Consider the following 56842-nt stretch of genomic DNA (forward strand, 5'->3'; position numbering starts at 1 on the left):
ATCGGTGTCGGCCGGCCGGCCGCTCAAGCACCTTGGCGCCGTCGCCTGATGGCCAGGCGGGACTGCCCACCGGTCGGCTCGTTCGACAACAAGCCGTCAATACCTGAATTCCTTCAGGGCGGCCGTCAATCGTCCGCGTCATCTTCCCGCCCGGCGAGGAAAGCGTGGCGGGTAATAAAATGGCGTCGAGCGGAGATTTCGTCAGTCGTGAAGCGCCAAGGTCGTCGGTGGGAAAGGCCACGGCGATCGCGCATCACGGCGAACTCATTCAGGGCGTCTTCAAGGACGCTGGCGGGCGCCTCCACCGCGGGCTTGTAACGCTGCCGATTGCCGCGTTGAAATCTGAGGCGCACTTTGCCAGGAGCAACGGCGACGCCGTCGTCGTTCAGCCCGATCACAAGGTCAAGGCGTCGGCGGCCGCGCGGCTCACGCTTGATTTCTTGAATGTCACCGGCGGTGGCGAACTGACGCTGCACAGCGCCATCCCCGTCGGACACGGCTACGGGTCGTCGACGGCCGACGTCGTTGCTTCCATTCGCGCGGTCGCCGCGACCCTCAACGTCGAGCTGCGGCCCGCCAGCATCGGGCGACTTGCCGTTGCCGCCGAGCGCGCCAGCGATGCGATCGCCTTCGACGATCATGCGGTGCTGTTCGCGCAACGCGAGGGCAGGGTGATCGAGAATTTCGCAGGCTCCCTGCCGCCGCTACTCCTGGTCGGGTTCAAGGCAAATGGCGGCGCTCCGGTCGACACATTGCAACTTGCGCCCGCACGCTACGACAGCGCCGAGATCCAGGAATTCGGCGTGCTTCGGGCACTGGTGGCACGGGCCGTTCGCCTTCAGGATTCCTATCTTCTCGGACGCGCTGCCTCGGCGAGTGCCATGATCAGTCAACGGCATTTACCAAAGCAGGGTTTTGACGAGGTCGGCGAAATCGCCAGGCGAGCAGGGGCTTGCGGCGTGCAGGTCGCCCACAGCGGCTCGTTGTTTGGGCTGATCTTCGATCTTTTCACGCCAAACCTGAAACGGCGGGCGGCCCTGGTTGCGCAGCAAATAAGACGTGCCGGCTTCAAGGATGTCGAAGTCCATCTGGTCAATGCGGAGGGATGGACGTGGTGACCATCGACGCGGACTATTTCAGGGACCTTGAGACCCCGCGCATTGCGCGCCTGGGACCGAATCTCGTGGCGGCGGCTTTTCCGCTGATGAAGCTGATGCCGGCCCGCTACATTCTGGATCGAGCAGCGTCGGATGGCGAGCTGAAGGCAGGCTCCCATATTGTCGAGACGACGTCGGGCACGTTCGGCATGGCGGTCGCGCTCCTGGCGGCGGCGCGTGACTATCGCCTTACGCTCGTCACCGCTTCAACGCTGATCGATGCCAGATACAAAGCCCGCCTGCAGCGCATCGGCGCCACGGTCATCGCCCTTGACGATCCGCGTGGCGACGGCAATCAGCCTGGCCGACTGGAGCGTCTCCAGAAAATCCTGGCCAAGGAGCCGGACGGCTTCTGGACCCGCCAATACGACAGTCCGGGCAACTGGCTCGCCTATGCGCGGCTCGCCGAACTTTTCATCCGGACAGTTGGCAGGATTGACTGCCTGGTCGGCTGCGTCGGTACCGGCGGCTCGCTATGCGGCACCGCGTCCTTTTTGCGAACGGTCTTTCCGCATCTGACGGTGTTCGCCGTCGATACCCATCGCAGCGTCCTGTTCGGACAGCCCGTCGGCAAACGCATGCTGCGGGGCTTGGGCAACAGCGTACTTCCTAAGAATGTCAGGCATGAGCTTGTCGACGAGATCCATTGGGTCGGCGCCTACCCGGCTTACATGAGCGCGCATCGTTTGCTACGCGAGCACGGCATCTTCATGGGGCCAACCAGCGGCGCCGCCGCCCTGGTCGCGCAATGGGTTGCAACGACCCTTCCGGATGCGCAAGTGGCGGTCATCATGCCTGACGAAGGCCATCGCCATGCCGAGACTGTCTACAATGATGATTGGCTCACGGCCCTGCCTGGCTGGCCCTGCAAGGAACTGTCCGAGCCGAGGACGCTGACCACCATTGCACCGGCGGCGGAGACGCAGTGGACGCGCTTTCTTTGGCTGCGCCGTAGTCTCGATGATGTGCTGAAAACGCAGGCGGCAAGCGAAGTTCCGCCGGCTATTGGCGCGGCGGAAAATCTATGAAGCCAGATCCAGCCCGCTGTCGTCGAGCCAGCGCCAGGCGTCGTCCGTCGTACGGAAGATCCGATCGTGCTCGTTCGATCCGGCGGACCGATCGAGGTCCTTGAGACCGCTGGCTGTCACGACGGCCACGACGCGGTCCGTCGCTGCGATGACACCTTGGTCCTTCAATGTCGCTATCGCTATCAACGGAGTGACCGACGCCAGTTCGGCAAAGATCCCTTCGTCCCGCGCAAGGCGTTCCTGCATCGCGATCAGGCCGTGATTGCTGACGGGGACGGCGTGCCCGCCGGATTCGCGCAGCGCCTTCAGCGCCTGAAAGGTGCTTCGCGGCGTCCCGATCGATACGGCAAGGCTGTCGAAAAGCATTTTGCGTTCACTCAACGCATCGGCGCCGCTGGCCAGAGCGTCCGACAGCGAACCATGCACCTCGGCTGCGACGAGACGAGGCATACGCGTGATCGATCCTTGCGCGAACAGCTCGCAAAAGCCGGCCCATACGCCAGACAGGGCATCGCCGTAGCAGACCGGCAGGACGCACCAGTCTGGTGCCGTGCCATCCGATTGCTCGACGATCTCATAGGCAATCGTCTTGTAGCCCTCGATGCCGAGCGGATGGCTGCCGACGACCGGACCGTGATAGGGCGAGGCGATGAACCAGTCGTAGCGGGCCGCAGCCTGTTCAAGCAGTGACCATCGGTCCATTTTGCTGACCAAGGGCAGGACCGTCGCGCCATATTTTCGGATCTGCGCCAGCATCGCGCCGGCCGACCCCGCGAAAGTGGTGACGACGCATTTCAACCCCGCTCGGGCGGCGTAGGCGGCCAGCGAAGCGCCGGCGTTTCCCGATGAGGCAGTCGCGACGATTTTCGCGCCACGTGCGCGCGCCACGCTGACCGCGATCGTCGAGAAGCGGTCCTTGTGCGACCAGGTCGGGTTTCGGCCTTCGTCCTTGATTGCCAGGTCCGGCACCCCGAGAAACGCCCCGATCCGAGGGGCGGCGAGCAACGGCGTCAGGCCCTCGCCAAGGCTCACGGCCTCCTCGGCTCCGCAAGGCAGCATATGCGCAAAACGCCATAGCGAGGACGAACCTTTAGCGCCGGCCAGGGGGTCGGGCTGCGGGACCGCGTAGACCGGCCGAAGGTTCGCCGGCGCGGTGCCTTGGCAGCGCGCGCATCCCCTGGAGTCGATAGTGACGTCCGCAGGGGCGGAAGCGCCGCATCGGATGCAGACGAACTCCAGGACACGATTTGCGTCCACGCCAGGTTGCTTCTGCTCACCTGAGATATGCGCGGAAGTGTCGTGTGTGAGGTCGCGAAACGGCCGGCTCGCCATGGCTATTCCTTATCCAGGAAACGATGAATTCGCTTGTTGTTTCAACAGCCCGCAGCACGGCTGTCAATGCGGAATGTGCACTATAGTGTGTCGCACCATAGTGCGCGTCGTAGCATCCGTTGCTTGATGAAACTTCGCGGCGTTTTTGGTCTGAACGTGCAGCGGCTCCGGAGAGAAAGAAAACTCTCTCAGGAGCAGTTGTCTTTCGTTTCGGGCCGCACGCGCGCCTATATAAGCAGCGTCGAGGCCGGGCGTCGCAACGCCACGCTGGATACAGTCGAAATTTTGGCCAAGGCGTTGAATGTCGAGCCGCAAGAGTTGGTCTCGGCAAGCCCGGCAAATAAGCGAGCTATTCGGGTAACGAAACCGGCCGCTTCAAAGTCGACCGACTGACGCCAGACTTCCACATTGCAATGCTGGATTGATTTTCACTTATCTCTTCGTTGTGACACGGGATTGACTCCTTCAGTGTACATTCGACGCGTGTCCTATTGAAGATTGTGTCTAGACAGCCATAGGTTGTTCCGCGGGGTAGGGCCTGACTTTGGTTGAGGTCTGCCAAATGGAAAACGAAACGGTTGTCGACCTTTTTGCGACGATCACAAGGATCGATACTGCGCGGTCGGCCGATGCAATCCTTCAGGAGTTCCGCTCAGCCATGGAGCGCTATGGATTGCGCAATTTCCTGATCACCGGACTGCCTGTGCCGCACGGCACGGACTGGCAGCGTGAAATTCTTGCTGATGGCTGGTCTCCTGAATGGCATCGTCGCTATGTCACCGAGGAATATTTTCTGCACGATCCCTGTGTCGCCCAATGTCGGCGCTCGCCGGAGCCTTTCCGATGGGGCGAGCTGCCGGCCGCAAGGCTGTTCCCACGTGCGAAGCTGGTCATGGACGAGGCGGCCGAGTTCGGGATGAAAGAAGGCATCTGCGTCCCAATTCATGTCCCATTGGCCGGTCCAGGCGTCGTCACGATGGCGAGTGACCGGATGGAAGTTCCGGCAGGTGCCATGCCCCTTATCGAGACGCTTTGCGTGCATACCTTTCGAAGCCTCTCTGGGCTGGGCACACCGAGCGTTGGCGATGAGCCCACGCCCTTGACGGCGCGCGAGCGCGAGCTTCTGGAGTGGAGCGCGCAAGGCAAATCCACCGATGACATCGCTTGTATCCTCGGCCTTACCAGGAACACGGTTGAAAGCCATCAGCGCAACATTCGAGCAAAGCTCGACGCGATCAATGTCGCGCACGCCATCGTCAAGGCGCTGCGACGGCAGGAAATCCAGATTTAGCAATACCTGAATACCGTCATACGTACGGCAAGTTCGTTTTCTTACGACCCTCCGCCTGGAGGCGTCATGGTTCGTATACACCTGGTCACTTGGGATAACAGGAAGCACTACAGGAAAGTTCTGGAGCGCTACTTTCGGATACGGTACGACATTTACGTCAAGCAGAGGCGTTGGCGCGCCGTCGCAAGGCCCATCAACATCGAGATCGACGCCTTCGACCACGAGCATACGCTTTATGTTCTGGCGCTTGACACCAACGGCAAGATCGTAGGCGGCTCCCGTCTCGTGCCGACGCTGGAGCCGCATCTCATGAGCGAGGTCTTCCCCGGTCTCGCCGGCGGCACGCCTCCGAGAGCAGCTGAAATCTTCGAATGGACGCGTTTCTTCGTCGTTCCATCGCTTCGCACGCAAGGCGCTCCGTCGCCGATCGCAGGCTTCGTTCTTTGCGGTCTGCTCGAGACCGCTCAGCGTCTGGCGATCCGACAGATCAGTGTGGTGTGCGAGACATTCTGGCCAAAACGGCTGCGCGCGCTAGGCTGGACGCTGACCGAGCTCGGTGACGTTCTCGAACATCCCGACGGCGATATCATAGCATTGCTGATTGACGTCACGCCCGAGGCTGTTGAACAGACGCGCCGCGCGTACGGCATCACCGGCGTCATACTTGCGGACAATATCTAGCTGCCTCAAGCCGCCTGCAGGATCACGGGCTTGGTCGCGTCGGATGCTCCGGGCACGGCTCTGCCGCTCGAAAGTATACTCGCTAGTGTATTTTACATGATAGCCGGCTGGCCTCAATGATCAGCGCAAGCTGGAACGATGTCGAGCAGATCCAGAATATCCGGGCGGGCAGGCTGAATCCTCAAGGCTAACTTCAACGATGGTTCGGCATAGCTCCTCTTGTCTTCTTCGCTTCTCTAATGGCAAGGCCGCAACAGGTTTCCTCGGCTACCTCGGGCCGACTGCGGCCTCTAGAAGGCGTTACTCGAACCGCGCAATTCCGCAGTAGGAGACTAACGATCCGGCTTTGGTTGTGGCGATTGCAGAGTACGAACGAGGTCTCTGCGGGCAAGCCGCTTCCGGTCGACTTGCCCGTCATGTGCCTCGTTTTACTGGCTGGGATTGTCTGCCCTGTCGACGTAAGTGATGGCAAACGGGCCTTCGCCATGGAGCTGCACGATGGTGCGGCTCGTCGCCCAGGCATAGTGGTTCATATGAGCGGGTGCCATGCCGAAGCCGCCCCGCGTGAGATGGATGCCTTTGGCCTTGTCCAACTTGTCGCCCATGCCAATGTGAAAATCTCCAGAGATGACCGTCACGTACTCCGAGGAAGGGTGATTGTGCGCCGGGATTGCATAGCTCTTGGGCATGTCCAGACGGAGTACGAAAATACCAGGCTTTGAGGGATCGCCCGCCAGGACGGCCATCTTGGCGCCGGCCGGAAGGAACGACGGCGCGGGTCCCCATTTGATGGCATTGGTATTCACCGGCATCGGCATATCGTCCGCCATTACAGGGCTTGAGCCCACCAGCAATAGAAGCATTGCGGCGATGGATTTAAGCATCTTGGTTCTCCTTGGTTTCCCTGGCGCGCAGGGTCTGTTGAATCGACGAATTTTGTGGGACCCGCTGGAAGCAGGTGGTTGCTGTGTTGAATTCAGCTGCTAGTCCCGGCTTCACAGCGCTTTGCGGTGACGAGCCAGGAACTGGAACTCATCATCACGCCTTGCGGGCGCACGAACTGGCGAAGTTCATTGCTCAGCGCTTGGACGATCTCGTCATGCCGACGGGTGGCCTCGTCGCCGGCCTCGCGAACCACCTCGCCCGCCGGCCCGATCGCAAGCTGGAAAGCGACAGCCTCTTCGAGATCGCGTCCAACCATCACGTCCGCATCGACCCGCTCGAAGCCGATCTCGCAATAACCTGCAAGCTCCAACTGCTTGGTAACGACCTCGGGATCGGCCATTGAGAACGGACCTGGCCCACATGTTGCAGCGTATTGCCTCACCGGGGGCAAATAACGCAGGACGACCTCTTTGGAGAGCGTGAGCCAGGGATTGTCGGTCCGCCCGCGCCAGACGATCATCGTCATGGTGCCGCCAGGCCGCAACGCCCACTTCATGTTGCGAAGCCCTGCGACGGGGTTCTCGAAGAACTGCGTTCCAAACCTGGAGAAACACAGGTCGTATTTCGGCATGAATGCGCACGTCTCTACGTCAGCTGCGAGGAAGCTGACATTCGTCAGCCCGGCCGCCTTAGCATCTGCACGAGCAGTCTCGAGGAACAGGTTGCAGCAATCCATCCCAAGCACGTTGCCGTCCGGGCCAACTAGGCGCGCCAGCTCCAGCGACGTCTCACCCCATCCGCATCCGACATCCAATACCCTGTCGCCCTTTTGCAGCTGCAGCGCGGGGAAGACTTTGGCGCTGTGCTCACCCAACCCTCCAGCAAGGATATGCCGCCACGCGGTGAATTTTGGCGCTAAAACCGTGTTCCAGAAATCGACATACTGGCTGCTATACGCTGCTGGGATTTCAGCACTCATTTCGAAGCTCCGTTTTGCGAGGCGCCGCGACAATTCGGCTCCTGGGCGGGTTCGCCCGGATGAAAGGACGCCCCTGGCGGCTGTTTTGGTGGCAGGTGTATAGAAGGCTCGGGGGCTATTGCGAATGATCGCTTCGCCGAAACAACTGACCGATCGTCCAATCAGGAAGTATCGCAAATGGATCCGCTTTCGGATGTTCTGAGGTCGTTCAGGCTCACGGGCGGCGTGTTCCTAGACTCGCGTTTTACTGCCCCATGGTGCGTCGTGACTCGCCTTTCCGCCGAAGACTGCGGCCAGTACATGACCAACCCGTCCCTGATGATCGCCTATCACTTCGTTGTCCAAGGACGGGTCCTGATCACCGTCGAGGGCGAACCAGCTATGGAGGTGCGCGCCGGCGAAATTGTGCTTTTGCCTCGCAATGACCTGCACGTGCTGGGCAGCGACGCTTCGCTGCCTCCTACCAACGCGCGCAGTCTGATCCAGCCATCGGAAAATGGCGCGCTTGACCGCATATCGCATGGCGGCGGAGGAGAATTGACGCACATCTTTTGCGGCTTCTTGGGCAGCCAGGACCTATACAATCCGGTAATCGCCACATTGCCGAGAATTCTGAAGCTCGAGGTCCGGGAGGGGATGTCGCGCGAGTGGATCGACGCCTCCGTGAAGTTCGCCGCCGGCGAATTGATGCGCGGCAGGTTTGCTTCGTCCGACGTGATGTCGCGTCTATCCGAACTTCTGTTCGTTGAGGCAGTTCGACATTATTGCGCGAACGAAGCCGACCCTGGCACGGGCCTGCTAAAGGGTTTTCAGGATGCACGTATCGGTCGCGCGCTTGCGCTGATGCATCGCAACATAAGCGCGCCTTGGTCGGCTGAAACGCTTGCACGCGAAGTCTCTATGTCGCGCAGCGCATTCGCGGAGCGCTTCACCAGGCTGATGGGATTGCCACCAATCCGCTATCTTGCCTTGTGGCGGCTCCAGACAGCAAAGTCGGCGCTGCGTGAGGGCCGCACGACGATCGGCCAGTTGGCTTATTCCGTAGGCTACGAGTCGGAGGAAGCATTCAGCCGTGCATTCAAGCGAGAATTCGGCCTGCCGCCGGCGCGGTGGCGGGACCAACAATCTGCACCTTCGGCTTGAAAAACCTGCATGGCGAGGCAAGTGGGAAGAGGGCGGGCAAGCCGCGATTGCTGTTACAGCCGCTTCAGATCCGGTCGGCAGTCAACTGCGACTCCCACCCGACCTCTCCAGGCAAGTCCCCGCCGTCGTCGTCATGCCGACCGGCACCGGCAAGACTGAGACCATACTCGAGCTCAATGCCCCATTAGCGATTCGATTGACTGCCAGTGGTCGTGCCAATAGACGCCCTGCGCGAGCAGATAGCCGGCAATTTCGAGACCTTCGGCGTCCTCAGGCAACAGCGATGCCTAGAGCCTCTGCGGCCTTCCCGCTCGCAGCTTTCCATATTCCAGCGCGTCCGGCGGAGGTCGATGAAATCGTCGACAGCGCCAATCTCGTCCTATCCGAACGATGCTAGCAACCGGCCGACAGCGCAGCATCGGACGGCCCGCGAGTTCTGCTTCGGCCTCTTTGAGAACGACTACTCTTGCCATCACAGTCTTATGGCGACGCAGTTCGGCGCCATCGGACCAATCGAATGAATCGTATTGCTAAACGCATCCACTTTTCACGGGTCACGGGTTGCAGAGCGGGCAATGCCCGGGATCGGCATAGAGGCGTGCATCAAGCCGAGGCTTGTTCTCACGATGCCCGCAGGTCAGGCAGCCGAAAACCCGGTGGCGGACCATGATACTTGGGGAGCCACAATCTTCGCACGGCAAACCGGCCTCGACGTCAACCTGGCCGTAACCCGGCATCGCGCAGGCCGGGCATAGCGACGCAACCCGCTCGGCAAAGGCTGCCGCCAGTCGGCCAATCGATCCCATCCGTGTCGGGTTCATGTGAGCACGCATATCGGTTTGCACGAGCGCGCGCCCGTCACGCGAAAGCGCTGCGCATTTTGATATCGACAGTGCCAGATCGGCCTTCTTGCGCAGGCCCTTATAGATAGGGCCGGCTTTGACACCAGGTTCGGCAGCCTTCACGATTACGGCATGTTCGGGGAACCTGATACGGTGAAGAAAGACGACTATGTCATCGATCGTTTGCGCATGGGCATGGCAATAGACCGGGGCATCCTCGACCAGATATTCAGATATGACAATGCCCCTAGCGTCGTCAACGAGCGCCATGAGTTCGATACCGCCTGTTGCGAAGGGAATTTGGGGGTGGGGGCCATAGCTGCCTTCGCTGGCGATCCCGATCGGCAATCCGGTCGCCGCCATGCCGAGCCTGGCCTTGGCGAATGCCGCCTCACGAATGGTTCCGGCACGCGGGATATCGCCGGCAAACGTTCCGAGGACGTCGGTGTCCAAATTCGGCGCTACCCCGAGGATGAGGCCAAGCCGTTCGAGCAGGGCCGGCGCGATCACCGCCTCCTTGCCATGCATGGTCGCAAGCACGGCGCGGTGGCCGGCATAGGGTGAGGGACGACTGAGGTCAGAGATGCCTCGCGCCGTGTCGCTAATGTTCAAAAATAGCCCTCCCGCTTCGAGCGTTCGAGTGATCCTGCGTCACCGATGCGGCCGCGACGCTCGGAGGAATGCGCGGTCAGGGTCTCCGCCACAACGTCGGTGATCGTCAGCGCATGTGAAGGCTCTGCCGCCGTGACGGGCCAGCATCCGAGCGTCCGGAAGCGAACCGTTTCGGGCTGCGCTTCTTCGCCGTTTCTCCAACGCATGCGCGAGGGATCATCAACCACGATGCGCATCCCGTCGCGCAGGACCACGGGGCGCTCGCGGGCCAGATAAAGTGGAACAAGTTCAATTTCGCGAAGCAGGATGTAGATCCACACATCCCGCTCGGTCCAATTGGAGAGCGGGAAGGCGCGAATTGTTTGCCCGGCGCAAAGCCTCCAATTGAAGCAACGCCATAGTTCCGGGCGCTGCGAACGTGGCTCCCAACCATGGCTGGCGCTGCGCACTGAGACGATCCGCTCTTTGGCGCGGCTCGCCTCCTCGTCGCGTCGCGCGCCGCCGAAGACAACATCAAACCCAGCCGCCGTCAGAGCCTGAGTTAGAGCCCCGGTTCGCATCGTCGTTGTGTAATAATCGAGATGATCGAACGGATTGATCCCCTGTGCACGACCCTGTTCATTCGCGTGAACCAGCAATCGAAAACGGTGCTTGGTCGCGAAACTGTCGCGGAAGGCCAAGACATCAGCGAATTCCCATGTCGAGTCGATGTGTAGAAGCGGCAGCGGAGGTGGAGCCGGGTAAAACGCACGCAGCACGATGTGGGCAAGGACCGTTGAATCCTTCCCACCTGAAAAAAGCAGGACGGGATTGCGGGCTTCGGCCACGCCCTCGCGCAGGATGTGGATCGCTTCTGCTTCGAGTGCCGCGAGATGGGCGGGAAGAGGTCTCACGCTCTCACCGGCTGCCGTTGCGTCGCCTGCTCCCAGCGTCCGCCGCCGGTGTACCGCCAGGCCATGCGGCCCTCGCCGTCCATAGCGAAGAGATACAGCCAACGATTGTCGAACAGGGCGCGGACATTAGCATGACGTTCCAGGATACCAGCGATCGCCTCGCGAGGAGCCTCGATCAAGATGGAAAGGCGCAGCGGTTCATGCATTAGCCGCTCGCCGTCGTGAACGGACTGCCATGGCAGCCCCGTCCGCAGAACGCCACCATTGCCTTCGACCACGCCGATGCCGCCGGTGACGTTGTGCAGCAACTTGTTGCCAGATCCGAAAACGTCGGGTGCCACGGTCGATCCATAGTATTGCAAGCTGATCCAGCTGGCGACGACGACCGGCGCGGTGAGGATCAGTTCAAGCACGCCATAACCCTCGTCCCGCCGCCAATCATAGTCGTGGAGGAAGGCTCGTCCTGCCAGGTCGCGCCCGGCAGTACGCGAGCGGGGCGCCGCGACGAAAGCCTGGCAGCCAGCGAGCGCCCATTCCGGGCGAAGCTCCGCCCAGTCCCTGGCGCGGCGCGCAATGTCCGCCTCGCCCGCGGCCCGGGGAAGGCGCAGCGCGCGCTCCGCGCGCGCCAGGCTTCCTGCCACTGCCAGCCAGTGGTTGGCCCGTTCCAGGTCCGGGGCATGGTCCAAGGTCGGATGATCCGCGGCATAGATCGTGACCTTGTCGGTGGTGGTGTCGTGCAGCGCGCCGAGGAATAAGGTATCGTGCGGAATGGCGATGCCGCGGGCGGCAAGACCTGTGCGCAAATCGGCGTCGTTAAGCAGCGAGGCGAGCAGCCGGGCGTTCACCTCGCCTGAGTATCCGCCGCAGGCGCCACAATTCAGCGCGCTGGCGTTTGGATTGTTGACTACGTTTGCGCCGTGTCCGGCAAGAAGGACGAGCCGCGCGAAACCATTGGTAAGCGACATCGCCTTCAGCACGCCCTCCGCCATCGACAGCCGGGTGTCGAGGTGGAGCATTTCGGCCGGGCGCGGCGCCGGGTCGTCCGGCGCCGGCGAGCGTGCCAGCCCCAAGCCGTCGCGCAGGAGCTTGCCGATATAGAGAGGCCCGGCGGCCTCGACGAAGGCGAACGAGGAGATAGCCGCCAGCTTGAAGCGACCCCAGGCGCGTTTCGCACGTGCCCTGATCCGCGCCGCCTGATCCGCCTTCTCGGCTGCCGGCGTTGGCTCTCCCGTGCAGGTGAAGACAGCCGGCTTCAACAGCACGGGCAGCCGCGCCTCAATCACGTCGGAGGCGAAGCGGCGATGGCCGATGCCCATGCCGAAGAAGCCAGCAAAGCCAGATGTCTGGATGCGGGGATCAAGGCTTTCGAGCGCTCGGCGAAAAACTTCCGACCGCACGTCGATGCAGAAGGCCACCTGGAGGGCAGGGCGAGCGTGCTTCCGCAAAGCGGTGTGCGGGCCGGCTAGCAGGTCCTGGAGGCGCCGCTGGGCGGCGCGCTCGGCCGCCTCCTGGAGGATGGCATCCACAATGTCCCCAGGCGTGGCAGAAATGGGCTCGGCGTAGGCTGCAACCGTCGCTCGCCACTGTGAGGTCAAGGCGGCCCCATATTGCCGCAGGATCGCAGCATCCCAGACGGCGCGGATGGCGAGAAGCTCGGCGAGTGCGGCATCAACCGAGCCGCCCAGCTCCGCCTGCCAGAGCCGATGGCGCGCGACCTGGCTCCAGCCGCCAAGACCGGTCAGGAGCCGGTGGAAGTAGCTTTCCAGCGCAGCTTCGCTAAGGCCGAGTCGCCCTGCGGCCCTGACCAGCGCCTCTGGCGCGGTAGAGGGCTCCTCCGCTACGCTCCGCGCGAAGCCTGTCAGGCCTGCGATCTCCGGCGTCAGGTCATGGGTCGCGACATTGCGCCAAGCCGCAAAAGCGCCGCCCGCCTGCGCGCCGGCCCAGAGAGCCTGACCTTGATCGAAATAGGCCGAGGCCCAGTGTCCGATTCGATCGTTGACGATAGTCGGCCAGTCGATCGACGTCACATCGCGCGCGAGTTCCGCAACGGTCGGTAACGCGCGCGGGGATGGAGTTTGGGCCTTGGCGGCCCGCTTGAGGTCAGCGACCGTCTTCGGTCCAGCTCCTGCGGGGGCGGCCTCGAGGGCGGCCTCCAGATCCGCGTCTGAAATCTCGCCCGACCGCATTTTCCCGGCATACCAGGCCCGCGGCATCGTCAATGCGGCGCCGGCGGTCCGTTGCAGGCGCGCCGAAGCCGTCGCGAGTGGCTCGCCCGTCTGGCCCAGGAACGGGTTGACAGCGACGCTCGAGGCGAGCGGCCAGAGGGGAGGAATGGCGCGCATTGCGCGATTTGCCACCTCGAAGATCTCTACGGGAGGTAGGAACGGCGCTTTCATAGGGGTCACCTGCATCGGCGTTGTCCTTGGTCTTGCCGGGTCACAACGCCTTGCGCACGGCCCAGCCGCCCAGCATGCGATCGATTATTGCGTTGACGTAGAGTCCGTTGGAAAGGTGTACCCGCAGGCCTTCAGCGGCTGGGTGCGAGGCCCATAGTGGGAGAAGCGCCTGCGCCAGTGCGACAAGGCCAAAGCTCAGCACAGCCAGCGCCATCAGGGTCCACTCAAGCCGGCCAGGCGCCGGCGTCGCCGGCAAGACGCCTGCCGTCAGCCATTCGGCCCCTGTCTGGAGCGTAAAGTAGCCGACCGCGGCGGCGCAGGCGTAGAGTGCGGTCCTGCGCGTCAGTGGCCGTGGTGCGGTATCGGCGAACCCCTGGGCCAGGAGATAGGCGACACCGAAGATCAGAATGGCGCCGAGCGCAAACGCCTGAGGCGATTTGTGTTCGAACCCGAAGGCGACACCGAACGCCGTGCCAATGACGGCATAGATCGCTATCGCGATCAGGAAGGCACGGCGCACCGCAGACCCGCCCGGCACGGCGACAGGCCCCGGCCGCCGTATCGCGGCAACCTGCTCCACCGCCCCGCCGGAGGCTAGAAAGGCATGCGCCTTGTAGAGCGAGTGGGCGACGATGTGGAGTAACGCCAGCGGGAACAGCGCCAGGCCGCACTGCAAAATCATGAAACCCATCTGAGCCACCGTCGACCAGGCCAGCGAGGTCTTGACCGCAGGTTGCGTCAGCATGACCAGAGCGCCGAAAAGCGCCGTGAAGCCACCGAGGATCGCGAGTCCGGCGAGCACGCCAGGTGCGGTCAACATCACGTCGGCAAACCGGATCAGCAGGAAGCCGCCCGCATTGATCACCCCGGCATGGAGCAGGGCGGAGACTGGCGTCGGCGCCTCCATGACCTCAGTGAGCCAGCCATGCGTCGGGAACTGAGCCGACTTTAGCACCGCGGCAAGCGCCAGCAGCGCCGCTGCCGTTACAGAGAGCGTGGATCTCTGGCCGTCCACGGCGCGCGCATTGATCGTGGCGATGTCGGCCGTGCCGAAATGGAGCGCCAGCGCGACGCAAGCAAGAATGAGGCAGCCGGCGCCAAAGGTGGAGAAGAGCCGCTTCTTGCGCGCAGCGCGCTGGGCCGCCACGCGCTCGGGATAGAAGAGAAGGAGGCGATGGAGGGCGAGGCTGGTCGCGATCCATGCGGCAACGAGTTGAATGAGATTGCCACCCTGAACAAGAAGGAGGACGGATGCCAGAGCCGCGCACAACAAGCCCGTGAAGGCCCCCTGCCGCGCCTCTCCGTCCAGATACGTGCGCGCATAGCGCACCACAATCCAGCCGACGAAGGCGACAAGGAGCATCATCGTGGCGCTGACCGCGTCGAGTCTCACGGACAGTCCGAAGCCGCTCCCTCCGATAAGCGGGCTGTCCCCGGCTCCGTGCAGGACCAGGACGACGAGCGAGGCGATTGCGATCAGCAGCGCGCCTAGCGCGGCGAGCTCCGCGAGCGTCGGGACGAGAGCGGGACGACGACCGTTGCGAGCGAGCCCGAACACGGCGGCACCCAGCAGCAGGAGAGGCGCGGAAAGCGGAAGCAAGTATGGTGACAAGGCAATCCCCTTGGATCGATGATCGTCGGGGTCGGATATCAAAGGGCGTGATCGGACAAAAATTCATTGTTAGACAAAAATCGTTCGCTAAAATCGAACGGTATGACACCGCTTAACTACAACCACCTGCGCTACTTCTGGGCCGTCGCGCATGACGGCAACCTGACACGCACGGCCGAGCGCCTGAACCTGACGCAGTCCGCGCTATCGGTGCAGATACGCAAGCTCGAGCAACGCCTCGGCCACCCGCTTTTCGAACGTCGGGGACGGCAATTGCACCTGACGGAAGCGGGACAGATCGTTCTCGACCATGCCGATGCGATCTTCGCGACCGGCGACGAGCTCTTGGGCACGCTACGTCAATCGGGTGTCGTGAGGCAGGCGCTTCGCGTCGGCTCGCTCGCCACACTGTCGCGCAACTTCCAGATGGAGTTCCTCAGGCCGGTTCTTGGCCGCGCCGATATCGATCTCATTTTACGCTCTGGCAGCGCAGGTGAACTGTTGCGCGCGCTGGAGGCGCTCAGTCTCGACGTCGTCCTGCTCAATCAGGCGCCGGCAGCCGACGCCCTCACGCCGCTCGTCACACATCGCCTGGCCGAGCGTTCCGTCAGCCTGGTGGGCACACCGGACCGCCTGGCCGACGATGAAAACCTGGCCGATCGATTGCGCAGGCACCCGATCATCCTGCCGACACTGGAGAGCAGCGTGCGCGCCGGTTTCGACGCTCTCGCCGATCGCCTCGGGGTCAGGCCGCAGATCGTGGCCGAAGTCGAGGACATGGCCATGATGCGCCTGCTCGCGCGCGAGGATATAGGGCTTGCCGTTCTTCCGCCGATCGTGGTCAAGGACGAGATCGCTGGCGGCGTCCTGGTCGCCGGCGATCCGCTGCCAGGCATCGTGGAGACGTTTCATGCAGTCACCAGGGCTCGGCGATTTCCCAATCCGTTGGTGCGGCTGCTGCTTGAGCGGACGAGCGCGCGCGGCGCAGAGGAAACCGAATAGCCGCGCTTATCACCGATGAAACATCGGCGACGCGCCCCAGGGGCAGTAAGTGATCGGTCCTCGCCTGGGGCGACTAAGGACTGCGGCGGGCGTGCGGATCACTGTAGAGCGCGATTTGGGCCGAGCCCCGGCTGTAATCCAAGTCGCCCCGCTTTTCGTAAAAATTGCCCGGCATCATCCATACAGGAGTGGCGTCGGGACGCAGCAACAAGCTGTGCTCGGCTGCCAAAACTGAAGCTCTTAGAATTTCGTGCGGCTAGGAGCTTTGGCGGCACGTGTCGGCGCAAATACCGACCCGCGCTCTATGGCATTTGTACTTACGTTCCTGTCAGAACGCCGGAACGTTCCCTTCTCTAGCTTGCAGCCTCGCAATCGCAAAGATGTGAAGCTCGCCTTGATCCTCAGTTTAGCCACTCGACCCTGGGGGGCGACCGGTGATTTGCGACCAGACGGCACTGGTGACCGGGCCTGATGTTCCTGACAGCCTCACAGCGGTGATTTCCAGCGGGCAGGAAAGCAGCTTGGTGGAGAGGTCAATCACCGCACCGTCCTTGATCCGCTGTATGGCAAGCGATTCCGGCACCCAGGCCACTGCAATTCCGACGGTCGCCATCTCAAGCGCGGCAAGGGTCAATGCGGTCTCGGCTATTGGGATCAGTCTTGTCTCGTCCCCCAACCGCGGGAGGATCAGTCGGCCCATAATACTGCCAAAGAACACGTCGCTCGGATAGGCGATGTAGGGCAGCTCATCTTGTGCAATTCCAACAGGCAATTCGCTCAGCGCACGCGCATCCAAGACAGGGATCAATCGGTCGAAGCCTATTGTTGCCGATTCGACATATCCGGCGCTGATGGGGTGATCCTCTCCGGGCACGCGATAGATAATTGCAATATCGGCCTGACGCGACAACAACAGGCCGACGCATTCGTCGAGGTTGGCCGAACGTAAGCGAACATGAATGGTCTCGTTGTGAAGCCGCAACTGCTTGAGAATATGCGGCGTCATTGCAGTGGTGAGCGAGTGCTGGCTTGCAAGGACGACCCTGTTGGAGGCAGTTCGCGCATCAAGCTTGAGATCCAGCACAAGCTGGCGAAGTTCCACCGCAAGCCTTTGGATTTGGTCGCGCTTGTCGGCCATTGTCGGGCGCAGTTGCACTGGCTTGCGCGTCCGGTCGAACAATTCGGTTCCGACATGATCCTCGATATTCTGGATCCTTCGAGAGAAGGCCGATTGTGTCAGGAACCGCCGCTCCGCCGCCTCGTGGAAGGAACCGGTTTCGGCCACGGCCAGCAGATCCTCGAGCCATTCAAGGCGCATACCACCTCCCTTAGATGCAATCTTTGCATCTTACGTGGAGAATTTCGAATTTGCACGCGGGCTTTTTGTCATGCGAGTGTCGCATTATTCAAGTTCCGAAGGTCGTTGACATGAATCTTGCTCGTTTCCCGCGCGTCTTCCTGGCGCATCTGCCGACCCCACTCGAAAAGCTTGATCGGCTGAGCCGGGAGCTTGGCGGGCCCGAACTGTGGATCAAGCGCGATGACTGCACGGGCCTGTCGACGGGCGGCAACAAGACCCGCAAGCTTGAATTCCTGATGGCTGAAGCGCAGGCCATGGGGGCCGACATGGTCATGACGCAGGGCGCCACTCAGTCAAATCACGCCCGACAGACTGCGGCGTTCGCGGCAAAGCTTGGCATGGGCTGTCACATCCTTCTCGAGGACCGTACCGGATCGAATGACGAAAACTACAACAGCAACGGCAATGTGTTGCTTGACCATCTGCATGGAGCCACCACGTCGAAGCGCGTCGGCGGGTCCGACATGCAGGCCGAGATGGAGGCGCTGGCAGAGCAACTGCGCGGCGAGGGGCGAAAAGTATACGTTATTCCGGGTGGCGGCTCCAATCCGACCGGTGCGCTCGGTTATGTGAACTGCGCCTTCGAGTTGCTGATGCAAGCAAATGACCGAGGTCTGGTCGTCGACCATATCCTTACTGCTACCGGCAGTGCGGGCACCCAGGCGGGTTTGGTCACCGGGCTGAAGGCGATCAATGCAAACATACCACTGACCGGCATCGGGGTGCGCGCACCCAAGCAAAAGCAGGAAGAGAGTGTCTACCATCTGGCCCTGAAGACTGCCGAAAAGCTCGGATGCCCTGGCGTCGTGACGCGGGCCGATGTGGTCGCCGACAGCGACTTTGTCGGTCAGGGCTATGGTATCCCCCGAGAGGACACACTGGAGGCGATACGAATGTTCGCCCAGTTGGAAGGCATTCTTCTCGATCCAGTCTATTCCGGCAAAGGCGCTGCCGGTCTGATCGACTACTGCCGCAAGGGCAGGTTCAAGAAGGGTGAGCGGGTGGTCTTCCTGCATACCGGCGGATCGGCCGCGCTCTTCGGCTACAACGCGGTGTTTGCGGACGATCAGACCAGGCTGGCGGCGGAGTAGCCATGGCGCGTCCTCGGTTTTCAGGCAACTTCACACAGCAGCTTCCAATCCCGGAAAAAGCGATTGCGGCGGCCATTGAGGTGATGCGCTCCGGCCGGTTGCACCGCTACAACGTCGCGCCGGGAGAAGAGAGCGAGGCCATGGCCTTGGAGCGGGAGTATGCTGCCTGGCAGGGCTCACCCTTTTGCCTAGCCGTTGCGTCGGGCGGCCAGGCGATGCAGATCGCGCTGCGCGCGGCTGGTGTTCAACCTGGCGAAACCGTCCTGACGAATGCCTTCACGCTTGCACCTGTGCCGGGCGCCATAGCCGCGGTCGGCGCTAGTTCGGTATTGGTCGAGATCGACGATGACCTGGTCCTTGATCTCGGGGATCTTCGTCGCAAAGCAATGCGTTCGGGCGCGCGCTATCTGCTTTTGTCACACATGCGCGGCCATATGTGCGACATGGAGGCTCTAACGGCTCTTGCTACCGAATACGGCCTCACGCTGATCGAGGACTGCGCTCATACGATGGGTGCGCTCTGGAACGGACGCCGCTCCGGCTCTTTCGGTCTCGCAGGCTGTTTCAGCACGCAGACTTACAAGCACCTGAATTCAGGCGAGGGAGGGCTGCTGACCTCCAGCGATGCCGAGTTCATGGCCCGCGCCACAATCCTCTCGGGCTCCTACATGCTCTACGAACGCCATGGCGCGGGACCTGGCGCCGAAGCCTACGCTGAGGCGCGGCTCGACACACCAAATATGTCGGCGCGCATGGACAATCTGCGGGCAGCTCTGCTGCGCCCGCAACTGCGCCACATCGAGGAGGCGATTATCGCCTGGAACGAACGCCATGATCTGGTGGCCGACAAGTTGGCCGCAAGCCCCGCGATCCGCATTCCGCGCCGTCCCGCAGCCGAGCGTTATGTAGGTTCATCGATCCAGTTCCTCATCCCCGGCATCTCGGCCCAGACCGCGCACGACTTCATAAAGCGCCTCGCCGACGTCGGGGTCGAGGTGAAGTGGTTTGGTGCCAAAGCGCCGGTCGGCTTTACCTCGGATCATCATAGCTGGCGCTACGCGGGCGCCCAAGATCTACCGCGCACAGACGCAATCCTGGCAGGGCTTTTCGATATGCGGCTGCCGCTGACCTTCAGCCTCAATGATTGTTCGCTGATTGCCGATCACATCCTCGATGCCGTTGCAGCCGTCTCGGCAAAGGTCGAGGCATGATGCGTCGCGTCGGCATCCTAGGTGGAATGGGGCCGGAGGCGACGATCCTGGTCATGCAAAAGGTTCTGCAAGCGGTTCGGGCCGCCGACGATAGTGATCACGTGCCTCTGATCGTCGACCAGAACACGCAAGTGCCTTCACGCATTCGTCACCTTGTGGAGCGCACCGGCGCCGACCCCGCGCCCGTCCTTGCGGACATGGCGCGTCGCTTGGTCTTCGGCGGCGCAGAGGCTTTGGCGATGCCGTGCAACACCGCGCATTATTATGCGCCAGCAATCCGTGCCGCTGTCGCCGTGCCGTTCCTCGACATGATCGAGCTGGCTTGCGACCGCGCGGGATCGCTGGCCGGTCCGGGCGCCCGCATAGGCATCCTTGCTTCACCGGCTGTGCGCAAGGTTGGATTGTTCGAACAACAGCTGGCCGCGCGTGGCCTGACAGCGGTCTATGCCGATGACGGGCCGGCTTTGCTTGCCGCGATCCGCCGCATCAAGGCCGAGGGTCCGAATGAAGCGGTGCGCGAAACGCTTCGTGCCGCTTCAGCCGGCCTGATGGCGCTGGACTGCAATGTGCAGATGATCGCATGCACCGAATTCTCGCTGATCGCCGATGCAGTGGCTGATGGCGCGATCGCCTTCGACACGCTCGACTGTCTGGTTGAGGAGATTGTCGCCTTTGCTGCCAAAGACCCGAAAACGGCCGGGGCGACGACATCCGAACGCTTACAAAACAAGAGCTAAACGCCAAACGATGCCAACAATGGAGGAAAGACAATGACATCGAACTTGAGAAAGACGGCCCTACTTGCGGCGACCGCCATTATGTTATCTTCGGGTATCGTTCAGGCGGAGAGCTTGACGATTGCCACGTTCAGCGATCCGACACCCATGAATGCGGCACGTGCACAGCACGAGTTCGAGAAGGCCACCGGATGGACGATCGACTGGCGCGTCTTTGATTCGGGAACAGATGTGATCGCGGCGATGGCGTCGGGTGATGTCAAGGTGGCCGAACTCGGTTCGTCGCCGCTGGCTATTGCGGCCACGCAGGGCGTCGATCTGAAGATGTTCATGATCTCCTATGCGATCGGCGATTCGGAGAGCCTGATTGCACGCAACGGATCAGGTATCGACAAGCTTGCCGACATCAAGGGCAAGCGCGTGGCGGTTCCGGTCGGGTCAACCGCGCATTTCTCCCTGATGGGCGCGATTGCCCATGCTGGAATGCAACCCAGCGACCTGACCGTGATGACAATGAAACCTGATCAGATCGCGGCCGCTTGGGGCCAGGGTACGATCGATGCAGCCTTCATATGGCCGCCGGCGCAGACGGAGATTCTCAAGACCGGCAAGAGGATCGTCTCTGCGAAAGACACGGCTGCCTGGGGCTATCCGACCTTCAACGCCTGGACTGTAAATTCAGAATTCCTTGCGTCCCACGAGAAGGAAGTCGTGGCGTTCGCCAAGGCGATGAACGCGGCGAATATGGCTTATCTCAAAGATCCCGCCGCCTGGACGCCAGCAAACGAACAGGTGAAGCAGATTGCCAGCGTGACCGGGGCAACGGCCGACCAGATCCCGGAGATTCTGAAAGGCTACACCTTTATACCTCTGCAGGAACAAGTGACGGACAAGTGGCTTGGCGGCGCGGCAAAATCGATCAAGGCCACTGCCGAATTTCTCAAGGCCGCTGGTCGGATAGACACTGTTGCGGACGATTATTCCAAGTTCGTGACCAGCACGATCGCGCAAGAAGCGCTGAAGTGATTGGACTGTCCTGCCTGGCCATGAGCCGGGCAGGACAGAGCGCTGCCTTGGGAGGAGCCATGCGCCTGAACATCGATGAGGTCTCTGTGGTCTATCCCGCATCCGACGGGCGGCCGCCGGTTTCGGCGCTAAGCAAGATCGACCTGGAGATCGGAGACAAGGAATTCATCGTTGCCCTGGGCGCTTCAGGCTGCGGCAAGTCGACGTTGCTCAACCTTATCGCGGGATTTCTCTCTCCGACATCGGGGCAACTTACCCTTGACGATATGCCGGTATGTGGTCCTGGTGCCGACCGTGCGGTTGTATTCCAGAAACATGCGCTCCTGCCGTGGCTAAATGTGCTCGACAATGTGGCCTTCGGTCTTCGCATTCAGGGCGTTGGCGCTGCGGCGCGCAATGAGACGGCCAACCGGTTCGTCAAGCTTCTCGGGCTGGACGGATTCCAGAAATCCCCCGTCTATAAGCTGTCGGGCGGCATGCAGCAGCGCGTCGGCATCGCACGCGCGCTCACCTGCAACCCTAAAATACTGTTGATGGACGAGCCGTTGGGCGCGCTTGACGCCCTGACGCGCGAGAAGGCGCAGGAGCTGATCCTGAACATCTGGAACGACACTGCCAAGTCGGTATTCTTTATCACCCATAGCGTCGAAGAGGCGCTGTTCATGGGAACAAAGCTTATCGTGATGTCACCCCGGCCGGGGCGCATCACCCACAGGTTCGATCTGCCTTTCTCGCGGCAAGTCCTGGCTGGCGCTGCCGCTCGGGCGGTCAAGGCCTCGTCCGACTTCATTCGACTACGCGAACAGGTTTTGGAAATCATCTTCGCCGATGAGGAGGCGGTGGCGACATGAATGAGCACAGGCCCCCCCGTGCGGCGCAGGCACCTGGTATCACAGGGCGCCTTTCTCGAGCGCGCCCAACCAAGCCAGGAGAAATCTACGGCGTTCCGGGGCAGGGCAACACGCTCTGGCTCTCGGCCCTATCCATAGCTTTCTTCTTCTTTGTCTGGTGGCTGGTAACCGAGATGGGCTGGGTCAAGCCGCTTTTCGTGCCCTCGCCAGTCTCGATTGTCAAAAAATTCCTGGAGATCTGGAATGGCGGGTTCACCGGCACGCCGTTCGTCGACCATGTGGTGATCTCCACGGCAAGGGTGTTCGGCGCGTTCCTGCTTGCCTGCGCAATTGGCCTGCCACTTGGCCTGGCGATGGGCATGAGCCCGGTTGTGCGCGGCATCTTCGACCCGCCGATCGAATTCTACCGGCCGATACCGCCGCTGGCATACCTGCCCTTGATGATTATCTGGTTTGGCATCGGCGAGACCTCCAAGGTGCTGCTGATTTTCCTGTCGGTCTTCGCACCGGTCGTGCTCGGAGCCCGTTCTGGAGTGCGCTCCGCGGCAATCGAGCAGATCCATGCGGCCTATTCCTTCGGAGCGACGCGCTGGCAAGTGATGCGGCACGTCATCCTGCCATCGGCCTTGCCCGAGATCCTTACGGCAATGCGGATTGGCATTGGCTTCGGCTGGACCACGCTTGTCGCCGCAGAGATGGTGGCTGCCACTAAGGGCCTTGGTTACATGGTTCTGTCTGCAAGCCAATTCCTGCAGACACCCGTTGTGATCCTCGGCATCTTCATCATAGCCATCATTGCTTTCGCATTCGACCTTCTCATGCGCTTCCTCGAACGACGGCTCGTTCCCTGGAAGGGCAGGATGTAACCGGAAAGCTCAAGCCGCATGAAATACCTCAAGAAAGCGCCGCGCGGGGTCGAGAGCGATCATCCCGACGTACACGCCGTGGTCCAGCAGATGCTGTCCGAGATCGAGATCAAAGGCGAAGGCGCAGCGCGTCGCTACGCCGGTGAACTCGATAAGTGGCACGGCGATATCGTCGTTTCGAAGGAGCAGATAAGTAAGGCCGCGGCCCTGGTGCCGGATCAGATCAAGGCCGACATCAGGTTCGCCCATGAAAATGTGCGCCGCTTCGCAGAGGCGCAACGAGCCACGGCAACAGACTTCGCGGTTGAGATCCTGCCCGGCCTCACAGCGGGACAGAGACAGATCCCTGTCTCGGCAGCAGGGTGCTATGTCCCTGGCGGACGTTACAGTCACGTGGCGAGCGCAATCATGACCATCACCACGGCGAAAGTCGCAGGGGTGTCGCATATCGCAGCATGTTCGCCGCCCCGGCCGGACGTCGGCATCCCGCCTGCCATTCTTTACACGATGGACCTGTGCGGCGCCGATATCATCTTGAATATAGGCGGCGTCCAAGGCGTGGCCGCCATCGCCAACGGTCTGTTTGGTGCAAGGAAGGCCGATATCATCGTGGGACCTGGCAACCAGTATGTCGCCGAGGCCAAGCGCATTCTGTTCGGCAAGGTCGGGATCGACATGATAGCTGGCCCGACCGACAGCATGGTGATCGCCGACGAAACAGCGGACGCTGAATTGGTCGCCGCCGATCTGGTCGGCCAAGCCGAGCACGGCTGGAATTCGCCGGTGTGGCTTGTAACCTCGCATGCTGGCCTTGCAAGAAAGGTTATGTCGCTGGTGCCGGAACTGATCGCAACGCTGCCCAAGCCAAATTGCGACAGCGCCCGCGCTGCGTGGGAGGATTTTGGCGAGATAATCCTGTGCGTTGACGCCGAGGAGATGGCGAGCGTTGCCGATGACTACGCGCCAGAGCATCTGCATGTCCAGGCCCGCGATCTTGATTGGTGGCTTAAACGCCTGCGAGCCTATGGATCGCTGTTTCTCGGAGAAGAAACGACCGTCGCTTTCGGTGACAAGACATCCGGCCCCAATCATGTCCTGCCCACTTCAAGGGCGGCTCGCTATACCGGCGGGCTGTCGGTGCACAAGTTCATGAAAACCGTGACATGGCAGCGTGCCACGAGAGCGGCGGCACGGCCGCTGGCCGAGGCGACCGCGCGCATATCGCGCCTCGAGGGGATGGAGGGCCATGCCAGGACCGCCGATATCCGGCTCGCAAAGTTCTTCCCGGTGAGAGCCGCAAACTGAGCACAGCGAATATCATTCCCGAGCCGATCGACACGATCAGAAGAAGTTGGGGGAGGGGTTGCAGAGGCTTTCGTTCCGACGAAGGGGCAATGGACCGACACTGGTCCTTTTGCACGGATTTCTCAGCGGCAGCGCAATCTGGTTTGGGCAGTTGCGCGCCTTCGCCGCCATGCGCGATGTCGTCTGTCCCGACCTGGCAGGCTTCGGCGCCAGCGAGGCGCTGAGTGCGCCCGACACCATCGAAGGTCACGCGCGAATGGTATTTGAGTTACTAGACAGCCAGGGTTTTGCCGAGTTCGACCTTCTTGGTCATTCCATGGGCGGAATGGTCGCGCAGGAAATGGCAAGGCTCGCGCCCGAGCGCGTACGCAGCCTGATCCTGTATGGCACGGGCCCGCAAGGCGTGCTGCCGGGTCGCTTCGAAACCATCGGCCAATCGCGTGAACGTTTCCTGCGAGCAGGGGTGGCTGACACGGCGGCTCAAATCGCGGCCACTTGGTTTCGCCAAGGCGAGCGGGCACAAGGTTATGCTCTGTGCAGGTCGCTCGGTCGCAAGGTCGGCATGCAGGCTGCGCTGGCTAGCCTGACAGCCTGGGAAGGTTGGGACGGACGCGCCGCGTTAAGCACAATGCGCGCAAGGACGCTCATCATCTGGGGCAGCCATGACCGATCTTACGAATGGTCGCAACCCGAAACGCTATGGCGTGTCATTCCGGGTGCGGACCTGGCGGTCGTGCCAGGGGCGGCGCACAACGTGCACTTGGAAAAGCCACGCTTTTTCAACGCGCTCGTTGCCGATTTTCTATCGTCCTTCCCTTCCAAGTCAGCATAGACGTTGCTGACTGATCTAGGTGAATTCTGAAAAGGCACTGGCCGCGAACCCGCAAGGCCGACCGCGCGCAAATCGCCCCTCGAAGGGATCGAAGGTCATGCCAGGAGCTCGGATATCCGGCTCGAAGAATTTTAGGCGCGTTGATCGGCAACAGGTTACGGCATGGCCTTTTGTGTGCCGTCTGCTGCAGCTTTTGCAAGGGGCGGACGATCCCATGGTTTGGCTGCTGAAGCTTGAGCAGGCCTGCGGCGGTTCTCGCAAACTACTCCCGGCGAGAGCCTGTCTCGGCTGCCGCTCTTATCTGCCTTGAGGCCTTTGCCAGGTGTCGACGGAAGGCCCCCGGGCGGTGGCCAAATCTCTGGGTAAAAGCTTCATAGAAGCGAGACAGAGAGCCGAAGCCGGACTCGAAAGCAACGTTTGCGACCGGCATATCGGTCGCGATAAGCAGCGACTGTGCGGTGTCGAGTCGCTGGCGGACGATCGACTGATTGATCGTCAGGCCGACTGCGCGCTTGTAGATCGTCATTGCGTAATTGGGATGAAGGTCGACTGCTCGGGCAACGTGTTCGACGGTAATCTCCTCGAGCGCATGCTCGCTGATAAACCGGGCCATGCGCTCGACATGCAATATCCTTGCGGCCTCGCCATGGCCGGCAGCGCTGATGGCAATCCCTGAGTCTCGAAGATCTCGCCACCCCTCTCTGTCAAGCCGCCTCACACGCGCAGTCAACTCGTCGCGCACGATTTGCTCCAGCGCCTTGTCTTCCGACAGCAACTCGTCGCGCCAGCGCCTGAAGATGTCACGATCGTAGTCGCGTATGTCGAGCGCTTCGATCATAGCGCCCCTGAAAACAGCATCACGCAAAGTGCTGAGGCTTGGAAGGCCAAGAAACACCGACATCGGTACGTAAAGGCATACAAAACGCGTTGGCTCGTCGATGTCCACGACCTGGTGAGGAATCATTCCCCAAAACAGTACGAGACGGCCAGCAGACACTGTCAGTTCGCGCCCGTCGAACCAGTAAGTCATGCGGCCGCCGAGGACGAAGTTCAGCTCGATCTGGCTGTGCATATGGGGACCGGGCATTCGCATCACCCGATCGCTTGAACCAGCACAGAACCGGTGATCGCCGAACACAACGAGAGGATGTGCCGGGTCCAGCTCGGGATGTACCGGGACACTTTCGTCCTGAGAAAATCGCATCGATAAGCCCGGATGAATCTTAGGAAACCGGAAGAATGCCTGCGAATGTCGGTAGAACCTTACGGCATTCACGGTCAGATTCAAGCCGTTCACGCTCCTTGACCGTAAGGCAGCGTGAAGATGGTGGCACCTCGGGAGGGCGCCACTTCCAGGGAGGAACAACATGAAGAATTTCAGATGGCAGGCCGGGCTGTTGCTCGGCTTTGCAATTACGTGTGCGCCGGCCTTGGCGGGCGAGGTCGTAATCAATTCCGACCAATCCGACCCGGCGCCGAAGAAGGCAATGGAGCAGCTCATTGCCGACTTCGAGAAGGCAAACCCCGGCATAACCGTCAAATGGAACAATTTTGACCACGAAGGCTACAAGGCCGCGATCCGTAACTTCCTGACTGCCGACCCGCCGGATGTCGCCGCCTGGTATGCAGGCAACCGAATGGCCCCCTTCGTCAAGAGTGGTCTTTTCGAAGATGTGACCGACGTCTGGAAAGCCAACGGTCTCGACGACCAGTTGAAGTCGGCTGCCTCGGCAATGACCATCGATGGTAAAAAATGGGGCGTACCCTACACTTACTATCAATGGGGAATTTACTACAGGAAGGACGTTTTTTCAAAAGAAGGGATAACTCCGCCCAAGACATGGGAAGAATTGATTGCGGCGAGCGCGAAGCTGAAGGCCGACGGCATCACGCCCTTCGCAATCGGCACCAAGGCGCTGTGGCCAACGGCCGGCTGGTTCGACTATCTCGATCTACGCGTCAATGGCTATGAATTCCATATGGATCTCACGGCGGGAAAAGTGCCCTATACTGACCCGAAGGTGAAAGCGGTGTTCGCCAAGTGGGCAGAGTTGGTAAAGCCCGGGTATTTCCTGGAAAACCATGCGGCGCTTGACTGGCAGGATGCCATCCCGCAATTCGTGCAGGGCAAGGCGGCGATGTACCTGATGGGGAATTTCGCGGTTGCCCCCATGAAGGCCGGAGGCTTGAAGGAAGATCAGATAGGCTTCCTGCAATTTCCTGAAATCACAGCCGGTCTTCCGAAGGCTGAAGACGCTCCGACCGACACTTTCCACATTCCATCGGGCGCCAAGAACAAGGATGACGCGAGGAAGTTCCTGGCCTTCCTCGCTTCGCCAGAGGCCCAAACGAAAATGAACGACGTTCTCGGGCAGCTTCCGGTCAACAACAAGTCGGCCAAGCCTGGCGATCATTTCCTTGAGGCAGGCTTCACCATGCTGGCGGGCGCCCATGGCTTGGCCCAGTTCTACGATCGCGATGCGCCGGCTGAAATGGCCAAGGTCGGCATGGAAGGCTTCCAGGAGTTCATGGTCAAGCCCGACAGCATCGACAAGGTCCTCGATCGTCTAGAGAAGGCGCGGCAAAAAATCTACAAGTAAACGCCCGATCGAATGGAGCCGGGTTTCTATTTTCTGACCCGGCTCCTCATTTCAACCTTGGCCGTCATGGTGAGCGCTGTGCGCGTATATCAAAACCCAGCCGCTGGGTTCTGGAAAAGCCGTCAGCAACAATTGGCGCCATGGCTTTTCCTGGCCCCCGGCTTGCTGTTTTTCGCGCTTTACGTGATAGTTCCCGTCTTCCGGTCCATCTGGATAAGCTTCTACGACTGGGATGGGCTCTCGACGCCGACCTGGATCGGCCTTTCGAATTATCGCGAATTGGCCAGCGACGACGCTTTCTATACGTCGTTGAAGAACAACATCTTGTGGCTTGTGCTTTATCTTCTGGCGGTGCCTGCCGGCCTCTGCGTCGCGCTGTTCCTTAATCAGACAGTGACCGGCATTCGCCTCTATAAGTCTCTCTTCTTTTTTCCGTTCGTCATCAGTCAGGTCGTCGTCGGCCTGATCTTCACCTGGTTCTATGCCCCGAACTTTGGTCTCTTTTCGAAGCTGGTCGAACAGCTTACCGGAGAGCGCGTGGCCATCCTGGCCGACGAACGCTTCGTCACTTTCGGCATTATCGCCGCCGGCCTTTGGCCGCAGATCGCCTATTGCATGATCCTGTACCTGACCGGCCTGAACAACATTAATCCAGAGCAGGTCGAGGCTGCGCGGATGGACGGCGCCAAGGGCTGGTCGATGCTTTGGAACATCGTCATCCCTCAACTAAGGCCGGCTACCTTTATTGCCGTCGTGGTCACGGTCATTGGCGCGCTTCGATCGTTCGATCTGGTTTCGATCATGACGGACGGCGGGCCGTACGGATCAAGCCGCGTCCTTTCTTTCTATATGTATGAGGAGGCGCTGTCGGAATACGGCTACCGGATGGGCTATGGCGCCGCCATAGCGGTTGTTCTTTTCGCCATCATGATGCTGTTCATCACTTTCTTTATTGTGCGCATGCTGCGGCAGGAAGGGAGCGCGTGATGTTTCCGACACCTGTCCAGAAGGCTCAGCCATGGGTTCGCGCAGGCTACCAAGCCGGTCTGCCGCTGGCTTTGACCATCTGGCTGCTTCCGTTGATCGGGGTGGCCGTGACTTCGGTACGCCCGGCCGGCGATCTCGCGGCGGGCAACTATTTCGGAGTGCCGTCGGGTTTTGCAGGAGTAGAGAACTATACAGCCGTCTTTCGCGATTCGCCGATCGGCTGGTACATACTCAACTCGTTCAAGGTGACTATCCCTACGGTTATTGGCGCGGTCGCACTATCCTGCCTGACCGGTTTCGCGCTCGCGGTCTACAAGTTCCGGGCTAATTTGCTGATCTTCTTCTTGTTTGTGGCCGGCAACTTCATTCCGTTCCAGATACTTATGGTGCCGGTCCGTGACATGACACTCAAGATCGGGCTTTACGACACCACGCTGGGTTTGGTGCTGTTTCACGTCGCCTTCCAGACTGGCTTTTGTACGCTGTTCATGCGCAATTTCATCAAGGCCCTGCCATTCGCTTTGATCGAATCAGCGCGCGTCGAGGGCGTGTCGGAATGGAAGATTTTCCGATACATCGTGCTGCCGCTGACGCGCCCGGCGATTGCCGCCCTCGCGGTGCTGATCTTCACGTTTGTGTGGAACGACTATTTCTGGGCGACAGTGCTGGTGCAAGGTCAGAACGCGATGCCCGTAACCGCCGGCCTCTATTCCCTAAACGGCCAATGGGTCGCCGCCTGGCATCTGGTGTCGGCGGGCTCGATCGTCGCGGCACTGCCGCCTGTAACCATGTTCTTTCTCATGCAGCGGCATTTCATTGCCGGGCTCACCCTTGGGGCGACCAAGGGATGAGCCGCCTGGTCGCCCTCGGCAACGAACACCTGCAGCTTGCCCTCGCGCTGCCGGGCGAGGGTATGCCCGAGATTCTGTATTTTGGCCCGCAGGCGGCCGCCGACGATATCGCCGCTCCTGCCGAGCGCGCCAGCCGTATCAACGGCATGGATCGTTCGGTGCCGAGCGCCGTGATGTTGCCCGTCTGCGGGCTTGGGTTCTTCGGCTGGCCGGCGCTGGCTGGGCATCGCGACGGTCGTGATTTCCTGATCCACTTTGAAGGCTGGCAGGTCGAGCAGGAAGAAATGGACACGGTGCTGCGCGGCCTTGACCCAATCGCCGGTCTCGCCATCGTAATCGAGTTTACGATCCACCATTGCGGCGTCTTCGCCAGTGCTGTCACGCTGACCAATGTTGGGGCCAGCGCCTACACGCTCGACCGCTGCATGTCAGCAAGCATGTTGGTGAGCGAAGGCCCTGCCGTACTGACGAGCCTTGGTGGTATGTGGGGCCGGGAGTTTCGCCTTTCATCCGAGCCACTCGGCCGCGGCATGTGGGTGCAAGAGAGCAGACGTGGCCGCACGTCCCATGATCGTCACCCAGGCCTCTTCGTGACCGTTGAGGGCATCGCCTATGGCATTCATGTTGGCGCCAGCGGCAACCACCAACTCACTGTCGATCCTCTCGAAGATGGCCGCCGCCTCATCCACGCCGGTGAGCTTTTCGAACCGGGCGAAATTCGGCTGGAACCCGGGCAGGCCTATCACAGCCCTCGTGCCTACCTAACCGCGTCGCGCGACGGGATCGCGGGGGCGGCCGCAAGGCTGCGCGCCGTGGTCGATGAATCGGTGCTCCACTGGCCGGGGGCCCACATGCGAGCTCGCCCTGTGACGCTCAATACCTGGGAAGGCACTTATTTCAATCACCGACTGGACATACTGAAGGCGCAGGCCGAAGCCGCGGCAAGGCTCGGTATCGAACGCTTCGTGCTCGACGACGGATGGTTCGGCAGGCGCGACGACGATACCTCCTCGCTAGGCGACTGGAGGGTCGACCCGAGGAAGTATCCAGCGGGCCTGGCCCCGCTCATCGATCACGTCACCGGGCTTGGCATGGAATTCGGCCTCTGGTTCGAACCCGAGATGGTCAATCCCGATTCCGACCTCTATCGCGCCCATCCAGACTGGGCGCTCAAGGTCGCTGGCAGGCCGCAACCGACCTCGCGCAACCAACAGGTGCTCGACCTCACGCGGCCTGAGGTCAGCGACTACCTGTTCAAGCATATCGATGAGATACTGTCGTCATACCCGATATCCTACATAAAGTGGGACATGAACAGAGATCTCACCAACCCTGGTGGGGCCGATGCAAGAGCCGTTACGGCAAGACAGGTGCGGGCGGTACACGCGTTGATGGACCGCGTGCGGAAGCATCATCCCGCGGTCGAGATCGAGAGCTGTGCCTCGGGCGGGGGCCGCGCCAACTACGGTGTGCTGGAGCGCACCCACCGCATCTGGACCTCCGATTGTACCGACGCGCTGGAGCGCCTGGAAATCCAGCGCGGCGCCATGCACTTTTTCCCGCCGTCGATCCTGGGTGCGCATGTGTCGGCCTCGCCCAACCACCAGACAGGACGCCGCCATTCACTATCCTTTCGCGCAGTGGTCGCGCTTGCCTTTCACCTTGGCATCGAACTCGATCCCCTGGCACTGACGCACGACGAGCGTAGCGAGTTGTCGGGTTGGATCGCACTTCACAAGAAGCTGCGTCCGTTGCTGCATGCGTCCGGCGCTGCATTCTCTGAATATCCCATAGACGGGCGCCATGTCTGGGGTGCGGCGGACGCGAACCGAATTGTTGTTTTTGTTGCGCAAGGGCCGGCAATGCTTGCAGAGCAGCCTCCGCCGCTGCGCGCCTCCGCCCCACGCGCCCTCGCCGGGCGCTGGCGCATCGCAGCAGCGCATCCACCCATGCCCGGCTTCATACGGATTTCTGCCAGCCAACAGGCGCTGCTTGATGGCAACGGCGATTTCAGCCTGGAGACGCTGCGCCGCGTGGGCCTGACGCTTCCTATGCTACGCCCCGAAAGCGGGGTCATTCTCGAAATCGAACCCGTCGGAGGAGCTTGAGCCATGGCCGGCGTGACACTCAATGCAGTCACGAAGCAGTTCGGTAGTGTTGCCGTCGTCAAAGGCGTCGATCTCGATGTCGCCGACGGGGAGTTCTGCGTCTTCGTCGGCCCCTCCGGATGCGGAAAGTCAACATTGCTTCGCATGATCGCCGGGCTTGAGGAAATCTCCTCCGGCACGCTGCGCATCGACGGCGCCGACATGACTTTGATCGGGCCCTCCGACCGCGGCGTGGCGATGGTCTTCCAGTCATACGCGCTCTATCCGCACATGACAGTGGCAGAAAATATCGGTTTCGGCCTACGCATGACCGGACATGCCAAGACCGACATAGAGAAGCGTATCGCACGCGCTGCCGCCATGCTGCAGCTCCAGCCGTTGCTGCATCGCAGGCCGTCTCAGCTTTCGGGCGGCCAGCGCCAGCGTGTCGCGATCGGCCGCGCCATCGTGCGCGACCCCAAAGTGTTCCTGTTCGACGAACCTTTGTCCAACCTCGACGCCGCCCTGCGTGTGCAGATGCGTACCGAGATCACCAAGCTGCATCAGGACCTCGGCGTAACCATGATTTATGTCACTCACGATCAGGTCGAGGCGATGACAATGGCGGACAAGATCGTCGTTCTTAACGCCGGCCGTATCGAGCAAGCTGGGTCGCCGCTGGAACTCTACCACCGGCCACGCAACATGTTCGTTGCCGGTTTCATAGGCTCGCCGAAGATGAATTTTCTCAAAACCACAGCGCAGCCGGCGGGGCCGGGACAGCTTGCCGTGGACCTTCCTGGAGGCTGCACGGTGACGCTCGCTGTCCCCAACACGATTTCGGTAAGGCGCCAGCGCGTCACGCTCGGCATCCGACCCGAGCACTTGAAGATCGGCGAGCCGCAGGCAGCCGGCCTCGACGGCAAGGTCCGTCTTGCCGAATACCTCGGTTCGGAAACCATGTTCTATCTCGCGCTCGCCGATGGGAGCGAGCTATCGGTCAAAGCCGACGGATTAAGCACGGCCAGGCTCGGCTCGTCGATTAAGGTCGGGGTCCCGGCGCTCGCTTGCCACCTCTTCGACGAGGAAGGCGAGGCGATCGTCAACGGCGACCTGACGCACTGATGCTCGGCGTCTGCTACTATCCCGAGCACTGGCCCGAAGCCTGGTGGGCCAAAGACGCGCGCCGCATGCGCGAACTCGGCATATCCTACGTCCGGCTCGGCGAATTTGCCTGGTCGAGGCTCGAACCGCGGCGCGGCGTCTACAATTTCGCGTGGCTCGAACGGGCTATGAATACGCTTTGCGATGCTGGCCTCAAGATCGTTCTCGGCACGCCCACCGCAACGCCGCCAAAATGGCTTATGGACGAATTTCCCGAAATTGCTCCCGTCGACGAGGAGGGGCGATCGCGCGGCTTCGGCTCGCGCCGCCATTATACCTTTTCCTCTCAGGTCTGGTGGCGCGAAAGTCGCACGATTGTCGAAGCTTTGGCGACCCATTTCGGCGAGCATCCAGGCTTGGTCGGATGGCAGACCGACAATGAGTATGGTTGCCATGATACCGTGCTTTCGTGGGGCCCACAGGATCTGAAGGCGTTTCGCGAGTGGCTGCGCCAGCGCTACCAGACGCCCGACCAGCTCAACGATGCCTGGGGCAACGTCTTCTGGTCGATGGAGGTCCAAAGCTTCGAGGAAGTGTCGTTGCCAGTCATGGCGGTAACCGAGACCAATCCGGCCGCGAGAATGGACTTTTGGCGCTTCAAATCTCAGGAGGTTGCCGCCTACGACCGGATGCAGTGCGAGATCATCCGACGACTATCGCCTGGACGGTGGATCACGCATAACTTCATGGGCTTCTTCAACGAATTCGACCACTGGGAGCTTGGCAATCACCTCGACCTTGCCTCCTGGGATTCCTATCCCATAGGCTTCATCGAGCGCTTTCCCTTTTCAGAAGTTGAGCGCGGACGGTGGGCGGAGACGTCGCATCCTGACGTCGCGCCATTCCATCACGATCTCTACCGTGGCGTAGGCAACGGTCGGTTCTGGGTGATGGAGCAACAGCCTGGCCCCGTCAATTGGGCGCCGTGGAACCCTGTGCCGAAGCCGGGCATGGTACGCTTGTGGACCTGGGAGGCCTTTGCTCATGGCGCGGAGGTTGTCAGCTACTTCCGCTGGCGACAGGCACCGTTCGGCCAGGAGCAGAACCATGCCGGCCTTAACCGTGCGGGTCTCCAGGAACTGTCCCAAGGCGGGCTGGAGGCCGAAAATGTCGCGAAGGAGCTGAGTGCTCTAGGCGCTTTAGGATCCAACGTCCAAGCCCAAGTTGCCATCGTCTATGACTACCAGGCTTCTTGGCTCACCCGAATTCAGCCGCAAGGCAAGGATTTCTGTTATCATGAACTGGTCTTTCGCTGGTACGAAGCCGCTCGCAAGCTGAGCCTGGATATTGACTTTGTAGCGCCCGGCTCTCCTCTGGATGGTTATCGGATCATTCTTGTGCCGTCGCTGCCCATCGTTTCGGATGCTGCCGCCGAAGCATTCCGGAAAGCCTCGGGTATACTGGTTTTCGGGCCGCGGACCGGCTCGCGCACAAGAAATTTTGCTATCCCTGAGAACCTTGCTCCTGGACCCCTGGCGGAATTGACCGGCGTGCGCGTCATCGAGTCCTCGTCCTTGCGACCAAATGTAATGCAGCGCGTCTCGGGGGCAGTGAATGGCAATGCGATTCGCTGGCGGGACCACGTCGAGGCTCGAGGCGAGATCATGGCTCGATTTGATGACGACCTTCCGGCGCTTGTTCGTAATGGCAGATCATACTTCCTGGCATGTTGGCCGGACGCCGAGCTCACGCAATCTGTCTTCGCAAGGCTCACTAAAGCCGCGACTGTCGCAACGCGACAATTGCCCGACCATGTTCGTCTCAGACATCGGGGCGGACTCACGTTTGCGTTCAATTATGGCGGTGAGGGATGGGCCTGCCCTGAGGGGGTCGAGATTGTGCTCGGGGACGCTTGGGTATCAAGCCAGCAATTGGCCATCTGGCGGAGCCCCCCTTCAGGCGAAAGCTGAGGCTGCGAGAACACTGTTTGGGTCGAAGCGGGGCGATTGTCGCGCGGCGCGACCGTCATCTGGCTGGAGGAAACTCCAACTTGCTAACGTCATAGCCCAGGGTTCGAGCCTTCCTTACCATGATCGATAGCTTGTGTCTGGTTGGGGGCCGGCGCGCGTATATCCAAAGATTCTTAAGCTGTGGGTCGGCGCTGATGAACCAGCTGTTATCTGGCGAGATGTACAAGACCCAATAGTTGAACGTTATAAAGAGGGGGTATCGCACGCGAAGCTTGGCGCGCGTGGTGTCGGCGTCCAAGAGGCGGCCCTTGCCTCTAACCGTCTTGAGTTTGCCGGACGGTGTCCCGGCGTGGCAGCCGTCGAGGACCTCGATCTCTTCCGGGCTTTTGCCTGCGCGATAGGTTGTAAAACCAGCAACACAGCCGTCGGTAATGAACATCGGTCTACGAGCAATCTCCAGCCATGTGCCTCTATAGTGGTCGACCGGGACCTTCGCGACATTAGGCTCGGCGGCCAGCGGGACGGGCCCGAGCATGCCCAAGATCGAGATGCAGAACGCTGCCAAACGCATTTTCATTGTAGCCTCTGGTTCTAGAACTCCCGAGGTGGATTACGTGGCGACCTGCTTCTTGGATCGCTCAGAAACCTGAAAATTGTCCGGGCATGCATGGTATCTGTGGTGACAGCGATGGTCGCAAGATGAGTGGAGCAATCTGGAGTCCACTGCTAGCCAATGTGGCTGCTCAGCGCCTAAACTTGGCTGACGGCCGATAGCGCCACCTGAGCCCATCCTTTAAAACCGGCCTCGTTCAAATACCAAAGGAGGTGATGCTGTGATTGTGGCACATGTCGATTTCAAAGTGGCGGAAGCCGACCGAGAGAAGGTGCTTGAAGTCCTGCTGGATCAGGTTCCGGCTGTTCGTTCAATGCCGGGGTGCAATAGGTTCGTTCCATTCCAAGACACTACTCGAGACGGTGGCATTGGCGTGATGCACGAATGGACGGATCGCCCGGCTTTCGATGCGTATCTGGCTTCCGCGTCCTTCCAGGAAAGTGGCAAAGTCATCCGTCCCCTGATGCTTGTGCCTCCAGTCAGCAAACGATTCGAAGTCGTCGAGATCGAGACAAGGGAATGAGTCGTGCTTCCCGATGCTTACTGCTTCCACCGAGAATTCGAGGCGGTCGAATCGAAAACCTTCAGACTGGAGCGCCACTATATCCTTTACGCCATCAGCGGCACCCTCCGTCTTGAAGCCGATGGGAAACGTTGGACGCTTCCTCCTGCGCGAGCGGCATTCATTCCGGCAGGCAAGGAGGTGGTGGTTTCGATTCTGACAAAGATCACCTCTGCCTCTGCTCTTTTCGCCGTGGAATTTTATCCGACGTTCCCTGACAGGCTAGGTGTCTTCGAGATGACGCCCCTGTGCAAGGAACTCATTCGGGAATGCCTTCAGTGGGGACCGGAAGCCGGGCGCCTTGATGAGTATGCACTGACAATGTTCAAAACACTCGCCAGCGTCGTAGCTCGTCTTGCTCATGAGCCTAGCCGCTGCTTCCTCCCTCTTCCCAAGAGTCAGGGTCTCATGCTGGCGCTGCGCTTGACGGAGACCTCTTTGACCAGCGATCCGAGCTTCAAGCACATTGCCGTCGAGTGCGGGCAATCCCCTCGCTCCCTGGCACGACGTTTCTCGGAGGAACTTGGGATGACGTGGCGAGATGTAGTCAAGCGCATGCGTATCATTCGCGCGGTCGAGGAATTGGCCACGACTAATGCGTCGATTACCGAGATCGCATTTGCCTGTGGCTACAATTCTCTCTCCGCTTTCAATGCGTCGTTTCGCGAATTGATGGATCAGACGCCGAAGGATTATCGGATCAGCATCCGGTAGAATATCCGCAATGGTCCAACCTACTCGCAACGCATGGCTGTAAGCTGTCTGGTAAATCTTGCGTTGAACCGTATCGGCTGCGACCCCCAAATCATCTGAGACTTACGCTAGTCGACGCTGCGCTCGTGACCATATTTGCTCAACGCCTGCGGTCTATTGGCTGACGACCTGATGACGAGTCCAGATTCTTTTGGATTGCAACGGCCGCTCGCTCGCCTCCCATGGCGAACCTTGCGGCTGTCTGCAGTTGCTTTGTCTTTTGCCCCCACGTTCAAAAATCAATCTGCAAGAATTCAACATCTACAGGCGTTCGAGGAACGCGCGCGCTTGTTGTAAGATGGCTCGTCTGCGGTCTTGCGACATACGGTCTAGAGTCCGATAGGGCATCGTCATGCGGGGGTTTCGTTCGAGGAACGCTCTCTTTTGGATCAGAAAGTTCCAGTACAAGAAGTTGAACGGGCAGGCGCCCGGACCGATCTTTATCTTTGGGCTATAGGGACATGTGTCGCAATAGTTGGACATGGTGTTGATATAGGCGCCGGAGGCAGCGTAGGGTTTTGATGCCAGCAAGCCACCGTCGGCGTAAAGGACCATGCCGTGGGTGTTGGGAAGTTCGACCCAGTCGAAAGCGTCTGCGTAAACGGCAAGATACCATTCCTCCAGCTCGGCGGGACGGATGCCAGTCAGCAGCGCGAAGTTGCCGGTGACCATCAGGCGCTGAATGTGATGCGCGTAGGCGTTGCGCCAAGTGTCGGCGATTGTGCTGGCCATACAGTTCATTTGGGTTTCACCTGACCAGTAGAACCAGGGCAGGGGCCGATCGGCTGCGAGGGCGTTGGTGGTGGCAAAGTGCGGCATCTCAAGCCAGTAGATGCCGCGAACATATTCCCTCCAACCGAGGATCTGCCGGACGAAGCCCTCCACGGCGTTTATCGGGGCGTGGCCGTGACGAAATGCGTCTTCCGCCGCCTGGCAGACTTCGCGTGGCAGCAGCAGGCCGATGTTTAGATAAGGCGAAAGCAAAGCGTGAAACAGGAACGGTTCATGAAGCGCCATCGCATCCTGATAGTCACCGAAAAATGGCAGTGCTTTCAAAACGAAATGGTCCAGAGCCGAGAGCGCCTCTCGTCGGGTGACTGCCCAAGAGAAACCTTCCAGACCGCCAAAATGATCGCCAAAGCGCGCACGGACCAACTCAAGGACGTCGCGCGTTATTGGGTCCGGCGCTGAGCCGAAGCGCTCCGGCGGCTTGATGGTGTGCGACAAGCGCTGGCGATTGGCCGCATCGAAGTTCCAGCGGCCTCCGCATGGATTTTCGCCGTCCATCAAAATGCCCGTCCGGCGCCGCATTTCGCGATAAAAGAACTCCATGCGATAGGTCTTTCGATCGCGCGCCCAGAGACCAAAATCGGCTAATGAGCACAAGAAGCGATCATCCGTGCGAATTTCGACGGAAAGGTGCAGCTGCTCAGGCCACAAATCCATCATGGCCCGCACGCGCCATTCGCCAGGCTCGGTGACGACGACACGTTCTGGACGATGACGCGCAACCGCGCGTGTCAGTTCGCCTGTGAACGAGCCGCGATTTTCGGCGTCGTCAAGGCGAGAATAGTCGACAACGAAATTGCGCTCGCGCAATTCCTCAGCGAAATGCCGCATGGCAGAAAGAATGAAAGCGATCTTCTGTTTGTGATGGCGAACGTATGTCGTCTCTTGCGCCACCTCGGCCATGACGACGACATCGCTTTCGGGGTCGAAACCTCGAAGCGACGAGACATCATGGCTGAGTTGGTCGCCGAGGATCAGAACTAACGTTTTGACCCTTTTTAGCTTCATGCGCGGGCTCGATATGCCTGCGTGTCGCATTGGCAGGACACGGACGTTCTGGTCATCACAACGCGCCACCTACAATTGTTGGGGGTGGGCTCTTCGAGAGCGCAGACGGTTGGGGCTTTCGGCCGTTACCACGCCAGCATGCCTCGCGCGCATTGGCCGACTTCGGAAGTTGCGCAACCGATTCGGCCCAGAGAGCGTCTATCCGATCGATCTCAGCTTCGCTGAACTCGGCCGTGCGTTCCCAGTAGCGGCCATCCTCTACGAAGTAGCCAAGATTGGTCTCACGCGATTGCGCGAGCGATGCGGCATCGAAATCAATCCGCCCTGCGAAGGCCGCGCGAAGTGCATCGATACGTCGAGCATTCAGGCGGGCGAGAACCTCAGGCTTGACGCGGGGGAAAACCAGCCGGCTTTCGGGCAGGCTGGAAAGATTGAGGCAAATGGCACCTCCACGCAAAGCCTTTACAAAGAGCCGTCCCGACTTTGCTTCGAGGCTCCGCAATGTGATGTCCCGCCGAAGCGGGTCTGCTGTGCCCTTGCCGTAAAAATGCGTGTGGCCCGTCTTGGGGTAGATCATATCGCAGCCGAGAAAAGCCATGACGTCGGGCTTCAGCGCGTGAAGTGCCCAATAGGCCGCGGTGAATGCCATGGTTCCGCCGGCATAGACGAAACCGCCGAATGCATTTTGCGCAGGCACGAATTCGTCCGACTTCACGATCGAGGTGAAAGGCGATTGCGCCGTAGGCAGACGATCGTCGGGAAAATCGTCGGGATAGATGAGGTAGTCCCAGTCCGTGCGGATAGCCCAGGCGTTGTTTATGGCCACAATGAATCTGAACGGTGAGCGCTCCCATGAACGACTGGCAACCGCATCGGGCGCGCTTCCGAGTATCAGAACAATCCTGGGCGCCTGGCCGGCAGTGTGCATTTTTCACCAGCGACGTTGTCGTTGCGTTGCGTGTACGTTCTTACGCAAGATATTCGCGTTTGGATCTTCGAGCTTGACGCCCACCCGCGCCCAAATTGACGCAGACATTCCTAATGCGGGCTCGTCGATCCGGGTACTCCAATTGAGCAAGATAACGAGACCCTGAGCCGCGGAGGCCGAAGCTCGGGAGCGCCTGGCCGTGGGCCCTTCCGGTGTGGCTGTTTCACCAAGACGGCTGTCGGCCCTACACCGCGCACTTGGAAACGGCAGCGCCACGAAGGCGCGGCGAAATGCGGACCAAGGCTTGCGGCGTCAAGCATTCTCGCCCTTATCCGCCTTCTTCGCACGCGTTCTCGTTTTGCGTGGCGCCCGTCAGGCGGCCCGAAGCTCCGCCTCTCCGGCCTTGGCGCCGGTGATATGGGCGACGATGTCGTTGCCGTCGGTATCCTGCTTGCGCAGGTTGGCGACGATCCTGCCGCGGCGGAAGACGACGATGCGGTCGACCAGGTCGAACACCTGGCGCATGTTGTGGCTGACCAGGATCAGCGGCTCGCCGTTCTCCTTCAGCGTGCGGATGATGTTCTCGACCTGCGCCGTCTCCTGGACGCCGAGCGCCGCGGTGGGTTCGTCCATGATGATCAGCTTGGAGGCGAATGTCGCGGTCCGTGCGATCGCCACGCACTGGCGCTGGCCGCCCGACATGTGGCGGATGGTGCTGGAAAGGTTGGGTATCTTCACCGCCGTGCGGACGAGTGCCGCCTCGGTCGCCTTGCGCATCGCCTTGCGGTCGAGGATCGAGAAGGGACCGAGGTTGAACAGCACCTTCTCGCGGCCGAGGAACAGGTTCGACGGAACGTCGAGGTCGTCGGCCAAAGCGAGGTTCTGGAACACTGTCTCGATACCCGCCTCGCGCGCCTCGATCGGGCCGGAGAAATTGACCTCCTTGCCGTCGAACCAGATCTTGCCGCCGGTGCGCTGCTCGACGCCGGTGATCTGGCGCACGAAGGTCGACTTGCCGGCGCCGTTGTCGCCCATGATGGCGACATGCTCGCCCTTGCGGAGCTCGAAATTCGCCTCCTGCAGCGCGTGCACGCCGCCATAATGCTTGGTGAGGTTTTCGGTCTTCAGAACGATGTCGGACATGGTCAAGCTCCTATCGCGCGGCGGCGCTGGCGCCATTGATCGAGAACGACCGCGCCGACGATGATGACGCCCTTCACCATCTCCTGATAGTAGGCGTCGAGGCGCAGGAAGGTGAAGCCGGAAATGATGACGCCGAAGATCAGCGAGCCGATCACGGTGCCGATGATCGAGCCCCGGCCGCCCGACAGCGAGACGCCGCCGATGACCGCCATGGCGATGGCGTCGAGCTCGTACATGACGCCCATGCCGGCCTGCGCGGTGAGGTTCTTGGAAGACAGCACCACCGCGGCGATAGCCGCCAGGATGCCGGCGATGGCATAGACCAGCACCTTATGGTTGGCGATCTTGATGCCGGACATGCGCGCGGCATCCTCGTTGGAACCGATGGCGTAGCAGTGCTTGCCGTATTTCGTGTAGGTCAGGATGAGCTGGAACAGGATCGCCAGCGATATGAAGATGACGACGGGCATCAGGCCCTTGCCGATAGCCGCGAAGCTGTCCGTCGGGAAGGAGATCGGCTGGCCCTTCGACCACCATTTGGCGATGCCGCGCGCGGTGACCATCATGCCGAGCGTGGCGATGAAGGGTGGGATGCGGGTGTAGGCGATCAGAAGCCCGTTGATCAGGCCGGCGAAAAGGCCGCAGCCGATGGCGACCAGCAGCGGCACGATGACCGGCAGGTCGGTCCAGCCCTGTGCCAAAAACATCGCCTTGGGATTGGGATTGCCGTTGACGGTCGCGACCTGCGCGAAACTCATGGCGATCATGGCGGTGGCGCCGACGATCGAGCCCGAGGAGAGGTCAATGCCGCCGCAGATGATGACCTGGGTGACGCCAATGGCGATGATGCCGACGATCGATACCTGAAGGATGATGATCTGCAGGCGCTGCTCGTTGAAGAGCCCGGAAACGTTCTCGCGGGTGTTGAACAGGAAGCTGTCGCCGAGGAACAGCCGGCCGATCAGCTCGAAGCCGGCGACAAGGATGACAAGGGCCAGGAACACGTTGAACTCGGCCGGCCAGGGGCGCTTCCTGGCGTCATAGCTCAGCCCGCCAATGCCATGCGATGTCTGTGACACGTCTTTTTCCTCCGTCGGGGCGCAGCTGTCCGGCCTCCCGCGCGGGCAAGAGGAAGGGCGGAGCGGCGCGCTTGTTCCGATTGGACGCGCCGCCCCGTATCGAGGCGCCTCAGTTCTTCTTCAAGAACTTGTCGATGTTCGCCGGCGTCACGAGCTGGAACGGGATGTAGACCTTCTTATCCACCTTCTCGCCCTTGGCGAGCTTCAACGCCGCGTCGAGCGCGCCGGCGCCCTGGCCGGCGGCGTCCTGGAATACCGTTGCGTCGAGATCGCCGGCCTGCATGGCAACCAGCGCGTCCTGGGTGGCGTCGACGCCGCCGACCACGACCGACTTCATATCGATATTGGCGGCCTTCATCGCCTGGATGGCGCCGATGGCGCTTTCGTCGTTGTTGGCGATCACGCCGTCGAACGGTTTGCCGGACGACAGCCAGTTGGTCATCAGGTTCTGCGCCTCGTCACGCTTCCAGTTCGAGGTCTGCTTGTCGATGATCTTGATGAAGTTGCAGTCCGGCGTGGCGATGACCTCCTCGATATCCTTGGTGCGTTGCACGGCGGCCTGGTTGGAAAGCTCGCCCATGATCACATAGACATTGGCTTCCTTCTTGCCGGCTTCCTTGAGAAGGCGGCAGACTTCCTTGGTCTCGAGCGTGCCGGAATCGGCCTCGTTCGAAGCGACGAAGGCCTGGTTGTCCGGCAGCTTGTCGACATTGACCGGTTCGCGGTTGACATAGACCAGCGGGATCTTGGCCGCGGCGGCCGCGTCCGACATCGCCTGCGTGGCCGAGGTATCGACCGGATTGACGATGATGGCATCGACGCCCGAGGCGGCGAAGTTCTTGATTTGGTCGAGCTGCTTGGCCACGTCGTTCTGCGCGTCCTCGACCTGAAGCTCGACACCGCTCATGCCCTTGGCCTGCGCGATCATGCCGTTGCGCAGGACGGTCAGGAAGTTGTCGTCGAAAAGAGCCATCGAGACGCCGATCTTGGCGGCGAAGGCGGATGAGCACATCAGCGCCGAAAGCGCGACGCCCAAAAGCAGTTTCTTCATTTTGTTTCTCCTCCACTCGGTGTCCGGCTGCACCCGTTTGAACCGGAATCCCCGGTTTGCCCGGGGAATCTCTTCGTATGTGCTTTCGGGTGGCTCTTCCTTCGCGCGATGCAACGCCTGCCCACATCCGTTGGCCACACCTCGAACCCTCCTCCACCGTTCCTGGCTCACCATAATGGATGCCACGTCCTGCCGCGCAATGAACTGCTAGCCGACGGGGTTCGAGTTTCGGGATGGCTGGTCCGACTCTCTGCCCGCGCAATCCGGGGACCGGTTGCAAACAGCAATCATAAGGGTAATTCTCCTAATTGCCGCATGTTTGCAACCGGAAACGCTGCGCTGAGACACATCTTTGTCACATAAATTGCAACCGCTTGCAATACGATAACTGGATAGCTAAGGTCATGGGCGCAATGTCATGCACCAGGACGAGCATGAACGAGAGAGGGAGTGTTCGATGGACTACGGGATGAGGCGGGCACCTCGAGTTCCTTTCGCGGTCTCCAACATCTGCTTCGGCACGTCACCTCTCGGAAGTATGCCCGACACCTACGGCTACAGCGTGGACGACGGCCGAGCGCGAACGACCATAAAGGCGATCCTTGAACTGGATCACTGCTTTATTGACACGTCTCGCAACTATGGTTTGGGCCGCAGCGAGCAGCGTTTGGGGTCGGTCTTCCGCGAGCTGGGGGGACTTCCGCACCACTGCGTGCTCGCGACAAAAATCGACCGCGATTTCGAAAGCAACCGTCTGGACCCAGCAAGGGTTCGGCGCTCCGTGGAAGAGAGCCTCGAGGCATTGGGATTGGATCGGCTTCAGGTCCTTCACCTCCACGACCCCGAGCATTGCGCCGATCTCAGCGACATCACGAAGGAAGGTGGCGCGCTTGACGAGCTTTTCCGCCTCAAGGAGGAGGGCCTCGCCGATGCTGTCGGGCTGGCTATGGGTGATCTGTCGCTTATGACAGAACTCATTCGCGACTGGGACTTCGACGCGCTGGTAAACCACAATCGCTTCACGCTCTTGAACCGCCAGGCCGATAACATGTTCAACGATGCGCATGAGCGCGGCATCGCCATCTTCAACGCTGCCCCTTATGCGGGCGGTATGCTCGCAAAGGGGTCGGCGAATAGCAAACGCATCACCTACCAGGATGTGACAGATGACCAGATGGCGTCGGTACGTGCGATCGAGGAGATTTGCAGGCGTTATGACGTTCCTCTCGGTGCCGCCGCTCTCCAATTCTCAATGCGCGATGTGAGGATAACCTCAACAATTGTTGGTGTGTCGATGCCCGCGCGTGTCACCCAAACGGTGAACTGGGCAGAGTGGCCAATTCCGGAAGAGGCGTGGGAGGAACTCCTGTGCCTGCCTTTCAGCACGGAGGATCCCGAGGCTAATCGAACCTACAGCATTTGTTGAACATCCGATGCCAAGGCAGGGAGCCCGGGCAAGGGCGCAAACACTTATTCGGCATCTCAGCCTTTCGGAAGGGATGCATTGCGCTCTATTCGCCAGCGGCAGACGCGAGCGTCCCTTGGCAACGAGAAGCATCCGCCGGGCCCATGCCGCCAACGCGGACCGAAATGCGCGGCTCTATCGCAACTCCAATCGCCACGAGAGCCGGAACCAGGAGCCGAGCCTTGCGGACAGTTCGGAAAAATCGGAGGCTGACGCACGGAGTCGGCGGGTGCCGCAACGAAGAACTGTGCTGCGATTGAGGGCACAAGACAGGGATCAGCCCCAAATGCGGGTCACTTTGAAAGAAGTCGCGGATAGGGCTGGGGTCTCTCGGTCTGCGGTCTCCCGCGCATTCACCGAGGGCGCATCGATTTCGGACAAGACGCTCAAGAAGGTTCTGCGCGCTGCTGAGGAATTAGGATATCAGACCAACATCCTGGCAAGTAGCCTCACCACACGTCGCACAAAGCTCGTCGGACTGATTGCGGACAACATTCGTAATCCTCTTTTTCTCACCGTGATTGATCTTTTTACCCGAATGATCCAGGAAAAAGGTTTTCGACCACTGCTTGTCAATCTTGGGGGTGAAACAGATCCAGACGCATCGGTGAAGCTTCTGAAGCAATATTCAGTTGACGGCGTTATTGTTGCCTCGTCGACCCTGCCTACGAATTTCGCGCTTGCTTTTCGCGCCGCCGGGCTCCCGGTCGTTCATTGCTTTGGACGTTATTCCGGAGAGTCGCGTACTCACGTTGTTGGAGTTGACAATGTGTATTGCGGCACATTGGCGGCACAAACTCTTCTGAAGCAGGGATATCGAAAAATTGGCTTTCTCGGAGGGCCAAGCGACTCGACGTCAACTCAGGACCGTCTGCAGGGATTTAAGGACTTTCTGGCCCTGAACAAACTGTCAGTCGATGTCAACTTCGCCCAAAGCTACAGTTACGACGCCGGATATAAGGCTATGCGGTCAAGAATAGATCGAGGTAGTCTGCCCGATGCGCTGTTCTGCGGCGACGACGTGATAGCGGTGGGGGCGATGGACGCTGTCGCTGAGGCAGGGCTCAAAATACCTGATGACATAGGCATCATCGGTTTCAATGACATGGAAATGTCGGGCTGGCGATGCATAGATCTGACAACCATCAGGCAGCCGGTACAGAATATCATAGCAGCGTCGGTTGATCTGATCATTTCACTCATCCATTCCCCCGACTCAACGCCTGAAACACGACTGCTGCCGTGCGAGGTGGTACAGCGGTCGACGCTCAGGCGCCTGGCGGCAGAGGTAGCGCACGACGATAGCCAGACGGCACTTGGTCCGAACGATCCCGAAAGGGGAGATGGCGCGGGCCGGAAAAGAATCCGGGCGCAGGTCAATCGGAGCGGCCAGTCCTCTGACTAGTCGAAGCCCAGAGGCCATTTAGACATCCCGAATGGGCAAAGGGAATTTTGGAGGTTGTCTGATCCTTGGGAAGGTAAACTGGCGAAGGCTGGCATCAATTGCCCGTGCCGTCCCGCCGATCATGACCCATCTGGGAGGATCGGATAATCCCAGCGACAGCAGGCGCAGGTTTGTCGTTGACGCGATACTAAACAAGGCAGCCCGATTTTTCCTACGCGCCCCTGGTCGCAGGCGCGGAGCCGCGGCGGGAATCCGATCGACACCGCATCTACAAAACGGAACACCGCATCTCCAAAACTGAAGGGACTATCATGCGTTACGGCTTTATCGGCCTTGGGAATCTCGGCGGTCACCTCGCGGCCAGTTTACTTGGCGCGGGCTTCAAGGTCGCGGTCCACGACAAGAACCCCGCGGCGGCAGAACGGCTCATCGGGTTAGGTGCTGACCGTGCTGACGGCCCCGAGGCGCTTGCGGCGGACTGTGATGCCGTCCTTACCTGTCTGCCATCGCCGAAAGTTTCCGAACTTGTCCTTGGACGGATGCTCACCACTATGCGACCCGGTTCGACCTGGATTGAAATGTCGACACTTGGCCGCGACGAGATACTTCGCCTCGCCAACATCGCCGCCGAAAGGGGCGTCAGAACCATGGAACTGCCAGTGACAGGCGGCGTCCATCTCGCGGCCCAGGGCAAGATCACCATGCTAGCCGGCGGCGACGCCGACCTTTTCGATCTGCATCGCCCCGCGCTCGAGGCCATGGGCGACAAGATTTTCCACATGGGTCCCCTTGGCAGCGCCTCGTTGATCAAGGTCATCACCAATATGCTGGCCTTCATCCATCTCGTTGCCGACGGCGAAGCCCTGATGCTGGCCAAGCGCGGCGGACTGGACCTTGGTCAGGCTTGGGCGGCGATCAAGGCCAGCTCCGGCACCAGCTTCGTTCATGAAACCGAAGGTCAACTCATCCTGAACGGAAGTTATGACATCGCCTTCACCATGGACCTCGCGCTCAAGGATCTAGGATTCGCCATGAATTTCGGCCGCGAGTTTGACGTCCCGCTTGACTTGGCCGGGCTCACCAACCAGACCTTCATCAGAGGACGGGCCGCCTATGGCGGCGAAGCGCAGTCAACCCAGATCGTCAAGCTGCTGGAAGACGTGACAGGCACTGAGCTGAGGGCGCCAGGCTTTCCCGCCCGGCTCGAATAAACTGCCAACGTCGGCTCGAAAGTCGGCCTACGAGCTTTCATCACGCAAGATGGATGAGCCTCGCCATGCAGGCCGCGCGAGCGAGCGGCCGCCGTCTTTTTTCAAGCCGATCAGGAGCCGGAGGATCTCCGGTCTTGGCCGAAGAGTTCGCGAATTATCAGCCGCGAAGCATTCATGACGGGATCCTCAGTCTCGCGAAGGATAGCGATGCGGTCAAATCGCTGCGGGTCCGCGCCCACTGCTTCCCGGAGTGCGACGCCGAAGGCAATCCTGAGTTCAGTTCCGATGTTGAATTTGCAGATGTTCGTCACTGACGCCAGGGACGCACGCTGCGCGCGCGGCACGCCGGAGCCACCGTGGATTACAAGTGGCAAAGACGTTACCGCCTCGATTGCTGCCAAGCGCTGCTCGTCAATTGGCGCGGCTGCGGCGCGCTCGAGATGCACGTTGCCAATGGAGATTGCCATGGCGTCGACACCCGTCGCCTTCGCGAACGTGGCGGCTTCATCGGGGTCTGTGCCGGCAGAAGCATCGCCCCCCGCATATCCGACAAAGCCGATCTCCCCTTCACAGGAAATACCGGCGCGATGCGCCAGTTCAACGACTGCGGCAGTCTCGTCGATGTTCTGCTGCAGGGACTTGCGCGAGCCATCGAACATCACCGAGGTGAAGCCCGCCTCGATCGCCTGGCGGCACTCCTCAAGGCAATTGCCATGATCCAAGTGCACCACCACTGGAACGGACGCGCTCTCAGCCAGATATCTCAACATCGCCCCGAGCACGGGCAACGGCGTGTGTTTGCGGCAGCCGGGACCGGCCTGCAGAATGACTGGTGCACCCTCGGCCTCGGCAGCCATGGCATAGGCGCGCATATCCTCCCAGCCGAGGCAGACCAGACCGGCGACGGCATATCCACCCCTCAATGCTGGCTGCAGAACATCGGCTAGCGTGGCCAGCGTCATTTGAACTTGGCCACCATATCCATGATGCCTGGAATGGTGCGGAGCTGGGAGGCGTGCGTCGGCTGAAAATATTGCGTCAGGCTCCGCTGGGTGAGCCCGCCAAGAATGGTGAAATAGTACATCTCATAGCCCGGCAGTGCGCAACAGGGGTGGTAGCCCTTGTCGATGAGCACTGTCGAACCGTTGACGATGTGATAGGCTTCGCCAGGTTCGCCATCGACGCGCTGCATCATCTGCAGCCCCGACCCATAATTGGGGCGAAAGCGGAAATTGTATGTCTCATCGTGACGCGACTCGTGCGGCGGGCGGTCCGTGTCGTGCTTGTGGGATGGAAAACCCGACCAGCCTCCGGCACCGACCGTAAACAGCTCCGATACCAAAAGCCGCCCGACCCTGTCGTTGTACTTGGTCCCTAAGATGTGCTTGATCTTGCGGTGCGTCTTTGTCTGGTCAGAGCCGTACTGGACTATGTCTAGCTCGTTGGCGCGCACGGCAAACGGTTTCAGGATCTCGTCGAACCGTGCCCCGGCGACGAACACTTCCGCCGCGTTGGAGCGGCAGGTAAACTGTGCCTCTGTATCCGTTGGAACGTAGACGCCCTCAGGTTCTCCATCCCATACGTCGATGACACGATTGCCGATGTCGTCGAAACGATCACCTTCAACATCGACCGCGACGGTTCCCGTGGCCGGCACAATAAAGGTCTCGTAGCCGGCGACGCGATAACGGAAGCTCTCTCCGTGTCTCAACTTCACGATGTTGAAGTAGTTAAGGGGCACCGTCGGATCGTTCGCATCCACTATCGGCTGACTATTGTTGTCGTAAGGGGCGATATGCACTGCCACCGTCCTTTCTAAAGGCAGCCCTCGGCGACTGCCGAACCATCAGGTCGTCGATTTCGGCCGGTGTGGGCATGGCTGGCGCGCAGCCGATTCGCGCGACCACGAGAGCCGCTGCCGCCGCACCGCGCAGAGAAGCTGCTTCGGCATCGTGCCCGGCAGCAAGTGCTGCAACAAAGCCACCCAGAAAGCTGTCGCCGGCGCCGGTCGGCTTGATGGCGGCTGCCGCATATGTGCCGGTGTAAATTTCGCGGCCACCGGTGAACGTGACCGCACCCTTCTCGCCCATCTTGTACACCACGATCGCGGCACTTTCGGAAGCAAGCTGGCGAGCCTTGCGCAGCCCCCGGTCATAGTCGCCTGCCATGAAGCCGAACTCGACGTCATTGCCAACGATGATGTCGCAAGTTTCCCCGGCCTGTCGGAAGAGCTCGGACGCGACCTCATCGGATGGCCAACTGTAAGGACGGTAATCGATGTCGAAGATCAGCGGCAAACCCGCTGAGCGGGCAAGCGCGAAGGCGCGAAGGGCAGCGCTGCGAGACGGCTCGGCTGCCAAAACAGTGCCCGTCGCGATGAGACCTGAGTAAGCGGAATAGTTCACCGCTTCCACGTCGGCCAAGGCCATTTCAAAGTCAGCCGCACCGTTGCGATAGATCACCGACTGGTGGCCTTCGAGGCGGCTTTCGACAAGTGCCAGTGAATTTCGTGCCTCGCCTCCCACGAAACGCACATGACTGCGGTCGACACCGTAGCGGTCCAGTTCGTTTACGCAAAACCGGCCCACCGCATCATCCGCAACACAAGTCAGCAGCGCTGCATCTGCGCCCTGGCGCCTGAGCGCGACTGCGATGTTGGCCGAGGACCCTCCGAGGCAGGCATAAAAGCGGTTGGCTTGCTCGGTCCGTGTTCCTGGCGGATCGGCGTAAAGATCCATTCCCGCCCGGCCGATGACCATGAAACTATTGCCGCACAGTCGGGTCAGATCCTGCATCAGACGCCCTTTCGCTGACGCGCACGCGCAGATTCGATTTCCCTGTGAGCCTTGATCACGCTCGGGCTCTGCGACACTTCTGGCGTGCCGACTTCCCACCAGCTATGCCCTTCGGCCGTCCATCCCTCGTGGGGATCGACTTTCATGACGATCACGGAAGTCTGCAAGCGACGTTTTGCACGTAAAAATGCATCAGCGAGCTGGGACGGGCTTTCGACGGTTTCTGCAACCGCTCCCAACGCACAGGCGTGAGCAGCGAAATCGACGCCGAAGGGGTTTTGCACTGTCGGGCAATCTGCGATGAGGTTGTTGAAGCTTTCGTTGCCGGTGTTGTTCTGCAGCTTGTTGATGACGGCAAACCCGCCATTGTCGAGGACCACGACGATCAGCTTCTTTCCGGTCAAGGCAGCCGAGTAGATATCGGAGTTCATCAGGAGATAGGAGCCGTCGCCGACCAGCACGATGGTGTCCTTTTCCGGTTCGACCTCACATTGGGCGATACGCGCTCCCCAGCCTCCTGCAATTTCATAGCCCATGCAGGAGAAACCGAACTCCACGTCAACGGTCCCGACCCCGAGCGTTCTCCAGTTGGCTGTGACCTCGGCGGGAAGCCCGCCGGCGGCGGCGATGACCCGGTCGCGCGGGTCACAAACAGAGTTGATAACCCCGATCGCCTGCGCATAGGAGTTGGGGCCATTGCCTGCGGCTGTGTTGCGCTCAACATAGCCATCCCATTTGGCTCGCTCCGCCTGCGCCTGCCCAATCCAACTCTCTGGCGCGCGGTATTCCAACAGTCGCACGTCAAGGGCAGCAAGTCCAAGCCTGGCGTCGCCCACGACGGGCAACGCAAGGTGTTTGCCGGCATCGTGCCTGGCGGCGTTCAGCGCGATCAGTTTCGCATCATGTGCGAACGCCGTCCAAGAGCCGGTGGTGAAGTCCTGCAGGCGAGTTCCGACCGCCAATATCACATCGGCCTGTGCTGCGATGGCGTTGGCGCTGTTTGAACCGGTGACGCCAATTGGACCGATATTCAAGGGGTTGGTGGCCAGCATGTTGGCTCGGCCGGCAATGGTCTCGACGATGGGGATCCGGCGCGCCTGGGCAAGCGCGATCAACTCCGCGCCTGCGCGCGAATATTGCACGCCTCCGCCCGCGATAATCAGTGGGCGCTGCGAGCACGCCAGCAGCCTGGCGGCAGCGTCGATCTCGGCCTGATCTGGCGATTGCCTGCGAATGCGGTGAACACGTCTTTCGAAGAAACCGTAGGGATAATCATATGCCCAGCCTTGCACGTCCTGCGGCAAGCCGATGAAGGCGGGTCCGCAGTCGGCCGGATCGAGCATTGTTGCCAAAGCGGCCGGCAATGACTGGATTACCTGCGCGGGATGCGTGATGCGGTCCCAGTAGCGCGTCACCGCCTTGAAGGCATCATTCACTCCCAGAGTTGGATTGCCGAAATGTTCAAGCTGCTGCAGCACCGGATCGGGTAGGCGGGTGATGAAGGCATCGCCGCACAGCATCAAAAGCGGCAACCGGTTGGCATGTGCAAGGGCCGCTGCCGTAAGCAGATTGGCGGTGCCCGGGCCGGCCGAAGCCGTGCAGAACATAAACCGTTGACGAAGGTAGTATTTGGCATAGGCCGCCGCTGCGAAGCCCATGCTTTGTTCATTCTGGCCGCGGTAAAGCGGAAGGCTATCGCGCACGCCGTAGAGCGCTTCGCCGAGACAGGGCACATTCCCGTGGCCGAAAATCCCGAAGCCGCCTCCACACAGGCGCGTTTCGACCCCGTCGATCTCGATAAACTGGCTGCAGAGGTACCGGATGATCGCCTGCGCGGTGGTCAAGCGGATGGTGTTGTCGCCGCCTGCCATTACTCTCTCCCCGAATGGAAATCTGCGTTGCGCCGTGAACATTCATATTGCGAAACGACCCCCGTAACGATACAAGTTTTGCAATCGGTTGCAAACTGTTTTTCGAGGCCGACATGGCTGGGTCAGAATCATGGATTTGGTTGCTCGCGAGGTCGGCATGAACATAAGGATTGGCAATGCCCCCTGTTCATGGGGCGTCGAATTTGCCGACGATCCTCGCAATCCACCTTGGCAGAGCGTTCTAAATCAATGCGCGCAGGCCGGATACAAAGGCATCGAACTTGGTCCGGTGGGCTTCATGCCGGAGAACCCGGCTGTGCTGGCAGCCTCGCTTGCCGAGCATGGCCTTACCCTGATTGGCGGTGTTCTGTTTCGACCGTTCCACGATCCCCGGTGTTGGGAAGACGTGCTGGACGGTGCGCACCGCACCTGCAAGGCCCTGGTTGCCCACGGCGCGCAACATCTGGTGCTGATTGATTCGATCTCGCCGCGCCGCGCACCAACTGCTGGACGCCCAAGCGAGGCCGAGCAGATGGAGAAGAGCGAATGGACGGCGTTCCGCGACCGGCTGGCGACGGTGGCCCGAATCGGCTCGGACGACTACGGGTTGACGGTAGCCATCCATGCCCATGCAGGAGGTTTCATCGACTTTGAACCTGAGCTCGAGCGGCTCCTGGATGAGGTCGATGATCAGATTCTGAAGATCTGCTTCGATACCGGCCACCACGCTTATGCAGGGTTTGACCCGGTTGGGTTCATGCGCCGCCATATCGCACGCATAAGCTATGTGCACTTCAAGGATATCGATCCTGTCGTCAAGGCGCGGGTCGTGGCTGACCGTATCGACTTCTACGAAGCCTGCGGCCAGGGGATATTCTGCAATCTCGGAAAGGGTGAGGTCGGTTTCCCGGCCGTTCGGCAGGTTCTGGTTGATGCCGGATACCAAGGTTGGTGCACTGTCGAACAGGACTGTGATCCGACATTGGACGTGCGTCCAATCGATGATGCTCGTGCAAACCGCGAATACCTAGAAGCCATCGGGTTCAACTGAGGAGCAACAGGATGACGAAGCTCAACTGGGGCCTGATCGGAGGCGGCGAAGGCAGTCAGATCGGTCCTGCCCACCGGCTCGGGGCTGCCGTGGATGGTGATTTCGCCTTTGTGGCGGGAGCATTGGATCATCGCCCCGAGGCCGGGCGCGTCTTCGGGCAAAAGCTAGGGTTAAGCGCGGAGCGGGCATACGGAAACTGGCGTGAGATGCTGGAGGGCGAGATGCACCGACCTGATCGGGTCGACCTCGTGACCATCGCCACGCCAAACGCGACGCATTTCGAAATTGCCAAGGCTTATCTTGAGGCCGGCTTCAGCGTTCTTTGCGAAAAGCCGATGACGATGACCGTCGAAGAAGGCGAAGAGATCGTGCGACTGGTGAAGTCGGCCGGGAGCATCTTCGCGGTGAACTATGGTTACACAGGCTATCCGCTCGTTAGACATATGCGTGCCATGGTAAAACGCGGCGACCTCGGGCGCGTTCGTTTGGTGTTCGTGGAATTCGCTCATGGCCACCACGCGGACGCCGATGATGCCGACAATCCCCGGATCCGCTGGCGTTATGACCCGGCGCAGATTGGAGTCTCGGCACAGTTTGCCGATTGCGGCATTCACGGGCTGCACATGGCGAGTTTTGTCACTGGCCAGGAGGTGACGATGCTCTCGGCCGACCTCGTTTCTTGTATCCCCTCGCGGGTGCTGGAGGATGACGCCATGGTCAACTTCCGCATGGACGGCGGAGCCGTCGGCCGGTTGTGGACCTCCTCGATCGCCCTTGGCCGCATGCACGGCCTTGCCATTCAGGTATTCGGGGAGAAAGGGGGACTTCGTTGGGCCCAGGAGCAGCCGAACCAACTTTTTTGGACGCCGCTTCATGGCAGGCTTCAGGTGATAGAACGAGGCGAGGGTGGATTGTCTCCGGAGGCCGATCGCGCATCACGCGTAACCATTGGACACGCCGAAGGCATGCCTTTGGCGTTTGCCAACATCTACAAGGATCTGGCGGAGACGTTGCGCGCTCGCAAAGAGGGCCGTCCTGCCGATTCTGCTGCTGAGCACTACCCCAACGCAAGCGATGGCTTGCGCTCCATGTCGGCCATCTATGCGGTTGCCGAATCGGGAAAGTCAGAAGGCCGGTGGGTTGACGCGCGTCCCCCGATGTATCGCCCAAAGAGGGCATGAGAATGGGCGCGCCTGCGGTTTTGGTTGTAGAAGACGAGCCAATGATTTTGGTTGAACTCGAGTCAGCCGTCGAGGAAGCCGGCTTCGAAATTGTCGGTCTTAGGAACGGTGAGGAGGCTATCGCTGTGTTTGACGCGTCCCCTGACCGGTTCAAGGCACTTCTCACGGATATCCGCCTCGGACCGGGCCTGACTGGTTGGCATGTGGCTCGCCATCTGCGCAACTCGAATCCGTCGATTCCGGTCGTGTATATAAGCGGTGACAGCGCAGGCCAGTGGGGCGCCGAGGGTGTACCCAACAGCGTCATGATCAGCAAGCCCTTCTTCATACCCCAAATCGTCACCGCGTTGTCTAGCTTGATGAACGCCCAGTCGACCACTGCGACAGACCCACAACCTTGACTCTTGGACATCAGTCGCGAAAGGGCCTCTCGATTGAGTCCTGGCCGCTCCGCTGAAAGTCCGGCTTGCCATCGAGTGGCAGAGTAGGATCGGCTCTTGGCTATTTGGCAGGCCGGGCTTGGCGCCTGAAGATCACACCCCTTGGCTGCTTGAAGTAGCCATCTTACCGCGTGCGCAGTCCGTCCGAGAAACTGCTATTCATCGAGTGTTGGTTACCGCGGATCTTGTCGAACATTTCCGCAGCTTTAGACGCAATGAGCGCCTTGATCGCCGCTTCCGCCTGCAATTTCCTGATCGACATCTCGCTCTGTCGCCGCTTCGGACCGTCTTCCGTCGGGCCCTTTGCGTTCTTGGCTCGTCAAAGGTGATCTAGCCTCGCCTGGCGTGGTCACGACGAGGATGAATTACTAACATCTTTGTCATCTCGCTGACCTTCCCGTGCACCGTTCGCAACTGCCCGATCAGCGGAAAAAGCGTGGACCGCGCAAGCGACGGGATGAGACAGTGATCATCGTCCTCGACCAACGCGATCAGCATACCGACGCCGGCATGCCCTGTCGCGTCACGATGCCGAACACCGCCAAGTGACTGCGCAAGGCGTCTACCGGCATTGTCCGCTGCCGGATCAACACCTCGCGGACCCGATGCAGCATCAGCACCCTCGTAGCCAAGGACGGAAAGCTCGCGAGACGTCGATCGTCAGGGTATATTGTCATCGCGCCTGATTGCGCGGTAGTCAGCGTTATGATGCTTCGATATCGGTTGATGGACTCATGAAGCCGCTGGTCCTGATCGCCTCGAAGGACCCGGATTTTTTCCTGGTCTTCGGGCACATACTTTCAGTAGCCGGCTTCGAAACACAGCTGACCACGGGTGATCGGGACATCGCACGTGCCATCGCGGCGACAACCCCACTTGCCATGATCATGGACTGCAATCCAGGCGACCGTGCAATCGTCAAGCAGTGCGGCTGGTTGAAGTCCACCGCCGCAACCAAGGCGACGCCTCTCGCGGCCCTTGTTGCCCCGCGCTCCGGCAAGCTGCATCTTGATTTGATCAAGGCCGGAGTCGACGAGATATTTTCGCGGCCGTTCGCCCCCGAACAGCTTCTGGCCTGGCTACACGGCAAAGCGGGCCATGCGAAGCTATCGCGCGAAACGGATTCGGGTGAGTTGGTCCAGGGCGATTTCCGGCTGGAGCGACAGACCCACCGGACATTCTTCAAGCAAAAAGAAATCGTGATGCCGCCGATAGAGTTCAAGCTTTTGCGCAGCCTTTTGGCGCAACCTGGCAAGGTCTTCAGTCGCGAGGAACTGGTCGCGACGGCATGGCCTGAGCACGCCGCTGCAACCGATGTGCGAGGCGTCGACGTCCATATAGCCAGGCTGCGCAAAAGGCTTCGAGCTTCGGTAGGCAGCGATGTGATCCGGACGGTTCGCTCGGCTGGCTACGCGTTCGCGCCCGAGTGGTGACCTGCGCGGCGATTGCGGCGGTTGGCGCCCGCCCGCGCCGCTTGCCGGGTCGACACGCGTCTGCTCTCAATGGCTCATGATGGTGTCCAGGAACAGCCGGGCGCGCGGGTGGGCGGCCGCTGAGAAAAAGGCTTTGCAAGAGGCATGCTCGACAATGCGGCCTTCGTCCATGAAAACGATCTCATCGGCGACTTCGCGAGCAAAACCCATTTCATGTGTCACGCAGACCATGGTCACGCCAGTTCTTGCGAGCGCAATCATGACCTCGAGCACTTCCTTGACCATTTCCGGGTCGAGTGCCGAGGTGGGTTCGTCGAACAGCATGATGCGGGGGTTGAGGCAAAGCGCACGCGCGATCGCCACCCTTTGCTGTTGACCGCCCGAGAGCTGGGCCGGGTAGGCTTGCGCCTTTTCGGGGATGCGCACCGCCGTCAGATGCTGCATGGCGATCTCTTCGGCCTCACGTGCCGGTTTCAGAAGAACCCGGCGCAGCGCCAGCGTGCAGTTGGCAAGCACGGTGAGGTGCGGAAACAAGTTGAAACTTTGGAACACCATGCCTGTCTGCCGGCGCGCCATAGCCGTATCCCTGGCATTTTTTCCCACCGTTATCCCGTCGAGCTCTATCGTTCCCTTCTGGAACGGCTCGAGACCGTTGATGCACCGGATCAGCGTCGATTTGCCCGAACCGGAAGGCCCGCAAATGACAACGCGTGCGCCTGCGCGAATCGTCAGATCGATGTCTTTCAGGACATGCAGGGCGCCGAACCGCTTGTTGAGGCCATCCACCCGGACATAAGGGGTGGTTTGAACGTTTGAGACAGGGTGGGGAGCCTGGGCGAGCATCAGCGCCGTCCAGATGCAAGCAGGCGCTGCTCGATGCGCTTTACGCCGTAGGCAACGATCAGCGCCAAGGCGAGAAACAGGATGCCGGCGACGGTCAGCGGCTCTGCGTATCGATAGGTCTCTGAAGCGATATCGAAGGCGCGTCCGAGCATTTCGGGTACGGCCAGGATCGCCAGATAGGGCGTCGCCTTGAGGATCGAAACCAGATAGTTGCCCAACGGTGCTGCGACGTTGCGCAACATCTGTGGCGCGATGACGAAAACGAGGGTGTCGCGGCGGCTTAGCGACAAGGACCTGGCTGCTTCCTGCTGGCCCTTCGGGATCGCGTCGATGCCCGCTTTGAACACCTCCGCAAGGTAACCGCTGTAATACAGGCTCAATCCCATGATGCCGACCGTCATGGCGCCGAGCCTTATCCCGTAGAACGGCATGACGAAGTACAGGAAATAAAGCCAGGCCAGAACCGGCGTGGAGCGGATGAAATCGATCA

Annotated in this window: 53 protein-coding genes and 1 pseudogene (2 of these 54 only partly in view); 31 read left to right on the plus strand and 23 right to left on the minus strand. The window is 60.6% G+C overall.

Annotated features, from left to right (window positions below):
* The 3 genes from ACR64R_RS28710 to ACR64R_RS28720 all read left to right on the plus strand — a co-directional run.
* Positions 1 to 49, plus strand: the final stretch of a protein-coding gene (locus tag ACR64R_RS28710) for a transketolase (RefSeq protein WP_487359581.1). Its footprint begins 2333 nt before the window's first position; only the last 49 of its 2382 coding nucleotides appear in the window; its start codon lies beyond the left edge, outside the window; its stop codon occupies positions 47 to 49.
* A gap of 130 nt (positions 50 to 179) precedes the next feature.
* Positions 180 to 1118, plus strand: coding sequence for a GHMP family kinase ATP-binding protein (locus ACR64R_RS28715; protein ID WP_487359582.1), 939 nt, complete (start codon positions 180 to 182; stop codon positions 1116 to 1118).
* Positions 1106 to 2185, plus strand: a complete 1080-nt coding sequence (locus ACR64R_RS28720; RefSeq protein ID WP_487359583.1) for a PLP-dependent cysteine synthase family protein — start codon at positions 1106 to 1108, stop codon at positions 2183 to 2185. Before ACR64R_RS28715 ends, ACR64R_RS28720 begins: the two co-directional genes overlap by 13 nt.
* Here the strand turns inward: ACR64R_RS28720 and ACR64R_RS28725 are convergent.
* Complete coding sequence (locus ACR64R_RS28725) at positions 2180 to 3442, minus strand: threonine synthase (RefSeq protein WP_487362573.1); 1263 nt, start codon at positions 3440 to 3442, stop codon at positions 2180 to 2182. The genes ACR64R_RS28720 and ACR64R_RS28725 overlap by 6 nt on opposite strands.
* A 201-nt stretch (positions 3443 to 3643) precedes the next feature.
* On the opposite strand from ACR64R_RS28725, the gene ACR64R_RS28730 reads away from it, so the two are divergent.
* The 3 genes from ACR64R_RS28730 to ACR64R_RS28740 all read left to right on the plus strand — a co-directional run bounded on the left by ACR64R_RS28730 (position 3644) and on the right by ACR64R_RS28740 (position 5489).
* On the plus strand, positions 3644 to 3910 hold the full coding sequence (locus ACR64R_RS28730; RefSeq protein ID WP_192250578.1) for a helix-turn-helix domain-containing protein: 267 nt from the start codon (positions 3644 to 3646) through the stop codon (positions 3908 to 3910).
* 169 nt (positions 3911 to 4079) lie between these two features.
* Positions 4080 to 4808 carry a LuxR family transcriptional regulator gene (locus tag ACR64R_RS28735; RefSeq protein WP_487359584.1) on the plus strand — a complete coding sequence of 243 codons (729 nt, stop codon included), beginning with the start codon at positions 4080 to 4082 and terminating at the stop codon, positions 4806 to 4808.
* 66 nt (positions 4809 to 4874) lie between these two features.
* Positions 4875 to 5489, plus strand: coding sequence for an acyl-homoserine-lactone synthase (locus tag ACR64R_RS28740; RefSeq protein WP_487359585.1), 615 nt, complete (start codon positions 4875 to 4877; stop codon positions 5487 to 5489).
* Positions 5490 to 5917: 428 nt separating this feature from the next.
* Here the strand turns inward: ACR64R_RS28740 and ACR64R_RS28745 are convergent, their stop codons facing one another.
* Together ACR64R_RS28745 and ACR64R_RS28750 are read right to left on the minus strand one after the other, a co-directional pair.
* Positions 5918 to 6373, minus strand: coding sequence for a cupin domain-containing protein (locus ACR64R_RS28745; protein WP_487359586.1), 456 nt, complete (start codon positions 6371 to 6373; stop codon positions 5918 to 5920).
* Between the two features lie 92 nt (positions 6374 to 6465).
* Positions 6466 to 7353: a class I SAM-dependent methyltransferase gene (locus ACR64R_RS28750; protein WP_487359587.1), complete on the minus strand. Its 888-nt coding sequence runs from the start codon at positions 7351 to 7353 to the stop codon at positions 6466 to 6468.
* 177 nt (positions 7354 to 7530) lie between these two features.
* Here ACR64R_RS28750 and ACR64R_RS28755 point away from each other — a divergent pair, with 177 nt between their 5' ends.
* Positions 7531 to 8496 (plus strand): cupin domain-containing protein, encoded by a 966-nt coding sequence (locus tag ACR64R_RS28755; RefSeq protein ID WP_487359588.1) that lies wholly within the window; start codon positions 7531 to 7533, stop codon positions 8494 to 8496.
* A 554-nt stretch (positions 8497 to 9050) separates the two neighbouring features.
* On the opposite strand, the gene ACR64R_RS28760 is transcribed toward ACR64R_RS28755, so the two are convergent.
* From ACR64R_RS28760 to ACR64R_RS28775, 4 genes are read right to left on the minus strand one after another with little or no spacing between them, the layout of a single operon-like run.
* Positions 9051 to 9950 carry a DUF6671 family protein gene (locus ACR64R_RS28760; RefSeq protein ID WP_487359589.1) on the minus strand — a complete coding sequence of 300 codons (900 nt, stop codon included), beginning with the start codon at positions 9948 to 9950 and terminating at the stop codon, positions 9051 to 9053.
* On the minus strand, positions 9947 to 10843 hold the full coding sequence (gene cysD / locus ACR64R_RS28765; protein WP_487359590.1) for a sulfate adenylyltransferase subunit CysD: 897 nt from the start codon (positions 10841 to 10843) through the stop codon (positions 9947 to 9949). Before cysD ends, ACR64R_RS28760 begins: the two co-directional genes overlap by 4 nt.
* Positions 10840 to 13254 carry a YbcC family protein gene (locus ACR64R_RS28770; protein WP_487359591.1) on the minus strand — a complete coding sequence of 805 codons (2415 nt, stop codon included), beginning with the start codon at positions 13252 to 13254 and terminating at the stop codon, positions 10840 to 10842. The genes cysD and ACR64R_RS28770 overlap by 4 nt, the downstream gene beginning before the upstream one ends.
* Before the next feature lie 25 nt (positions 13255 to 13279).
* Positions 13280 to 14851 (minus strand): proton-conducting transporter transmembrane domain-containing protein, encoded by a 1572-nt coding sequence (locus ACR64R_RS28775; RefSeq protein ID WP_487359592.1) that lies wholly within the window; start codon positions 14849 to 14851, stop codon positions 13280 to 13282.
* A 102-nt stretch (positions 14852 to 14953) separates the two neighbouring features.
* On the opposite strand from ACR64R_RS28775, the gene ACR64R_RS28780 reads away from it, so the two are divergent.
* Positions 14954 to 15853 carry a LysR family transcriptional regulator gene (locus ACR64R_RS28780; protein ID WP_487359593.1) on the plus strand — a complete coding sequence of 300 codons (900 nt, stop codon included), beginning with the start codon at positions 14954 to 14956 and terminating at the stop codon, positions 15851 to 15853.
* Between the two features lie 406 nt (positions 15854 to 16259).
* Here the strand turns inward: ACR64R_RS28780 and ACR64R_RS28785 are convergent, their stop codons facing one another.
* Positions 16260 to 17171, minus strand: a complete 912-nt coding sequence (locus ACR64R_RS28785) for a LysR family transcriptional regulator (protein WP_487359594.1) — start codon at positions 17169 to 17171, stop codon at positions 16260 to 16262.
* A gap of 110 nt (positions 17172 to 17281) precedes the next feature.
* Here ACR64R_RS28785 and cuyA point away from each other — a divergent pair, with 110 nt between their 5' ends.
* From cuyA to ACR64R_RS28825, 8 genes are read left to right on the plus strand one after another with little or no spacing between them, the layout of a single operon-like run.
* On the plus strand, positions 17282 to 18304 hold the full coding sequence (gene cuyA, locus ACR64R_RS28790) for a D-cysteate sulfo-lyase (protein ID WP_487359595.1): 1023 nt from the start codon (positions 17282 to 17284) through the stop codon (positions 18302 to 18304).
* A 2-nt stretch (positions 18305 to 18306) separates the two neighbouring features.
* On the plus strand, positions 18307 to 19515 hold the full coding sequence (locus tag ACR64R_RS28795) for a DegT/DnrJ/EryC1/StrS family aminotransferase (RefSeq protein WP_487359596.1): 1209 nt from the start codon (positions 18307 to 18309) through the stop codon (positions 19513 to 19515).
* Positions 19515 to 20252, plus strand: coding sequence for a cysteate racemase (gene cuyB, locus ACR64R_RS28800; RefSeq protein WP_487362574.1), 738 nt, complete (start codon positions 19515 to 19517; stop codon positions 20250 to 20252). The genes ACR64R_RS28795 and cuyB overlap by 1 nt, the downstream gene beginning before the upstream one ends.
* Positions 20253 to 20285: 33 nt before the next feature.
* Positions 20286 to 21278, plus strand: a complete 993-nt coding sequence (gene tauA, locus ACR64R_RS28805) for a taurine ABC transporter substrate-binding protein (RefSeq protein WP_487359597.1) — start codon at positions 20286 to 20288, stop codon at positions 21276 to 21278.
* 59 nt (positions 21279 to 21337) lie between these two features.
* Positions 21338 to 22129, plus strand: a complete 792-nt coding sequence (locus ACR64R_RS28810; protein ID WP_487359598.1) for a taurine ABC transporter ATP-binding protein — start codon at positions 21338 to 21340, stop codon at positions 22127 to 22129.
* On the plus strand, positions 22126 to 22995 hold the full coding sequence (locus tag ACR64R_RS28815) for an ABC transporter permease subunit (RefSeq protein ID WP_487359599.1): 870 nt from the start codon (positions 22126 to 22128) through the stop codon (positions 22993 to 22995). Before ACR64R_RS28810 ends, ACR64R_RS28815 begins: the two co-directional genes overlap by 4 nt.
* Before the next feature lie 18 nt (positions 22996 to 23013).
* The gene (hisD, locus tag ACR64R_RS28820) at positions 23014 to 24300 is read left to right on the plus strand and encodes a histidinol dehydrogenase (protein WP_487359600.1); all 1287 of its coding nucleotides are present in this window, start codon (positions 23014 to 23016) and stop codon (positions 24298 to 24300) included.
* Between the two features lie 58 nt (positions 24301 to 24358).
* Complete coding sequence (locus ACR64R_RS28825) at positions 24359 to 25132, plus strand: alpha/beta fold hydrolase (protein ID WP_487359601.1); 774 nt, start codon at positions 24359 to 24361, stop codon at positions 25130 to 25132.
* Between the two features lie 262 nt (positions 25133 to 25394).
* Here ACR64R_RS28825 and ACR64R_RS28830 read toward each other — a convergent pair whose 3' ends face one another.
* Positions 25395 to 26420: a helix-turn-helix domain-containing protein gene (locus ACR64R_RS28830; RefSeq protein WP_487359602.1), complete on the minus strand. Its 1026-nt coding sequence runs from the start codon at positions 26418 to 26420 to the stop codon at positions 25395 to 25397.
* A 79-nt stretch (positions 26421 to 26499) separates the two neighbouring features.
* Between ACR64R_RS28830 and ACR64R_RS28835 the strand changes: the two genes are divergently transcribed.
* The 6 genes from ACR64R_RS28835 to ACR64R_RS28860 all read left to right on the plus strand — a co-directional run bounded on the left by ACR64R_RS28835 (position 26500) and on the right by ACR64R_RS28860 (position 34731).
* The gene (locus tag ACR64R_RS28835) at positions 26500 to 27732 is read left to right on the plus strand and encodes an ABC transporter substrate-binding protein (protein ID WP_487359603.1); all 1233 of its coding nucleotides are present in this window, start codon (positions 26500 to 26502) and stop codon (positions 27730 to 27732) included.
* A gap of 66 nt (positions 27733 to 27798) precedes the next feature.
* Positions 27799 to 28719, plus strand: coding sequence for a carbohydrate ABC transporter permease (locus ACR64R_RS28840; RefSeq protein ID WP_487362575.1), 921 nt, complete (start codon positions 27799 to 27801; stop codon positions 28717 to 28719).
* Entirely contained in the window at positions 28719 to 29570 is an 852-nt protein-coding gene (locus ACR64R_RS28845; protein WP_487359604.1) for a carbohydrate ABC transporter permease, read from the plus strand. Before ACR64R_RS28840 ends, ACR64R_RS28845 begins: the two co-directional genes overlap by 1 nt.
* On the plus strand, positions 29567 to 31678 hold the full coding sequence (locus ACR64R_RS28850) for an alpha-galactosidase (RefSeq protein ID WP_487359605.1): 2112 nt from the start codon (positions 29567 to 29569) through the stop codon (positions 31676 to 31678). Before ACR64R_RS28845 ends, ACR64R_RS28850 begins: the two co-directional genes overlap by 4 nt.
* Before the next feature lie 3 nt (positions 31679 to 31681).
* Positions 31682 to 32782, plus strand: coding sequence for an ABC transporter ATP-binding protein (locus tag ACR64R_RS28855; protein ID WP_487359606.1), 1101 nt, complete (start codon positions 31682 to 31684; stop codon positions 32780 to 32782).
* Positions 32782 to 34731 (plus strand): beta-galactosidase, encoded by a 1950-nt coding sequence (locus ACR64R_RS28860; protein WP_487359607.1) that lies wholly within the window; start codon positions 32782 to 32784, stop codon positions 34729 to 34731. The genes ACR64R_RS28855 and ACR64R_RS28860 overlap by 1 nt, the downstream gene beginning before the upstream one ends.
* Positions 34732 to 34786: 55 nt before the next feature.
* Here the strand turns inward: ACR64R_RS28860 and ACR64R_RS28865 are convergent, their stop codons facing one another.
* Positions 34787 to 35308, minus strand: a complete 522-nt coding sequence (locus ACR64R_RS28865; RefSeq protein WP_487359608.1) for a lipocalin family protein — start codon at positions 35306 to 35308, stop codon at positions 34787 to 34789.
* A 256-nt stretch (positions 35309 to 35564) separates the two neighbouring features.
* Here ACR64R_RS28865 and ACR64R_RS28870 point away from each other — a divergent pair, with 256 nt between their 5' ends.
* Together ACR64R_RS28870 and ACR64R_RS28875 are read left to right on the plus strand one after the other, a co-directional pair.
* Positions 35565 to 35867 (plus strand): putative quinol monooxygenase, encoded by a 303-nt coding sequence (locus ACR64R_RS28870; RefSeq protein ID WP_487359609.1) that lies wholly within the window; start codon positions 35565 to 35567, stop codon positions 35865 to 35867.
* Positions 35868 to 35870: 3 nt separating this feature from the next.
* Positions 35871 to 36620 carry an AraC family transcriptional regulator gene (locus ACR64R_RS28875; protein WP_487359610.1) on the plus strand — a complete coding sequence of 250 codons (750 nt, stop codon included), beginning with the start codon at positions 35871 to 35873 and terminating at the stop codon, positions 36618 to 36620.
* Between the two features lie 300 nt (positions 36621 to 36920).
* Here the strand turns inward: ACR64R_RS28875 and ACR64R_RS28880 are convergent, their stop codons facing one another.
* From ACR64R_RS28880 to ACR64R_RS28900, 5 genes are all read right to left on the minus strand, one after another.
* Positions 36921 to 38456, minus strand: coding sequence for a cryptochrome/photolyase family protein (locus tag ACR64R_RS28880; RefSeq protein ID WP_487359611.1), 1536 nt, complete (start codon positions 38454 to 38456; stop codon positions 36921 to 36923).
* 55 nt (positions 38457 to 38511) lie between these two features.
* Positions 38512 to 39384 carry a hypothetical protein gene (locus ACR64R_RS28885; protein WP_487359612.1) on the minus strand — a complete coding sequence of 291 codons (873 nt, stop codon included), beginning with the start codon at positions 39382 to 39384 and terminating at the stop codon, positions 38512 to 38514.
* A 372-nt stretch (positions 39385 to 39756) separates the two neighbouring features.
* Positions 39757 to 40527: an ATP-binding cassette domain-containing protein gene (locus ACR64R_RS28890; RefSeq protein WP_487359613.1), complete on the minus strand. Its 771-nt coding sequence runs from the start codon at positions 40525 to 40527 to the stop codon at positions 39757 to 39759.
* A gap of 2 nt (positions 40528 to 40529) precedes the next feature.
* Complete coding sequence (locus ACR64R_RS28895) at positions 40530 to 41606, minus strand: ABC transporter permease (RefSeq protein ID WP_487358614.1); 1077 nt, start codon at positions 41604 to 41606, stop codon at positions 40530 to 40532.
* A 109-nt stretch (positions 41607 to 41715) separates the two neighbouring features.
* The gene (locus ACR64R_RS28900) at positions 41716 to 42657 is read right to left on the minus strand and encodes a sugar ABC transporter substrate-binding protein (RefSeq protein ID WP_487358613.1); all 942 of its coding nucleotides are present in this window, start codon (positions 42655 to 42657) and stop codon (positions 41716 to 41718) included.
* A gap of 469 nt (positions 42658 to 43126) precedes the next feature.
* On the opposite strand from ACR64R_RS28900, the gene ACR64R_RS28905 reads away from it, so the two are divergent.
* From ACR64R_RS28905 to ACR64R_RS28915, 3 genes are all read left to right on the plus strand, one after another.
* Positions 43127 to 44083, plus strand: a complete 957-nt coding sequence (locus ACR64R_RS28905; protein ID WP_487362576.1) for an aldo/keto reductase — start codon at positions 43127 to 43129, stop codon at positions 44081 to 44083.
* A 325-nt stretch (positions 44084 to 44408) separates the two neighbouring features.
* Positions 44409 to 45527 (plus strand): LacI family DNA-binding transcriptional regulator, encoded by a 1119-nt coding sequence (locus ACR64R_RS28910; protein ID WP_487359614.1) that lies wholly within the window; start codon positions 44409 to 44411, stop codon positions 45525 to 45527.
* Positions 45528 to 45793: 266 nt separating this feature from the next.
* Complete coding sequence (locus ACR64R_RS28915) at positions 45794 to 46738, plus strand: NAD(P)-dependent oxidoreductase (protein ID WP_487362577.1); 945 nt, start codon at positions 45794 to 45796, stop codon at positions 46736 to 46738.
* Between the two features lie 110 nt (positions 46739 to 46848).
* Here the strand turns inward: ACR64R_RS28915 and ACR64R_RS28920 are convergent, their stop codons facing one another.
* From ACR64R_RS28920 to iolD, 4 genes are read right to left on the minus strand one after another with little or no spacing between them, the layout of a single operon-like run.
* Positions 46849 to 47700: a class II fructose-bisphosphate aldolase gene (locus ACR64R_RS28920; RefSeq protein ID WP_487359615.1), complete on the minus strand. Its 852-nt coding sequence runs from the start codon at positions 47698 to 47700 to the stop codon at positions 46849 to 46851.
* A complete protein-coding gene (locus ACR64R_RS28925; RefSeq protein WP_487359616.1) occupies positions 47697 to 48545 on the minus strand; it encodes a 5-deoxy-glucuronate isomerase in 849 nt (282 codons plus the stop codon). Before ACR64R_RS28925 ends, ACR64R_RS28920 begins: the two co-directional genes overlap by 4 nt.
* Positions 48511 to 49533: a 5-dehydro-2-deoxygluconokinase gene (iolC, locus tag ACR64R_RS28930; RefSeq protein WP_487359617.1), complete on the minus strand. Its 1023-nt coding sequence runs from the start codon at positions 49531 to 49533 to the stop codon at positions 48511 to 48513. The genes ACR64R_RS28925 and iolC overlap by 35 nt, the downstream gene beginning before the upstream one ends.
* Positions 49533 to 51404 (minus strand): 3D-(3,5/4)-trihydroxycyclohexane-1,2-dione acylhydrolase (decyclizing), encoded by a 1872-nt coding sequence (gene iolD, locus ACR64R_RS28935; RefSeq protein WP_487359618.1) that lies wholly within the window; start codon positions 51402 to 51404, stop codon positions 49533 to 49535. Before iolD ends, iolC begins: the two co-directional genes overlap by 1 nt.
* Positions 51405 to 51534: 130 nt before the next feature.
* Between iolD and ACR64R_RS28940 the strand changes: the two genes are divergently transcribed.
* Genes ACR64R_RS28940 through ACR64R_RS28950 form a run of 3 tightly spaced genes read left to right on the plus strand, consistent with a single transcriptional unit; the run spans position 51535 to position 54037 of the window.
* Entirely contained in the window at positions 51535 to 52455 is a 921-nt protein-coding gene (locus ACR64R_RS28940) for a TIM barrel protein (protein ID WP_487359619.1), read from the plus strand.
* An 11-nt stretch (positions 52456 to 52466) separates the two neighbouring features.
* Complete coding sequence (locus ACR64R_RS28945) at positions 52467 to 53636, plus strand: Gfo/Idh/MocA family protein (RefSeq protein WP_487359620.1); 1170 nt, start codon at positions 52467 to 52469, stop codon at positions 53634 to 53636.
* Between the two features lie 2 nt (positions 53637 to 53638).
* Positions 53639 to 54037 (plus strand): response regulator, encoded by a 399-nt coding sequence (locus ACR64R_RS28950; protein WP_487359621.1) that lies wholly within the window; start codon positions 53639 to 53641, stop codon positions 54035 to 54037.
* Between the two features lie 163 nt (positions 54038 to 54200).
* On the opposite strand, the gene ACR64R_RS28955 is transcribed toward ACR64R_RS28950, so the two are convergent.
* On the minus strand, positions 54201 to 54338 hold the full coding sequence (locus ACR64R_RS28955) for a hypothetical protein (RefSeq protein WP_487359622.1): 138 nt from the start codon (positions 54336 to 54338) through the stop codon (positions 54201 to 54203).
* Between the two features lie 107 nt (positions 54339 to 54445).
* Positions 54446 to 54696 (minus strand): annotated as a pseudogene (locus tag ACR64R_RS28960) (IS110 family transposase); the annotation flags it as partial.
* 114 nt (positions 54697 to 54810) lie between these two features.
* Between ACR64R_RS28960 and ACR64R_RS28965 the strand changes: the two are divergent.
* Entirely contained in the window at positions 54811 to 55509 is a 699-nt protein-coding gene (locus ACR64R_RS28965; RefSeq protein WP_487359623.1) for a winged helix-turn-helix transcriptional regulator, read from the plus strand.
* A gap of 66 nt (positions 55510 to 55575) precedes the next feature.
* Here the strand turns inward: ACR64R_RS28965 and ACR64R_RS28970 are convergent, their stop codons facing one another.
* Positions 55576 to 56352 carry an amino acid ABC transporter ATP-binding protein gene (locus ACR64R_RS28970; RefSeq protein ID WP_487359624.1) on the minus strand — a complete coding sequence of 259 codons (777 nt, stop codon included), beginning with the start codon at positions 56350 to 56352 and terminating at the stop codon, positions 55576 to 55578.
* Positions 56352 to 56842: the 3' portion of an amino acid ABC transporter permease gene (locus tag ACR64R_RS28975; RefSeq protein WP_487359625.1), read on the minus strand. The gene runs 169 nt beyond the window's last position; only the last 491 of its 660 coding nucleotides appear in the window; the start codon falls outside the window, past its right edge; its stop codon occupies positions 56352 to 56354. The genes ACR64R_RS28970 and ACR64R_RS28975 overlap by 1 nt, the downstream gene beginning before the upstream one ends.

The organism is Mesorhizobium sp. MC2-1-1, assembly GCF_057597255.1.

What these genes read in the sequence shown, in the direction of transcription:
- ACR64R_RS28715 (WP_487359582.1), top strand. Translation starts at nt 180, where the DNA reads ATGGCGTCGAGCGGAGATTTCGTCAGTCGTGAAGCGCCAAGGTCGTCG.
- ACR64R_RS28720 (WP_487359583.1), top strand. Translation starts at nt 1,106, where the DNA reads ATGGACGTGGTGACCATCGACGCGGACTATTTCAGGGACCTTGAGACC.
- ACR64R_RS28730 (WP_192250578.1), top strand. Translation starts at nt 3,644, where the DNA reads ATGAAACTTCGCGGCGTTTTTGGTCTGAACGTGCAGCGGCTCCGGAGA.
- ACR64R_RS28735 (WP_487359584.1), top strand. Translation starts at nt 4,080, where the DNA reads ATGGAAAACGAAACGGTTGTCGACCTTTTTGCGACGATCACAAGGATC.
- ACR64R_RS28740 (WP_487359585.1), top strand. Translation starts at nt 4,875, where the DNA reads ATGGTTCGTATACACCTGGTCACTTGGGATAACAGGAAGCACTACAGG.
- ACR64R_RS28745 (WP_487359586.1), bottom strand. Translation starts at nt 6,373, where the DNA reads ATGCTTAAATCCATCGCCGCAATGCTTCTATTGCTGGTGGGCTCAAGC.
- ACR64R_RS28750 (WP_487359587.1), bottom strand. Translation starts at nt 7,353, where the DNA reads ATGAGTGCTGAAATCCCAGCAGCGTATAGCAGCCAGTATGTCGATTTC.
- ACR64R_RS28755 (WP_487359588.1), top strand. Translation starts at nt 7,531, where the DNA reads ATGGATCCGCTTTCGGATGTTCTGAGGTCGTTCAGGCTCACGGGCGGC.
- ACR64R_RS28770 (WP_487359591.1), bottom strand. Translation starts at nt 13,254, where the DNA reads ATGCAGGTGACCCCTATGAAAGCGCCGTTCCTACCTCCCGTAGAGATC.
- ACR64R_RS28780 (WP_487359593.1), top strand. Translation starts at nt 14,954, where the DNA reads ATGACACCGCTTAACTACAACCACCTGCGCTACTTCTGGGCCGTCGCG.
- ACR64R_RS28785 (WP_487359594.1), bottom strand. Translation starts at nt 17,171, where the DNA reads ATGCGCCTTGAATGGCTCGAGGATCTGCTGGCCGTGGCCGAAACCGGT.
- cuyA (WP_487359595.1), top strand. Translation starts at nt 17,282, where the DNA reads ATGAATCTTGCTCGTTTCCCGCGCGTCTTCCTGGCGCATCTGCCGACC.
- ACR64R_RS28795 (WP_487359596.1), top strand. Translation starts at nt 18,307, where the DNA reads ATGGCGCGTCCTCGGTTTTCAGGCAACTTCACACAGCAGCTTCCAATC.
- cuyB (WP_487362574.1), top strand. Translation starts at nt 19,515, where the DNA reads ATGCGTCGCGTCGGCATCCTAGGTGGAATGGGGCCGGAGGCGACGATC.
- tauA (WP_487359597.1), top strand. Translation starts at nt 20,286, where the DNA reads ATGACATCGAACTTGAGAAAGACGGCCCTACTTGCGGCGACCGCCATT.
- ACR64R_RS28810 (WP_487359598.1), top strand. Translation starts at nt 21,338, where the DNA reads ATGCGCCTGAACATCGATGAGGTCTCTGTGGTCTATCCCGCATCCGAC.
- ACR64R_RS28815 (WP_487359599.1), top strand. Translation starts at nt 22,126, where the DNA reads ATGAATGAGCACAGGCCCCCCCGTGCGGCGCAGGCACCTGGTATCACA.
- hisD (WP_487359600.1), top strand. Translation starts at nt 23,014, where the DNA reads ATGAAATACCTCAAGAAAGCGCCGCGCGGGGTCGAGAGCGATCATCCC.
- ACR64R_RS28835 (WP_487359603.1), top strand. Translation starts at nt 26,500, where the DNA reads ATGAAGAATTTCAGATGGCAGGCCGGGCTGTTGCTCGGCTTTGCAATT.
- ACR64R_RS28840 (WP_487362575.1), top strand. Translation starts at nt 27,799, where the DNA reads ATGGTGAGCGCTGTGCGCGTATATCAAAACCCAGCCGCTGGGTTCTGG.
- ACR64R_RS28845 (WP_487359604.1), top strand. Translation starts at nt 28,719, where the DNA reads ATGTTTCCGACACCTGTCCAGAAGGCTCAGCCATGGGTTCGCGCAGGC.
- ACR64R_RS28850 (WP_487359605.1), top strand. Translation starts at nt 29,567, where the DNA reads ATGAGCCGCCTGGTCGCCCTCGGCAACGAACACCTGCAGCTTGCCCTC.
- ACR64R_RS28855 (WP_487359606.1), top strand. Translation starts at nt 31,682, where the DNA reads ATGGCCGGCGTGACACTCAATGCAGTCACGAAGCAGTTCGGTAGTGTT.
- ACR64R_RS28860 (WP_487359607.1), top strand. Translation starts at nt 32,782, where the DNA reads ATGCTCGGCGTCTGCTACTATCCCGAGCACTGGCCCGAAGCCTGGTGG.
- ACR64R_RS28865 (WP_487359608.1), bottom strand. Translation starts at nt 35,308, where the DNA reads ATGAAAATGCGTTTGGCAGCGTTCTGCATCTCGATCTTGGGCATGCTC.
- ACR64R_RS28880 (WP_487359611.1), bottom strand. Translation starts at nt 38,456, where the DNA reads ATGAAGCTAAAAAGGGTCAAAACGTTAGTTCTGATCCTCGGCGACCAA.
- ACR64R_RS28885 (WP_487359612.1), bottom strand. Translation starts at nt 39,384, where the DNA reads ATGCACACTGCCGGCCAGGCGCCCAGGATTGTTCTGATACTCGGAAGC.
- ACR64R_RS28890 (WP_487359613.1), bottom strand. Translation starts at nt 40,527, where the DNA reads ATGTCCGACATCGTTCTGAAGACCGAAAACCTCACCAAGCATTATGGC.
- ACR64R_RS28900 (WP_487358613.1), bottom strand. Translation starts at nt 42,657, where the DNA reads ATGAAGAAACTGCTTTTGGGCGTCGCGCTTTCGGCGCTGATGTGCTCA.
- ACR64R_RS28905 (WP_487362576.1), top strand. Translation starts at nt 43,127, where the DNA reads ATGAGGCGGGCACCTCGAGTTCCTTTCGCGGTCTCCAACATCTGCTTC.
- ACR64R_RS28910 (WP_487359614.1), top strand. Translation starts at nt 44,409, where the DNA reads ATGCGGGTCACTTTGAAAGAAGTCGCGGATAGGGCTGGGGTCTCTCGG.
- ACR64R_RS28920 (WP_487359615.1), bottom strand. Translation starts at nt 47,700, where the DNA reads ATGACGCTGGCCACGCTAGCCGATGTTCTGCAGCCAGCATTGAGGGGT.
- iolC (WP_487359617.1), bottom strand. Translation starts at nt 49,533, where the DNA reads ATGCAGGATCTGACCCGACTGTGCGGCAATAGTTTCATGGTCATCGGC.
- iolD (WP_487359618.1), bottom strand. Translation starts at nt 51,404, where the DNA reads ATGGCAGGCGGCGACAACACCATCCGCTTGACCACCGCGCAGGCGATC.
- ACR64R_RS28940 (WP_487359619.1), top strand. Translation starts at nt 51,535, where the DNA reads ATGGATTTGGTTGCTCGCGAGGTCGGCATGAACATAAGGATTGGCAAT.
- ACR64R_RS28945 (WP_487359620.1), top strand. Translation starts at nt 52,467, where the DNA reads ATGACGAAGCTCAACTGGGGCCTGATCGGAGGCGGCGAAGGCAGTCAG.
- ACR64R_RS28950 (WP_487359621.1), top strand. Translation starts at nt 53,639, where the DNA reads ATGGGCGCGCCTGCGGTTTTGGTTGTAGAAGACGAGCCAATGATTTTG.
- ACR64R_RS28955 (WP_487359622.1), bottom strand. Translation starts at nt 54,338, where the DNA reads ATGTCGATCAGGAAATTGCAGGCGGAAGCGGCGATCAAGGCGCTCATT.
- ACR64R_RS28965 (WP_487359623.1), top strand. Translation starts at nt 54,811, where the DNA reads ATGAAGCCGCTGGTCCTGATCGCCTCGAAGGACCCGGATTTTTTCCTG.
- ACR64R_RS28970 (WP_487359624.1), bottom strand. Translation starts at nt 56,352, where the DNA reads ATGCTCGCCCAGGCTCCCCACCCTGTCTCAAACGTTCAAACCACCCCT.